The sequence below is a fragment of the Pararhizobium antarcticum genome (genome assembly GCF_001885585.1).
Classification (GTDB): Bacteria; Pseudomonadota; Alphaproteobacteria; order Rhizobiales; family Rhizobiaceae; genus Pararhizobium; species Pararhizobium antarcticum.
In genome coordinates, this window is sequence record NZ_LSRP01000082.1 from 1 (window position 1) to 51,896 (window position 51,896).

Sequence of the window (51,896 nt, forward strand, 5' to 3'; positions counted from 1 at the left end):
GATCACGTCGGCGGGGCGCTTTTGCCCCTTTGGTCCTTTAGGCATGTGGTATCCTGCTATTGCTTTGCGCTAAGCATAACATGGGAACCGGGTCGTGTGATGTCAATTTTCAGACTGATGCACTACCAAACGCCGGTCGGCCGGATCCGCTTCGAATCTCATGGCCCGAAGAAGAACACGTGGATGTGGTCAGGTCATGGGGGAAAGGTCCGCGAACGGCCCCCCCCTCCCGCAAGGTGGGCGATGGCAACGTTGCCGATTGTAGCGTGACGCGGCTTTCCGGATTTTTGACACACATTTCCGGATTTTTTGTTTTTCCAGTCGCCTGTCAGAAGTCGCACGCTTTTAAGTGGATGTTGGTGCCTCACCGAGGCCGGATGATAACTTCCTTCACTTTCTTAGACTGACCACGGCCAGCCACCGAATAAGTGCAATCGACCTCTTCAATCTGGAAATTTGAGAATGTCTCGAAGACTCCTCGAACGGAGTTCAAAGACAGAATGTAGGAGCCTTTTAGCGTCCATGTTTTGTTAATCCGAATCAGTCACACCTTTGATTGCCCGTTAGGGCTCGGGTGTGACGGTCATCTCTATTCGCTGTCGACGGGCACGTCCCCAAACTAAGCCCCGTCTCCGGAGCGGGCAACCGCTCCGGGCACCTGGTGTTGCCCCAAATCATGTCTACTGAATGTGGGCGCCTTGAGGGTTCACGGCCATATAACCGCCCCCACATGGTCAGGGCGATGGGCAAAAGAAAACCCGCCAGGGTGCGCATCGTTGAGAGGCGTGGCGGGTGTTGTTGAAACCTTTATATTCGGTACCGGTTTTGCCGTCATTGCTGTATCGGTTTCGGCGAACTTTAATTCATCTGCGGCAGATAAGGCGCAGTTTCGTTCGCAAGCGTTGCAGTCGCAAGAATGCGTGTTCTCAGCGTTGCATAATCCACGTCCTGCACATCAATTCCTTGCTCATCCGCAATCATCAATGCGCAAGCCAGGGACTGTGCCGCCTGCATAGCCGAGAATTCCATTCGAGTCGATCCGAACGCAACGTGATTTGCCGAGATTCCGAACGACACTACAACCCGTTTGCTTTGCGTGCGCATCGGAATGCAAGCCTCATATGGGATTGGGGTTGTCTTATCAACGCCGCCAGCAGAGACAACGAAGTTGCCTTCGCCACGGACTTCCCAGGTGCCTGCATTGTCAAAGGCGTAGCGATAGAGCCAGTGACTATCGAGCGAGTAGACCGCGACACCGATAATATTTGTCGAGCGTGGTGTTGTCCCATCGCCTGAATTCATATCTGAGCCGACCATTTGGTAATCGGTGACTAGACGTGCAGGCTCGCGGACGTAGGTCCGATGCATCCAGTTTGGTTTCTGGCCGGAAGCCCAATCCGGGTCGCAATAGTGATTTGCCACCAGACCAAACGTCAGGGCCAGTGTGCGAACCGTCGCCGGGATGCGCGCGTCCGGCTCGTATTGCAGCCAATAGAACAGGCCGAGGATATAGTTCTTGATCTGATTGCGGATCGCCAGTTTGGCCGCACGCGACCCGACGACATAGTTTTTCGAGGCGTCACCGAGGAAGTCTGTCGATTGCCCGGCGATTTCATTGTTGTTGCAGTCGAAGATGAAGCCGTGGGTCGTGCTCATGATGGCATCATATTTCAACAGCTTGGCGAGCGTGATTGTCGGGTCAATCGCAAACTGCCGCCCGATCATCTCGTAATTCAGCGCGCTATAGCCAGCCGGCGGTGTCGCCGGGAATGGCACCCTGATTGACGGATCGTTGGTGAGGGTCACGCGCTCGTTGAATGCCTGCACCCCATCATCTGCGCCGCCTTCAGGCGTTGTGATGGCCGATGCCAAGCCGTGAACACCGGGCAGCAGGCCAGAAGCTGGTGTGCCGGGCGTGATGAACGGATCCACCTGGATGGTGGTCCCGGCGTTGTTCTTGAAGTTATTCACCAGCAAGCGGCGGCCGTTGTAGCTGTCATTGCCACTGCCTGCGGCTTCTCGACCAGCAAAGGTGGAAATGCCGAGTGCCCGGATCAGCGTGTTTTCGTCCGTGCATTCCATGGCGTATTTGCAGCGGAAGGAACGGCCATCCTCTGTATTGATCGTGATGCCGGTCGCATCTTCGCTGGCCGTCTTGACGCCGTCAGACCAGAACACAGGGATATTTCGACCATTGGTCCGTGCGGGATCGCACATTGTCCGCATTACGCGCTCAAAGGTCTGTGGCTGAAAGGTGGTAACCGATGTGCCTTTGCCTTCAATGACCTGGCACTGGCGAAGCACCCAACGGGACAGACCTTGGATAGACGTAATCGCATCGATGTCCGCGAAGCCAAGACCGCCCGACGACATGCCGCCAAGGCGACGGTCGAAAGCATCACCGACGATCGCAACGGACTTGCCTTGCCGCGACAACTCATAAGCCGCGACGAAACCGAATGCCGACGCGCCCCAAATGACATAGTTATAGGCCGATACCGACGCAGGCTGGACTCCCGGAAGGTAGTCGTCAAGATCGCCATAGGCCATCTTTTGATGCAGCCGCTCGATTGCCGCGTCCAACACGACGCGCTGGGCATCAGTCAAGGCGCGGGAGATGAACCATGCACTATGCACGTTGGTGGATGCGACAAAGTTGCCGTTCTGGTTTTGGCCGAATGCAACAATTAACTGACGTTCGAGGGTCGCCGCCGCGTTGGTGATCGTGGCCTTTTTCACAGACCCTTTGTAAGCCTCGAACTCTGTCGCGTTCTTGCGGCAGACCGAATGCAGGCCGATGCCATTCCAGTCTGTCGTCGCCCCGATCGTCGTTGCAATCGCGCCGCCGCATCGCGCTGCCATGGTGTTGGCGGTGCTGTTGCGGCCTGAGATCGTAATCCCGTTTGTGGACCCGCGTGCGCCAAAATCGACAGATGCGTTTGCTGTGCCAGGGCCAGTCATATAGACGCCAGCCTCGTAATCATTGACAGGCAAGTCATCAAGATAATACGCAGTGCGAACTGTGCCGGATGCTGCCGCCTGGATGTCTGTTGATGACAGCCCACCGACCAACGCGCAGGGCTTTGAAACGTCTTTCCAGTTCGCCAGCCGCCCGTTCGCATCAGCCATATATTTCCCGAAACCGATGATGCGCGGCCAGACCGGATCGCCATCGGGGAAGTTTTTGACTGTCCGGAAAAACTCGTCCATCGTCTTTTTACGGCGCGATGAAGGGACAGACGAAAATGTTGCCGCAACCGCGTCCGTCTCTGCCTGATAGGCGAAACTCGGCAGCACGGCCCCCCCACCAGCCTGGGAGGCGATGGCAACGTTGCCGATGGATAGACTCAGATCAATTCTCATATCAGTGCCCTTTCCGGATCATTTCTTTCTTGAGGTCATCGACCTCTTCGCACAGGCGATCGATCGATCTGCCGAGCGACTCCGTCCCGCGTTCAAAGGACTTGCGCCCATTGATAGATTCCATGGTTTGGGCCTCGATCGCTGCCGTTGCTCTATTGAGCGCAGACGGATCAACGATCACCGCGGCGACTTGGGCAGTCGATGCGGCAGAGACGGGGAGTGATTTCTGCCCGCTGGAAAAGCCGCCCCTTGTCACGAAGTAGAGAATTCCAATGCTTATGCCGAAAGCGATGATGGCGAGTGGTGGCAGATCACTGATTTCCTGAAACTGCATAATTCTCTCCGGCGTCATGCGCTGCACGGTAGGCATTGAGAAGCTCGACGAGCGCAAGCATCGGATAAATCGCTATCCATGTGCTGATGACACCGGATGACGCAAAACAGTAGTTGATGCCGCCGAAGACGAGGAAGCCGACGCCGGCAGAGAAGACACGAATCCATGGCGTGACGTTCTTCTTTGCGCCATTGATGACGAGCCCGATAATTCGCAGAAGCCCGACACAGACCATCAGCCAGCCAAGGGTGTCTTCGCTGAAATAAGACCGGAAGAATGCAAAGGACGGTTGATCGAACACCGGTTCAGGGAGAAGAAGCGACGCACCCCATCCCGTCATAATTGTTGCCCATATCCATTCAGTCATTCGCGGCCCGAACCGATGCTGAATGCGGATCCACATTCCCGGGCCGGTGTAGCTGGCCGATTCCATCACGAATTTTTCGCTGAAACGACGATGTTCGGGCTATCACCAGGGGTAACGATCACGACATCCGCCTTTGCCGGGAGCTGCTTGTCGATCGCCTTGGCGGCATCGAGCGCCTTTTCGGATGGCCGCTTGACCAGGGCATAGGCGACAGTTCCCAGCGAAACGAGGGCACCGACGATGACGTCGAGATTTTGCGTCAGGACAGCGGTCTGATCGCTTGACGTCCAGCCACGTGTTGCAAGAGCAGCGGCCATCCACACAAGCGCATAGCGCAGGATGAGGGGCAGATAGTTGGTGATTTTCATGGTAGTATCCTTTCAGGTTATGGGATAAATTTTCAAAGTCGAGCAGCCTGGACGTGCATCCAGTCGAAGTCACGGGCCTTGCCCAACGAAAGCCAGCCCTCGCCTTCCCAGACCACCCAGAAATGCACCGCATCAGGATGGGAGAGACGAGCCTGCGGCTTGTGCACATGCAGTCCGTTGCGGAGGGGATCGAAGTCGATGGCGATGCCCCAGCTATGCATGGAATAGCTGTTGCCGCCGCGCATCTTGCGCACGTTCAGAGATCCTCCGAACTGGTCTATGCCGAGGCTAGCCCGTTCCTTTGCATTGTAGATCTGTGCCACCCGCTGCAGAACGCGCTCGGCTGATGCCGCCACCTTGCGATGCAACGTCATCTTGCGCAGCCGGGTCGAAGGCGACCAGGCAAGGAACATGTCGAAGGGAACCTCAATCTGCACCTGGTTCTGACCAACTGGCCCATAGACAGCGAGACATTCAGACTGGCGCGGCCAGATCGTTTTCGATGCCTGGAATGCTTCCTTGACGGGCACGATGTCCCGGTTAGGGATCTCGGTCATGATTTTCGGCGAAACCGCGCTGGCTGATGCCCGCAGCGCCGCCACCACCTTCGGGTCGGCAATCCCGTCGATCGTCAACCCATGCGCTTTCTCGAACGCCTTGAGCGCCGCGATCGTCACAGGACCGACATCGCCGTCGATCATGCCAACTGCATAGCCGTGCGCCGTCAGTCGGCTTTGTAGCCACTGTTCAAAATTCATGGTGAATGTTCCTGTTTAAGGGACGCTTAAGGCCAGACGAGTTCCGGCAGTTCGCCGATCAGCTCGTCGATACCAGGCTGGATGCGCGCGCCGCTCTGCACATTTTCAAGCTCGGCATTCGCATAGGTCCAGACCGCCGATCGCCAGACGAACAGCGCTTCCGCCTCGGCCGCAAATTGCGGGTTCGGGTCATCGCGATAGCTGACAGCCGTCTGGATACCGTCATACTGACGCTGTTGCGCCGTCGCATCGAGATGCATCTGGATTGCTGCAGTATGCGTTGCAATGAGACTGGCATATGCCGCTGCCTGCTTTCCCTCGGCTGTCACCAGCCGCGTAAGATCGATATTATTCATCGCCGTCATCCTCCTGCGATTGCTCTGATGTCGGCAGATCAAACGGGATTGCCAGCACACCATCCGGCGGCATCGAGAGATCTGCCGGGTTGGCGACATCTGCCGACGGGTCCGGGCCGTGCGGCAGGATCATCGTGAGATGCAGGATACCTTCGATCCGCTGGACATTGCCGGTGATAAATTCACAGTCTACGGCCGACGCCGGCAGCGTTGCACCTTCCGGAATGACCGAAAAGTCGAAAGCCGTGCCATTGATGGTGAGCACTTCACCCGCCTTTTCGATGATCAGGGCATCGTTGCGGCGCTGCGGTGAAAATGAGATATTCATCTTAGAACCACCTTCCGATGACAGTCCAGTTGCAGCCGGTTAAAGTTGTGCTTACCCGATAGGTAAACACGTCCATTCCGGTATTTGTCAGTGAACCAAAGGAAACACCAAGTACGGCAGTTCCGATAGCGCTCGTGTTCGCCGTCACCTGAGCGGACTTGATCGCGCTTGTAAAAGACGCAGGAAATGTGACCGATCCTGATGTTGGCGTATTGGCAACGGGCGTAATTGTGATGCTGCCCCAGCAAATTTGGGTGCCATCTGCAAACCGGACATACTCACCATTGGCATTGCTACCGCGTTCAACGATGGCACCCGTAGCAACGCCGGAACTCTGCGCGACCGTTCCAACCATTTGAGGATTGATCTTGAACCAGGCATTCGGCCAGGATGTGCCACCGCTTGCGCCGGTGAACCTCATCCAAACATCGCCATTGTTGCGGTAGTAGACTTGCACATAGTGGTTCGAAAAGCTGCGTGCGTAGACGACCAACATCCCGGTATAGGCCGAGCCACTTGCACCGGCGTAGCCGTTGGACCAGGTTCCCGTTATTGAGTAAACGCCACCGACATTGATGCCGTCGAAGTTGCCATCTGTCATTCCTACTTCGGCATTTACCGGTTGCGGCGCAGGTCCACCAAAGACAGGGCCAAGCTTCGCTAGCAAAGCCGCCATGTCAGCCGTGTTGACGATGTCGCGCCCCTTGAGCTTGAAATCCGCAAGTGCGGACGCGCCCGCTCCGGTGTAATAGGGCACCTTGTTGGCAGCGCTTGTCAGTGCTGCAATGGAGGCGACATTGCCGTTTCCAAGCATGTCGATCAGTTCACGGGCCGCAGCCAGGATGCGGGTCGCATCCGGGGTAAAGCGTACCTCGTATGTGTCTGTGGCCCTGGTGGTTCCCGGCCAGCCATACGCCAGCGTCAGTGACGTGTTGCTGTTCACACTGGCAATCCGCACGGCAAGACCGGCCGCCCAGAACAGGTCACCAGCCTGCAGACCCGAGGTTAGCCAACTGGTGCCCTGCCCTGTAACTGACGTACCGACATTTGCGATCGATGCCGTACCCGTATTGTATGTGGTTGCGATTGGCATCAGACATCACCCCCCTGCCATTCCACGCCATCTCCGCCAGCATCGGCTTCACAGATATTCGCGTGTTTCGAAATGCGCTCGACTTCTTCTGCCGGACGTTCGCGCTCAATTTCGGACTCGTAGAGAGCCTGCGCCAGGATCAGGTTCCTGTTGCGCAGGTAGGCGATCTCCTGCGAGAGTTCGCCTACGTGAACCGTGGCGTGAATGGATATCGTGGTGGACATGGGTTTTCCTTTTTACCGGCGCCAGTAGAGAAATTTCACATCGATATCGACCGAGACCGAGCCAAAGCCGGAACGCTCGATAACGAGTTTGTAGTTGTTGGTTCCTGCATTGGTGGCAGAATGGATGCGAAAGGCATCGAGCGTGCCGCTTGTGTTGCCGGAGCCGTAGCTCCTGAAAAACGAGTAGGCCGTTGAACCGGTCGTGGTGTTGACGACGCTGACCTCGAAAGTTCCGGAAAAGGAGGAACCTGCCGAAATGCTGTAGCTTCCTGTGATCGAGATCATGGCCGGACTGCCGCTCATCATTGAGGTCAGTGCGACAGTGTCTTCGGGATCACCGAGGCTGTTTCCAGACATCGAAGCTGTCGCAGTCACGGCGTTTGGTGTGATGTTGCTGGTCCCGACCCGCAGGTCGTCGATATAGACAATGCCAGACGCAATACGGAACGGCACCTTCAGCGACGATCCGTCCTTGAAGGCAAATTGATCCGCCTCGACGACAAACAGTGTAGGAACAGCAGTGCCCGACGGCACATCGACGTAAAATCCCGCCGCACGATAGCTTCCCGACGTGCCATAGCGGACGCGACCACCTATCCGGGCATAGCCTGATGGACCCGCCACCACTTCCATCTTGAAGCGCGCATCCGCAGAGTTTCCGTCAACAGTGGCTTGTATCTCCGTGATCGCGCTGGCAGATGCTGTAATGCGCGTGTCCGTCACATCCGACCAGGCAGACCCCGTCCACCGGAATGGTTTGTTGCCATCGTCGCTGTCATACCAAATGTCATTGGTACGCAGCGGAAAGGCTGTCGACCCTGTCGGTGCTGTCGTCTGCCGGAAGACCTTGTTTTTCGAGTCAGCGAGCACAATGACGCTGTCGACCCGTGTATCGAGGGCTGTAAAAGCCGTCGCCCGTCCGCCGCTAGGCGCATCTTCGTCCCAGTCTAGTTCCGCCTTGATTGATGTGATCGCGCTGGCATTTGAGGTAATGCGCGTGTCCGTCACATCCGACCAGGCAGACCCAGTCCAGCGATATGTCTTGTTGCCATCGTCGCTGTCGATCCAGAGATCATTGGTACGCAGCGGCACGGCTGTTGTGCCGGCAGGTGCACTTGTCTGGCGATAGACCTTGCTCTTGGCGTCAGCGAGATTATAGGACAGCGTCACGCTCGCCTGCAGGTCCGTGAGGGCCACGGCGCGAGCGCCCTGGGCATTGCCATCGACCCAGCCGAGATCCGCCTTGACCCGCGTGATCGCTTCGGCCTGCGCCGCCGTCAGGCCCTCATTGACGACAGCGCGACTTTCCAGAGATGAGAGAGCAGATGCCGTGGCAAGATTAGGAATGACAGCCTGCACCACGCTGACGGCCCGCGAAACAACATCGAGGCTGCGCTCTGTCAATTCGATGCGCGTCGTCAGGACCTGGGACGCATCAGCCGTGACCTTCAGCCCCTGCATCTTGCCGAGCAGATTGGCAAAGTCCTGATCGACGGCCTCAAGCGCGATCGGAAGCAGGGCGTTTCGCACCGCCGTTACGGATTGCCCTTGCGCAACGACACCGCCACCGCCGATCGCTGCAACCTCTGCCGACAGAACAGCGAGAGCCGTCGTGCTGGCCTTGCCGTCCAGCTCGGCATCCACCGAAGTGACAGCCGTCGAAAGCGCGGTGACCGTGCCTTCCAGCACAGTGACATCGGAGGCGAGCGCGCTGACACCGCCGGCAATCGCCGTCAGCCCCGTTTCCGGATCATTAATCGACGCTTCGATCGCCACGATATCCGCAACATTGGCACTGTCGGCCGTGATCCGCGCCGATTGCTCGGCGGCCAGTTCCGCGCGCGATGCACCCGGCGACGGGCTGCCAATGGCAATCCAGTCGATCGTGAAGTAGTCCGTGGCGGTCTGCGCTGCCGAAAGATCGATCCGGATGCGGTCGATCGTGCCCGTCCAGTCAACGTTGAAGGTCAGCAGCGCAATGCTGTTGGCATCATAACTCGGCTCGGCAATCGTTACCTGTCGCGAAACATCCCATGTCGGATCGGCAGCTAAATACCACCAGAGCTGACCATCCCATGTCGGGGACCCGTACTTCCGGATACGCGCACGCACCTGCCGGTAGGTGTTGGCAGCGATGGCAAGCGCCGGCGGCGAAATGACATAGGGGTCAATCGCCGCATTGGCCGGGCGCAAGAAACCGCCCGAAACCGTAGGTACTCCATTTCCGCTCCAGCTTTCGACAGAAGCATCAAAGTTCCACAGCTTGAACGGATCGAACTGATTGTCGGTTCCAACCGTAATCAGCGCAATCTGCTGTGCAAGAGCCTCATCGCCATCAACGCGCGCCGTGTCTACCAGTGTGATATCTGCGCGCACGCCGTCGACCTCAGCCGCAAACGTCGTCAGCCGCTCCGAAATCGCCGCCGTTTTGCTGACAGCAACCGTTATTCGCTCATCAAAAAGCGCGATTGATTCCTCAAGACGGACAGTAACGACGCGGCGCAACTCCTCACGGGCCGTATAGCCGGCATAGTCCGCATTCGCCACATAGTCCCTGATGGCATCGATTTCATTGAGCAGCGCCCGATAGCGCTGCGCCGTCTCGATTGCACCGTCTACACGCTCTGTCTGTTCCGCCTCAATGGCATCCGCATTGGCTTCGATGTCGAGAATTGCCTGCGTGAAATCCAAAAACAGATCGGCATCAATCCAGTCTTTCAAGACGTCAAGCCTGTCGATGATCTCCTGTTTCAGGTCATCGATCGCAATTCGCACATCCGGTGTCGTGACATCAAGCCACGCCGACCATTCTGTCTTGCGGTTGGAATAAGGCACTTCCTGACCGCGCGCCTGATAATTGGTCGCCGGTAGGAACGTGCCGTTCAAAATCCATTCGTATGGCGGCGCATAAGGGATCGACGTGCTGTCAAACACCAGGGCGCCACTCGAAACCAGGCGCACCTGCACCCAGACATTCTTGACATCATCAACCGCGTCGGCGGCAAGAACCTTGATGGAAGGCCGACGGTCGATGCCTGCCGCATCCTTCAACGTCGCAGGTTCGACCTGCCAGCCGTCGACGACGGTTGCATCAGGATAGACACGGTCCAGCGGCTGATAGACCGGCGGCTTGTAGTCAGTGAATTGATTCCATGCGTAGTCGGCTGGGTCGACCTCTGTAATGTCGAGCATGACATCGAGGTTGGACCTGTCCGCCACTCCGTCCACGCGGAAAAGCTTTGTCTCGAAACCGTTGCGGGTCGATGTCTCTTCGACGATGTCGCCGGGCTCCAGCACCTGGGCACTCGGACCGAGAACAATCGTCTGCCGCCGAGCGCGCCGGGCCTCCGCCAACGCTTCCTTCATGATCCGCTGGACTTGCGAAGACCGATAGACTGCATTCATCGGCACATCGCTCATCAGGCGCCGGCCACCATCCTGAACCTCGAAGTTGGCGTTGAAAAGCGGTGGCGCCGTCTTGGTATTCCAGCCCTCTTTCGGCTCCGGGTAACTGGCCGATATACCATTGACCGTTTCCGACAGGCCGAAGAACGGGACATAGGACTGATCTTCCGTCGACAGGACATCGCCATCGGAAAACGAAAAAACCGCCGCCTCCGGATCGCCGACGCGCAGTTTGTAGGTTCCCCCGGTTTCGGACAGCTTGCCATTACAGCCCGTAAGCAGGGTTTCGATGCTGGTCCCGAACTCGGTATCGACAGGGATCTCGACCCCGGTCAAATAGCGCGGCTCATCCCCGTCAGGCCCACCGATCGCCGCACGGCACTTGTTGATCTGGGCAATCCAGTGCGATGCCGGAAGCCGCCCGGCCGGAAGGTTCTGGAGACCGTAAAGCCAGGAGCCACTATACCGAATGCCGCGCAGGATGTTGTAGATCTGCACCGCCGGCAGGTGATCGCCGTCGCCGCCCCATGTCGAAGGTGTCGCCCAACGCTGCGAGCCCGAACCGCCAACCGATGTATCTTTCGATGGGTCGTAGAGCTTCGACCCGGTCACCTCGAAACGGAATGCTGGAAACCCTGAAAACAGCTCTGGATTCACCCGAGCCGTCATCACGACATACGGCAAGCCTTTACCGATGCGGGTGGCGCCGTAGGGCCGGATCGGATGACTGGAAAACTTATTGACCAGATAGGCGTCGGCGGCAGTCTGCGACCCGTCGTAGAATTTTACCCAAAGATAGTCTGTCCCGTTGATCGCATATTCGACGACCGGGAAGCCCACCCCGTTGGGATTCTCGTTTTCCCAGTCGATTTCGCACGGCTCACCATTCACAAGAATGCCGTCAAGCGAACGAATAGGTGCATCGGCCAGTTGAATGACCTGCACGAGATACGCATTCGGTGTCTTGCCGCCGTTGCCCCAGGTGTTGACATAGGCAAGCGACCCAGATGTCGCACGACGACCAAGGATGATCGATCGTGCTACATCTCCGCCCGCCTGAATCGTACCCCGTACGCCGCCGGCCTGAGACTGCGCATCCCCTCGCCCGGACAGCGCCTGCGCCGCCAGAGAAATACCGATGCCAACGGCTGCATTGAGCGCGATCGCACTGACTGTCGTGAAAAAGCTGGCAGACGCCAGGCCAAGGGCCGACGCCACACCAATAGATGTGAAAAGTGCCATTGATGTACCTTGATTGCAGCGCCGTGCGCTAAGCCGTCAGTGGCTTGATGAAATGCCGTTCGGCCGCCTGGTAGCCGTGCCGTTGATACAGCAGAGAGGTGGCAGGATCAGATCCGAGGCCCACCATGTGCGAAAACACGCAGGCGCGCCCACGCGCCCACTGCTCATAATGCCCCAGCATTGCCGCTGCACCGCCCCTGTGCATGGGATCCACCCACCACATCAGTTCTGTGGCGATCTTCACCGGTGCCAGCTGGTGCGGCGCGGCCACGGCAGCAAGCACACCCTCTGGCCGGCCATCGGGCGCATAGACCAGTGTCAGCCTGTCCGGATCGCTTATGCCTGCATCGAACAGCATCGAGACCATCGGCCCCGAAAAGGGAAAGGGCGATTGCGCCTCGGCATGAAACTCCTTTGCCATCGCGAGCACGCGCGCCTTGTCCGAGGCAATGGCCGGCCGGATCACGATGCTTTCTCCGATGCCTGCCCCCAGAAAGTCTCCCAATCGCCAACTACAGTCGCGTCGACAAGGAAATCATCGGTCGCAGACCGCAGGATCTGGCTGTCATGCGATCGGGTATCCGGATTGCTTCGCGTCAGTTCCTGCGTATGAGACACACACCGCAGCGTGATACCGCCCTCACCGCCTTCCGCCGGCGTCACGATCGGCGCGCCATCGATGAAACCGACGAACCGGGGCAGCTCCGGAGCCAACGGCAACCGCGTGTCCGGGTCGAACATCAGCCTATAGACTTCGACCACGGCCTGACGGAGGTCATAACCCCGGACAACGGACGCGACAGCCTCGTCGATCTGCGAAAGCCTGATATCTACGCTTTGGACGGAAAGGTTGGAAACAAGCGAGATATCGCCTATCTCCACCAGCGTGCCGGCGCCCTCGAAATCACGGCTATCGGGCAAACCCGTGTCCGGATCAACGATGGTGGCGGTGACGTCGCCCACATCCGACCAGAAACCATACTGGAACGGCAGGCCCGTATCGAACGTCCGCGCCTTGATCCAGAGAAAGTCGCGAGCGACCAGTGTGCGGGCGTTCAGCGCGTCGATCGTGTCGATTGAATAGGTCTTCATTCGCTATCCTGAACTACGCGGGAGGGCACTGGACGGCCTGGAAACTGATGACCGTTCGGCGCGTATCCACCTGCTGCTTTGATATCGTATCCGCCATGATCATCATTGAGGTTCTGGCGTGCTTCAGGCGGACCGCGAGCCCAGGTTCAGTGCCTGGGAATAAATGCGGCCGCACTTCGAATGAAGGCGAGATGCCGGCCCCGTCTGCGGTGACGGTTTCCATGGCTTGATGCAAAGATCTCCACCCTGGGACAGCAAACGAGAGATAGTCGCCACGCGAAATCTTGAACCCGGAATCAAGTCCGGACAAGGCAAGGGATTTGTTGTTGATGCCAATGCTTGAAATGACAGCGTCGTCCGTGAACGCCCCGTCCAGATGAGCGATTGGATAAGGCGCGCGCAAATCGGTCGCGTAGAACGCGTGGACGCCGCCGTCCAACGATTCCAGTACGGCCTCAAAACTGAGTGCCTCAGCAGGATAGAGCGGGCGTGTGGTGGCCGACATGCCGAACAGCGGCGTTCCAAGGTCCTTGACCAGCGTGACGCCCCGGGCCTGCCGGGACGTCTCCTGCCGATATGTTAGCTTGAACTGCCATCCATCTGGCGAGATGATGCCGCTCTGAAGCACGTCGCTTCTCGGGAAGGTGATTGCCATTTAAATCCCCTTCACGCGGCTATTCCGGGCATCGCGGACGGTGCTCACCACCTTCGCCTTGAAGTCAGCCTGGTCGCGCTGCATCTGCGCCTTCAGGCTTTCAATGTCCTTGCCGTAACCCTGCACGTTGTAGACAGGGGCATAGGAGACATTGACCGGCGCGGCATTCGAGTTAGCAGCGCCGCGGTTGCTGTTACTGGCCTTTAGCTTGTGACTCGGAATTACTTCCTCTCCACCCTTGAAGCGCACCAGTTCCGGTCCCTTTTCGCCAACCCAAGCCACGCCGGAGCGGGCCGCCGGGGTTCCGGACGCGTAGCCGCGCAAACCCGCCCATGGATCAGACGCCCCGCCGCCGCCGCCGAACAGGCCAAGAATTCCACTCAGGATGCCACCACCAGATCCGGCGCCAGCGCTGTTCACCTCAAAGAGCGCGTCAACGACGTCGTTCAGCAATTTGTCCGAAATCTTGTCGAGAACGCCAAGCGCTGCGTTGCCGAAGGATTCCCAAACACCTTCGCCATTCTTGAGGCCAGACTTGAAGTCGTCTAGGAACCCCCTGGTAGCATCCTTGGCGAATTCAAAGGCATCCCGTGCTTTCTTGGTCGCCGCCTCTACGGATGCCATGACTTGAGCGAGCCCCGAGAGATTGCCCTTCTGGCCTTCGGTCAGAACCAAGCCTCGCTGCTGCGCTTGGTTGAGCAGGTCTGTCTCGTATCGGAGTGCGGCTGAAGCTTCCTCCGAAAGGCCGATCGCGCTGCGCTCAGCATTCAGCGCAGCGATGCGGCGTTCCGCGCCATCAACTATGTCGCTGTATTTCTCTGTTTCTGACTTGCCGTCGGACTCGCCGCCGGATTTGCCCTTTTTGGTTTTGGCATCAACATCAGTGAGACCTTTAGCCAGGTCTTTCAGCTTTTCCGAAGCAGCGGACGCACCCTTGGCTATTACATCCATCACACCACCTACGTAGTCTGTACCTTGAGCCGCCTTCATGGCGGCTGCAGCTTTTTCTACCACTGCAGCGCCACTCCCCTTGTAGGGATTTGGTACGTCCCCGAAGTCGAACTCGCCGATCTTCGGGACGCTGATGCTATCCCCAAGACCAAAAGGCAGCTTCTTCATTGATGCATTGATCTTGGCAATCAGGGAGTCGATCTTGCTGACAACCTTATTGACCATCAATTCTGTGCCGTTGACGACGGCTGATGCGGTTGAATAGACGAAATCCCCGAGGGCAGCAGGCAGTGCCGACCACGTTGCCTTTATCGCGTTGAACGCCCCCACAAAGACGCCGATGATGAAATTCGCTGCGTCCTTGGCATCGGCCACGATGTCGCGGCCGAATATCTGCGCAAGCTCGTCGCGGAAGATGTTTGCGGCCGCTACGATTGCAACGATGCCTGCAATGATGGCCAGAACCGGAAAGGCAATCAGCATTGCAGCGCCTGCCGTGACTGCAGCGACCGCGAGGCGGCCCAGAAGAGCGATAACCGAGATGATCCCCCCGATGATGGCCGGAGCGTACAATAGCGCCAAGGCCACTGCCGCTCCGATGGCATATGGCGCGATCATTTCCAGACTATCTGCGAGCATTGACAAGACGGACGACGCAAGTTTTGCCCAACCCACCATTTGAAGGCCGGCAGCGACGATCGCGATTATAGCTATAACCGCGAGGCTTACTGGGGAGATCACCGACATGAATGATGTGCCGAGGCTTTTCAGGGCGCCTGCGGCACCCATTGGGCCAAGCACAGCGGAAATCTGTGTCCCTTGCTGAAGCGCAATCTGAAGCGGGCTCATGCCCATCGCCGCCGTCACGCCGATATCTTGAAACTGTGCAGCCAGATTCGCCGTGTTTGCCGCGGCGGCACCATTTGCTTTGCCAATGCCTACGGCGGTCTGAGCCAGTCGCTTGTTTGCCGCCGCTGCACGATCAGCAGCCGAAGCGGCGTTGTCATTCGCCGCAGCAGACTTCCCTGCAGCGGCGGCGGCTGCAGATGCAGCGGCGACCGTGTCGCGTTCTGCCCTAGCTAGTGAAAGAAGGGAGGATGTTCGCAACTTCTCAGCTTGAGCCGCAGCGATCACCTCCTTCGACGCTGTGCCGGATGCTCTTGCCGCCGCGAGAACTGCAGATGCACGGGAGTTTTCTGCACGGGCAGCGGCTACTGCTGCGCTTGCCGCCCCTTTTGCGGCGTTTGTTAAGCCGTTGCTTGCCGCTTCCGCGCGCGCGGCCGCACCGGAAAGCTTATCCAAACCATCGGTGCTTTCCTTCACCCCTTTGTTGGTGACCTGAATTCCGAGCTGGGCGACGTCTGACATGATCTTTACCTTTGCATATCGCGCGCTGTATGGTCCGATTTTTCAATCGGAGGATGATACATGCATTGGTTGGCGATTTTGGTATCACTGACTGCTGGCACTGCTGCAGCCAGCGACTGTGGCACTCAAAATGATAAGCTCATTACGGTGATGGACTGGTCTGCTAAAGAAGATGATTACAGCAGTGTGCAGGTTTCGATCGACTATCAAAACAATGGCGACAAGCTGATCCAGATGCTGAAGGCGACAGCTGTGTTCTCTGACCCATTCGGAGAAAACATCGCCAATCTCGCATTAGACCCTGATGTCGTTGTCCCGCCGAAGGCCATTCACAAGGAGCGAGGCAGTTGGAGTGCTGCACGGCTTCCAAAGGTCCGCAAGCAAGACGTAACGGCCATCATTTGTGTCTCGGCCGTTCTTTATGAAGACGGCTCCAAAGAGGAATTCAAATGAGGTACATCGCAGCGTTGACAGTCTATCTGGCGCTCGCGTTGCCAGCTCATACTCAACAAATCCAAGTTCCCCCTGATAAACAAGAGGCCTTGCAAAAGGTAGTCATGGGGTTGGCGTTGGCGGATGGCTGTAACAAAAGGCTCGACAGGCCTGAGATATTCAAAGATGCGACAGCTGTATTCCTGAAATTTGCACAGAGCATTGAATTGCCAGAGGCCGAAGAGCGGACTGTGACCATCGCCAAGACGTTGGCAGATCGCCCCCAGGAAAAGGAAACATCCAACTTTTCACTATTTAACGAAGAGCTCTGTGGTGATTTAGCCGCCGGGTTAAAATCAGAACTTTCCAAATAGCGCCCGCTCGCTAACTCAGCGAAAAGGCGGCTCGAAAGCCGCCTCTGATTGTTTGGAAGGTGTTCGTGTCATGCGAACACCTTTTGGTCGTTGCGGAGATCAAACCGTTCGCATCGCGGGTTTGATAAGCTGGGCGAGCTTTGTCAGCCCCCTTGCCGTCACCCTCACCTGTTCTGTGACCTTCTCGGAACCATCAGCGCGAAGAACCGTCGTCACCTTGTGTTCGAGCAGCCCTGCCGTCGTCTTGGATGAATAGCCGAGATCGTGCGCAGCGCCGACACGCTTGTAAATCCAGCCATTCTGCCGAAGCCAGCCGAACAGATCGGAGGGTCGCATTTGCAGCGCCTTGGCGGCATCGGTGATGCAGAAGCTTCCTTCTGCCTGCGACAGCCGGTGAAGCGCTTCCTGCGAAGGCAGAAGCTCCTTGACCTGGCGTTCCAAGTCCTGCGCCTTCTCGCTGTAGGTCAGGAGAAGGCCGCGAAGCGCACCAGGGTCGTTGAGGTCGATTGTCGGGCCGCTGTTGGCGATCCGGCGAAGCTCCGCTTCCATCGCGTTGAACGCTTCGATATAGCGCAGCTTCCATTTCAGGGCCTTGCCGCCGGTGAAGCCCATGGCGAGAATTGTAAAGCCGTCACGGTCCATGTCGTATGATTTGTATCTCTGGCCGTTCTGAGCATCAACATATGGGGTCTCTCCAAAATTGGAGACACCCATGCTTGGCTCGTTCTTGATTAGGTTTTCGATGTCGCGGGTTACGTGGGCGTGCTGCTTGCCAAAAAATGCCGCGATGTCGCGGCTATTCGCAAACGCTTCGCCGTCTTTTGCGGCTACGATCGGGTTGCGTTCGGCGTCGATTTGTACCATTCCGTTTTGTGTCATTGCCAATTTCCTTCATTGGTTGGCAGTGGAACTAGCCATCTTCAGACGATGGCCGGTGGTCGTGACAGCGGGGCCGCTTGCGAGGCTTCAACCCCGCCGTCACGGATCAAGCGACCGAAGCCGCCAGATTTCAGGAGTTCTGCTCGAAATAGGCGAGAGCAGCCGCAAACATCGCGCCGCCAAACCCGTCAATATACAGATGCTCGTCCCGCATCAGCCGAAGGGCCACTATCGCGCCCTCCTGCGTCATTGCCGGCTGATCCCAATTTTCGAGGATTTCCATCGGTGCGCCGTAGGTACGTGCGATGACGTTTTCTTCGTCTTGTTCCATCTCGTCTTCAGGAACGGCACAGAAGGCAACGCAGCCGTCCTTGTAAGCCTGAATGGCCGATATGATCGGGTCGTAAGCAGTTGCAGCGCCCATGACAGCAGGAGCGCCAACGGTGAAGGCGACAGCGCTGCGAAGAATGTCACGTCTTTGCATCACGCGGCCTCCCCGCCAACAAGCACCGGAGAGCGCGGAACCATCAGTTCCGGCGCAGAGCCATTGTCACGTTCGGCGCGGATGAAAGCGTCACGAACCACAGGGTTTCGAATGAGCGCAGAAAGGGGTATACGGCGGTCAGCCATGTCAATCTCCCAAAAGATTGGTTTCGGTTAGGGCCGGGTTTGAGGTTGCACCCTCTTGTCCGGCCCGAATATTTATGGCACCATAAAACCATGATGTCAATTGATGATACCAAAAAACCGAAAAAAGGGCGACCTTCAGTCGATACAGAGGCCGTAAATCTTCGCTTGTCTCGTGACACGCTAGATCAGATCGACTACTTCCGGCGGAGTGAGGATGACCTGCCTACCCGGCCGGAAGCCATCCGCCGGCTGCTCGCTCGCGCTTTGAACGATGCGATTTCCGTCCGCATCAAGTCTAAAGACTGACTCGACTCCCGGTTGTCGGCATGCTTTCCTCCCGCTGCCAAGCCAAGGAGGGGAAGATGGGGCAGCCAGTCCAAATCAAGTTCATCGACAATGACCATATTGAAACCGATGACTGGATAAACGGTCATCCTTGCATCAAGGTCGGCGTGTTCTATACGCCGAAGCCTGCACTTGGAATTGACTATTCTACGACGCCAGCGTGGGCCTTAATAGACACCGGGGCAGACCACGTTTACATCGAACAAGAATATTTGGACAATCATCAGGCCCCTATGGGGCGTCCAGTCCATACCAACAGAGAAATGGACGCATCACATATTCACCGCGCCTGCGTAATGGTGGACCAAACCGGAGAGGTATTCGATTTTCAGACTGTTATCGGCCGTCGACTAACTTCATCAGGACAACCATTCCGAGTTGTCTTAGGCCGATCATTTCTCTCTATTTTCCGCTTTGACTTTGATCCTCGCGAGAAAAGAGCTTTGCTTCACCGTTGATGTAAGTGGCCGTCACGGTAGGACATGAAGAATACGATCCCATCAGCCTGGCGTTGATCCGAGTTACGGCCGACGCTTTCTGTACGATGGTCGCGAAGGAAATCGCTTGCGGCGACATTTGGCTGACTGACGGTGCGCTCAGTCTAAACGTAGGCCCATCTGGACAAGTTTTGTTGTGCATTGACCACTCCATATGAAAAGGGTCTCCCGCAATGGGAGCCTCTGCTTGTCTAGTGCTCAGCCTCGCGCGCGGCGATCGCTTCACTTTCCTTATCGATCTCAGCACAGTAGCGCGAACTCATTGCCTTGAGGATGCGCACCTCTTCCCGCCGAACGACGTTGCCCGTGATCGCAACCCAAGCCGCGAGTTCGTGATTTGAGATCGGCGCCGGCCCTGAAAAGCCCGCCGCCGCCGTCTCGCGCAACTCCCAGAACCAATCCCAAAGGAAATGACCATTCTCCGGAACGTCGATATCCGGACTGTCGATATCGAAACTCTCGTTCCGTTCCCTCCGGGTCTCGCCATCCTTGTCTTTGACGCAGTCGTATCGAGCGGACAGCCCTAGGGCTTCGCAGAGCCCTTCCCCAAGCTCTTGGTAAAATTTGCGCGATCCTCCGAAGCGGCGGCTACCTGGTCGTAGATCCAGCCGGCTTCCTCTACGACCTCTCGCGCCATTTCAAAAGTCAGTTCCGGCTTGGCACCTTTCCAGTCGTGATCGCCCCAATCCCACGACGCGATCGATGCTGCCGCCTTGTCGAGATATTCGTCTTCGACCTTGGCCGTGGTCAGCTTCTTTTTCCGGCTGGCGAGGAACTTGTCGCTGTGTTGCCGGACGACCTTCTTGACCTCGTTGCTCTCATTCGAGCGGATCATAAAGGTGATGCCCACCAGTTCGTCGGTATCCGGGCCGGTGAGCTTGAGGGTAAAAAGGTCTTCGGAGTTGACGAGCTTCGAAATGTCCATTTGTTTCTCCTTACACCGCGACCGGGTTCACGCGGATCGGCAGTTGGTTGAAACCCACAGTGAAACGTTCGAGTTCGAAATCATCAGAGCCGCCGCCGGGATAGAGAGGGCCGGAGACAACGCCACGGCTATAGAAGATGGTGTTGGTGAAGCCGGAGCCGCCGTCATTGCGCTCGATCTTGATCGCCAAGTTGTCCTGGTTGAGCGGATCGCCGAAGGTGCGCAGGATGACCTGTCCCGCGTCGGTAGCGACGGAAGCCACTTCAATCTGCGGGTCACCGGCGTTGGCCGTGCCCTTCTGCTTCTGGGTCACAGCCTCGTCGAGTGTGTTATACGAATTCATGGTGCTGTCGGCACCAAAGTCGCCAACGTTCCCCACCTTGCCCACCTGAACCCAGGTCAATGCTGCATAGGTGCCGCTGATGAGATCACTGTTCTGAGCAGTGGCGCATACATACACCTTGGTGCCCTTCTTCGTTGCTTTGTTCGCCATGGATTAGGTCTCCTGTTCAAAGGCGTGATAGGGAATGCTTACCGGGATCATCATCCGGTCATCATCTTGGATAGGGCTCGATGCCCACGGCTCGCTGCTGATCGTGATCCTCACGCCGGAAGCGAATATCGTTTGGTTGTTGAAGCGATCTATAATCGCGCCGGCCACATCAAGCGCCGCCTCGATGCCGGAGCCTTTCGGCCACATCACCGCAACTTGCATCAGACCAATCTTCTGTTGAGGGTCGTCGCCCATCGTGACCTGCCTGGTTTTGTTCGGCAGAAAGTCGAGCTTCAGATACTTGGCAGGCTTTTGCGTGCCAGCGGCAGGGAATGTTATGTTCGGGCTGGCGATCGGCAGAACATCGCCCATCGTCCTGAGCCGCGCCGACAAGGCGGCAAAGATTATTGCGTCCGTGGTCGTCGCCATGTACCGATCACCTATGAGAGAAAAGCAGCCCCTATCGGACCGCGAAGTTCATGAGCGCCTACATGAGGCGTGGCTGATGCTGGCCAAGGAAGTGGGCGCCACAGAATTCGGCAACAACACGCTCAAGGCGGCTCGCCTGTCGCTCTTCACATTCCAGATGACGCTGATGATGAAGATGGAAGCGCCTACAGACCAAACGCCTTTTTAACCTTCTCCGCATTCCGACTGACGTGAACATCCCAATTCTGCACAGCGGAACGGACGAAGCCCGCCGGCGCCCGCCCATTGGCGCCATACTCCTGGTGGCCCGCATAAGCAGCGGTGTAACCGAAGAATAGATCGTCTTCCAAAGACGCCCCTAGAATGACCGCTTCGACTGGCCCAAAATCGAAACTGTAAACCTGCCCATCGACTGGCCTCGCATTTGGGTTGATGCTCGGCATCGCGGTGGTGGATGCCATCAGCGATCCCCACAGAAAACCAGTGTCGTACGGAAGGAGTCCACCATCTCTCTTAATCGTCTGCATTTCCCTGACGACGTCTTGAGCACTCAAGTTGCGAACGGCCTCGATCGCCTCTGGCACCTTTTCCGCAAACCCAGACACAGATGCTGCAAAAGAGAGCTTTGCCATCAGGCTGCGCGGGCTCGATAGCGGCGAAGGCCAGCGGCAAGGTAGTCAATTTCGTATCTCATGCGGCACCTGCAGCCGATTTTATGTCGGGCTGGAACGCCAGGGGCATGTGGGTACATCAGAAGTGTTCCATCATTTGCAATGAATGGCTGATCAAGACCAACACCCTCTGCCCTGTACCGCGCCGCCATTTCTATGTGCTGCATCCGTGGATGCTCGGACCCGGAATGGTCCCAGTGCTTCGTCACCTCCTGGGCCGTGATCTTGCCCGCCACGATCTGTTGTCGGATGGCATTGTCGCGCACCGAAAACAGAGCCGTGCGGGTTTCCTCAAGGCCTATCGTCTCGGCACGGAGCAACAAATTCTTGTCCGAGAGGCGCATGACGATCTTTCGAACCATGTCCGTATCTACCGGCTTGCCCTCGCGGATGGCCTTCGCCACGGTTCGATCGAACCGTTTGTCTCGGGTCTTGAGCTCCAGATACTTGCGCATGGCTTCAGGATCGCCGGAGAGAAGGCTTTCCTTCGCCCGGGCTATGAATTCCACCTGCCGGCTTGTCAGGCCGATGTAGCCGCCTTCCCGCTTGCCTGTGATGCGGTTGATCCTGCCGACGACATCAAGCGCGGTCTTTGTTGGATTCTGCCCCTTGGACAACCCGTCCTCAAAACTGAACCTCAACGATTGGCGCTGATCCTCAGTGATGTTCGTCACCAGCGTGGCCGACTGCTCGCGGATCAGGCGCTCAGCCTCAAGATTGCGGACGCCAAACTGAAACAGCACACGAGTCCCGTCCGGCGCGATCAGAGACGGAAGGCTATTAACCATATTGATTCCGCCAGCGTTGAAGGCTTCCCTAAGTGAAAGCTCCAGTGCGGCAAATGCCTCCGGCTCGATTTGAACGGCTGCAACGGCGCCAGCAATATCGCCGCGCTCCAGCCGCTCCACGATTGTTTTGACAACGATCGAAGACTTGATCGCCTCGATTGCTTCTCGAAAAGCCGCAGCCACCTTGGGCCCATACTGATCAAGAAGTTCATCAAGGGTCATGCAATCCGTCCCTGTATGATGAAAACCACATTGGTTGCGCCGTCAAAATTGTTCGGGTCCGCGGCAACGATGTGATACTGCACGCCTCCGGCCGAAACCAGGTCACCGGCTTCAGGCTCGATGCCCAGGCCGACCGACGAAATGTAAATCTCACGGTCTGCCGTGGTGATCGTCGTCCCATTGATGTAGCGGGCATCATACGTCAACGGCACCAGCGTGGCCGGGTAAGCGGTTTCCACCGGATCGCCGCCCAGCACCGGATCGGGAGGGGCCAGCCGGGTCACGGTGCCAACTTGGCCGAACTTGGCGATAAGCCGCTGTGCAGTGGCCTGCATGCGGGCATAGATCGGGTTTGCCATCAGATACACAGGATCGCGGGGATCACCGGGATAAGGAACAGCCAGAGCAGCCCCTCGATCGTGGTGACGACTGGTGTTGCCATCGCGACCATATCGGCAATCGAAGTGGACGAGCTCGAACTGTATTCCACCTCGATTTGCCCGATCTTCTCGCGCTTGACTGTCGAGGATCCGGTGACGACCGGCGACAGGCTGTAAGGGTTGGTCAATTCGAGAAAGGCGGCTTCATACGAGGCATTGATGATCGCCACGGGGATTTCGCCAGATGGTATCGCCTCGCCATAATAGGTGGATGCCCCTGTCCTGCCCCATGCGCGTTCCTGCTGATACCCGCCGGTGCGATTGCCTGAGAAGAACCGTTCGTATCGATCAACGAACATCGATCCGCGCTGGCGAGCGGCCGTGACCTGAGGCTGCGTATAGCCGTCTGGCAATGTGTAGCCGGCGGCAGCCGCATAGGCTTCAAAGGCCGCGTTGTCGCCATAGCCAGCCATCAGATGTAGACCTCGAGCAGTGTTGCAGTCGTGCCTGTGGCGTGAATTCGCAACGCAGGCGTCAAAATCGTTTCACCGGCCGCGATATAGCTGTTGCGCAAGACGCCACTGTTGGCGACGAAGCGGATTGTGCCGCCGGCGCCATCACCACGGCAACGGATAGCGCGGCCGGCCACGGGAAGATCGACGCTATCGCTCGGTGTTACTGGCACAAGGTCGCTGCCGACGTTCGTGCCGCGGTTCAATGGATTATCGGGCATCGCTCACCTCAATCGTGGGGGACGAGCCCGGCAGCTTCCCGCCGGGCTTTATCGATCACGCCAGCTTGGCGTCGATCAGTTCCTTGAGCTTCAGGTTCGGAATATTTCCGGCGTGATCGATGCCGAGTTCCTTCGCCTGCTTCTTGAGGTCGTCACGGTCGAGGCCATCGCCCTTCAGCTTTGCCAGTTCTGCATCGCGTTCGGCGATCTGCTTCTTGAGGTCTTCGATCTCAGCGGTTGCATCAGTTGCCGCGTTCTGCAGCGTCGGCGCAGCAGAAGCTGCGTCGGTCACATAGTCGCCTCCGATGGAAAACCATCCGGTCGCCTCAATATGCGGTTTTTCGCGCAACAGCACATCGACCTCTACTGTCTGACCAGGCTCGATCAGCACCGGACCGGAAACGGTATTCACGCCGCGCGGTCCTTTCTGGGTGTTGGTAATCTTCATGGTTTAAATCCCATCCAAGTAGCGAACGGCCTTCGGACGGCGGATATCGACGCCGCCGATACGGAAGATGCCGGGGACATCGAAGCGCATCGGGCCGGTCTGCCAAGCAGGCATGAACCGGAAGGGCATTGGGATGTGCATCTTCAGCACTTCCGGCGAACGGCGATAGGCAACCATGCGCTTGCTGCTGGACGCGCCCGCCGTGTCGAGATAGCCGAATATGCCTCGGATCGTCAGTGCGCCGCCGGTCGTGCGGGTGTAGATGTTGTTCCGTTCGATCCATTCGAGAATGGTTGTCTGATTGACAGCATCGATCCGGCGCGTGGAGAGATCCAGCAGTACCGAATATGGAAGCAGCAGCGTATCCGCGATTTCAGCGCCGAACGTTCCGGTGAAGATTCCGGTCAGCTGGCCGTTGATATCGCGAAGCACCTGATCGGGTGTCTTGCTGGCAAAGGTCGTTGCCGAGCCCGTGCCGTCTGCCGGAGCGGTGGTTGCAGTCGGGGTGGACGAGTTGACCAGTCCGGTGAAGCCCTTGGCGGTATCGCCGGCGAAGGCAACAGCGTCGATCTTCTCTTCCGCAACACGACGGGCCATGGATGCCTTGTCGGCAGTCAGGTTCATGCCGAGCAGCTGGGCAGTGCCCAATTCCTCAAGATTATACCCGTAGCCGATCGCAGCCATGCTGACGCCGGTTTCGAACTTCTCGCGGGTCAGTTCGACCTTCGGCACATCCTGCGCGTTGCCGTTGAACCACTGCGCCTGGCCGACGCCGTCCATGGAGAAGTAGGTGACGGACTGAATCCACTCCGGCGCCGAAGTATCGACAGGGATCAGGGACTGATACTGAATATCCTGATACCGGATCGCATAGACCGTGGGCTCGATGAGCGAGGCCTGACGGATAAGGAAACTCATCGCGACCTGCTGAGCGTCCTGCATGTTGATTGCGTTCATGATGATCGCTCCTGTTAGCCGAGGCGCAGCGCAGCGAGACCGGCAGCAGATGTGCTGGTATCCCACTGAGCGCCTGCGATGAGGGTGTTGCTGGTCGAGACGTTCGTGAGAACGCCGGTGGCCGGCACGTAGTAGACGAGGTCACCAACGGCGACCGCGACCGATGCAGTGACAACGATGACGCCCTTCTTCATCAGGGCGACGTTCGAATACTGCTCGTACTTGCCGGTCGGCTGCGTCGTGTCGAGCACGGCGATGCCGGTGAATTTGACCGTGGCTTCAGAATCCACGACCTGGTTGTCAGCGGTGCCCTGCACGCCGACCTTGCCGAAGCCGATGCCCTCTACGTCTTCCGCAACGCGGGTGACGATGACATTCGGCTCCATGTTGAGAACCATGCCCTCAACCCAGCGGGCGTGAGTGGCAGCGTAAGTGCTCTGGATCGTCGGCATTATGCGGCTCCTTTCGTCTGCCAGGCCGACGTCATATGGTCGGTCATGGCCTTGTGTGCGGCGTCGGATGTGCTTGCATCATTGGTCGGCTTGATGCCGTCCTTGACGAGAGCGGCGAACGGATCGGGTGCGCCCTTGGCAGCGTCATCGACCAACAGGTCAAAGCGGACATCGATATAGGCGTCTGCCTTGCCAGCGACGGCCGCGTCACCGATCTTGGCGATGACCACAGCTTTGCGAATGCCGGCATCCGTCAGACCCTCGGTCTTCACGTCTTTGGCGATGGTCTTGGCGACCGCGATCAGGTCGGCGCGAGCCTGCACCTTCTTGTCGAGATCGGCATCGGACAGAACCTTGGACTTGGTGGCGTCCAGTTCGGCGTCCTTCTTGGCTAGTTCGGCGTCCTTGGCGGCAATAGCCGTCTGGTGAGCCGTCTCGGTGGCGGTGAGCTTTGCGACTGCATCGGCGAGCCGGGTCTGCAGCGTGGTGATGACGATGGCACCCTGATCGGTTACTTCAACCGGGATTCCATCGACAGTTACCGTCTTCAGGGTCATGATCTTTTCCTTTTCGGGCTTGTGATCATTGGTGACGGGGGAAACCCCCCAACTTCCCGCACCGTCACCGATGCGAGCTTGTGAACCAGCCCGTGCTCGATCGACGAGCGCCAGGTGGTTGATCTTGATGTTCTTCTGCTGGGCATCGAAGGCCTGCCCATCGGCTGTCACGCCGGCAGTCCAGTCCAGTTCGCAGACATAGCCGGCCGACAGTTCGCGCTTGCCGCTCTCGACGCTCTGGATGGCCTTGGCATCCTTCAGGATCAGCGGGAGCATGACCCAATCGCCATCGCGCTTGGCAGCCGTGCTGACCTCGCCAACAGCAAGGGCTTTCCAGTTTTCGGCAGTGACGGATTCAGCCGGGTGATCGTTCGTCACCGGCGCATGCGTGAAGCTCTGCAGGCTGTCCTGTGCGAAGACCTGATCGGCGCCGCGGTAGACGCGGACAACGGACAAATCCTCGCGTCCGACTTCCTTGCCGGAATAAAGCTGGACGCCTGTGCGGACGGCCTTGGCTTCGGCAACGAGGTAGCCATCGGCGGTCCGGCGAGTGCCAGACACCGTTACAGCGTCAGTGAAGTTCATGATCATTCCTCGCTGATACCAGCTCGCCAGTCGGCGTCGATCTCTTCGAAACGTTCTGGACCCAACACGATCTCACCTTGATATGGCGATACGCCATCAAGGTCAGGGGCATCCGGGTCATATGAAATCGTGATGTGAGGGGTATATTCCTCATGGTCCCAGGTCGCGCCCTTGTCGACCATCTCATCATGACGCCAGCGCAGCATGTTCGAATTGAACAGCAGCACGCGGGCCTCGCCGAACTTCTCCATCAGCCGGGCGCCACCGCGTGGAACCTTGACCTCGTCATCCCAGGTCGAACCCATCTCCATCCAATCCACCGGCGCGCGGGAGAAGGTGATGGTGACGTGCATGTCGTCAGCCGGAAGCGTGGTGGCGAACCCCTGCCCCTTTGCCCATGCGATGATATCTGCAGCGTTCAGCACATCCCGGCGCACATAGAGCGTGCGGGGCGCGGCGTCGTTCGCAGCCTGCTTCAATGGTGGCACAACAGGCTGTTTCGCAATCTGTGTCGCCGCTGCGGCTGCCATCTCTGCCTCTGATGGCTCTTGCTCGCCGATCTCGCCGAACTCATCAACCGCGTCCTCAAGGCCCGGCAGAACACCATCCTCAACGAGGCGATTGACCAGCGCGCGAGATACGGCATCGCGAGCAATGATCTCCTGCCCGGTTCCCGACCCGACCAGTTGGCGCGCTGCATCGGCCGTGAGCTTGAAGATGTCGGCCCGTTCCTTCTCGCTCATCTGTTTCAGAGGGGCCCAAGTGAAATGCACCTCCGCCGGGCGCGTGCCGAGGGCTGACCTCAGCAAGCACTCATCCATCTTGTGCATCGCAGGCGTCATTTCGAGCTGCTGGATGGACTGGATGCGGTCGTGATAATTTGCGAGGTCTGACTCTCCTGTCGAATTCATACCGGCCGGCGACTGGCCCAGAAGGCGCGTGACCGGGATATCGGCCGCACCCGACACGATCTGCATGAAAGCCATGAGGATGTCCGTCAGGCCAGCGAGCGATGCACTCTTGGTCTCGTATTCCTCTTCCTTGTCGAGAAGCAGAGTGCCGTTGATGCCCTTCGACATATTGGCGAGAGTGTAGCGTTCGATGATATCCGCACGATATGTGGGGCTGCTAATCTGCTTCATAAAATCAGGGATGCGAATGATATCGATCTTCGCTTCGAACACGAGCGACGCGATGTTGCCAGCTGTGCTGTCGGCATTCTTGATGGCGTCGAGCGTGGCGGTCAGAACGCTATCGCCCCAGCCTTCCAGTGCTCCCATCATCATCAAGCTATCGGGCTGGCGAGCGCCGACGAAGACCACCAGCCGAGACGGATGGATTCGCACCATCTGCATGCTGCTGGAGCCAGTCACCTCGTAGTACGATGGCTTGCCGTGGTACTCGTTGGTTACGTCCTGTTCGATCGGGCCGGCGGTCATATCGCGGCGGGAAAGGACAGTCAGATACTTGAGCCCCGTCTTGCCCACACGATCCGGATTAAGCGGCAGTTCCGGGTTTGCATCGCCTGTGCCGATGAAAATGGCTGCTCCACCGAACAACCGAGCCTTGGTCAGAGCTTCCAGTATCTTGCCCTTGACGTTCAGCCGGTTCTCTTCCGCCTCGATCAGCTCGATCTCTGCGTTCTTCGCCTGCCAGTCGCGCCACTTGCGGCAACTGTCCAGCGCCGGGATGTCAACGATCTTGCGCGGCAGCCATGATCCACGATAGGCCGCGAGAGCCTGTTCGTCTGTCATAACCGGGTTGCTGTAGAAGACCGTCGATGCTTTATCCCTGCCTGTCCCTAGGCGGGAAACGAGACTCACAAGGCTGTCATTGATCATCGCGGTCATCTCAGGTTTTCCAGCGTGAATGTCGAGCCGGTGATATGCACATTATCCGCCGCGATCACCGCGTCAGCCAGGTTATGAGACTTGACGCCCAAGTCCTTTTTGAGCTTCACTTTCGGCACGACCCGCTTCTTGCCTTCAGTCTCGACCCACCACGGGACACAAAGCTCTGTGAAGAGCGCGTCGAGCTTCTCCTTGCCGATCGCCGACGAGAACGACAAAACGTCCTCCGGCCTGATCGGCTGCCCGCGCGTAACAGCACTGAATGTGAGCATCGCCCGGCGCGCAGTGTTGGCCCAGGACTGCGCCTTGAGGTTCAAATACTCGTCTTTGTTCAGTGGGCTGTTCTTGTTGAACGGGTCGCTCGGCTTGTCAGCGTCCATCACCGCGCCGCCCGCATGGAAAGCGTAGTGCTTGACCTTTGAGGTATTCACATCGTTCTGCTCATCAATGTAGCCACCGACGAACGCCCCAACACCGATCGTGTCATAGGATACCAGGGCGCCGATGTTCTTTGCCTTCGCCCAAACCCGCTTGGCGTTCTGGACAAGCTCATCCTTGCCGGACGCCCAGTCTTCGGCGTCAGTGAAGACGCCTTCGATCTTCTCGGCCGTGGCGCATTTGTCTTCGCCGTCGTCTGCCGGGTCGAACCCGATGACGTTGCGGCCCGTCAGTGCGATCTTGAGCGTCTTGTGGGCGTCAACGCAGGCGTCAAGCCAGCGGCGCTTGAAGATGGAAAGCTCGCTGTCTCCGAGAGGCACGCCGCCGTAGATGTGTTCAAACATCTCCGGATCGCGTTCCATCATCTGAGCGATGTCACGCAACGCCTTCTGCGATAGGAACGGGTTTTCCGTATAGTTGATGCGCCTGACGACGCAGTGTGATGGCACGTTGACGACGAAGTTGCGCCAAACATAGTCGGTGACGAGTTTCGGGTTGAACAGCAGGATAGCCAGGCTATCCTCTTTGCGGATCGTCGGTGCTATAACCAGCCATTGCTCTTCGGTGAGCTTTTCCGCCTCTTCCACCCAGAGGATGTCGATATCGGAAGTGCCCTTGATGTCTTCAAGGTTCCGCTCGATGCCATAGAATATGAACTCCGACCCGGTCGCCCGGTGGATGATCATGGTCTTCTGGACGTCGTAGGCGCCGGCCAGGCCGAGATGGTTGATGGCCCATTTCAGTTCGGTGTAGACCGATTCCTGAATGCGGTTCTGAAAGCGGCGGATGCACAATACCCGCATCTTGACGCCGGCATGATCGACAAGGCGGACCAACTGGCAAGCGGTGTCTCGTGTCTTCGAGCTAGACCGGCCACCATGCAGGACGGCGATGTCGAACTCGCCTAGAAATGCTTGTTCCCAAAACTCGAATAGTGCCGGGTTGGTGAGCGAGACGCCGGTTCTCAGTCCTTGGTCTCTTGCCGCAGCACCTCTCGCCATGTCCTCGTCTCTGTCTGGATCGGTGCGCCGCCTGGCCCGCTGTGTTCGTGCCGCTCGACGAACATGCCCAGGTGCTTGCCGATGTCGACCAGCGCGCCCTTCTTGTCATGAAGCTTGATCTTGATGCCACCGGTTGCGTTCTGGCTGATCTCGGCTATGGCGCCGGCCGTGTCGTCGTCGATCTCGTCGGAGGAAATCAGCGTGACGTTGTTGGTGACAACGTTCTTGATGACCAGAGTGTCGCCACCGTCGGGGTTGTCTTCCTCAGTCACCAACGTGCCCTGCCACTTGATAGCCTTGCGGATGTCGGCGAACCCGATCTTGGCAAGTTCTGCCAGGACGCGCTCTTTCGTGATGGCGAGCTTATCGATGGCCTTTTCGGTGGCTTTGCGCTCTAACGTTAGCTCCCATTCCAAAAGATGCGATACGCGATCTTGAATGTTTTGTTTCCGCTTTAAAGTGGTAGCGTTTCCCCTGTTTGCTTTAAATCCTGCCTGCGCATAAGCATCATCGGCGGTTTTGCCTTGTGCGAGCAACTGTGCAAACTTCTCGTGCCGGGCGTTTCTCAGGACTGGCATTTAGCTTTCCGCTGGCAATCGATCTCGACAAGCACGTTGTGCGGGGCAACGATCTCTGCCATGCGGAAGCAGGCGAACATCAAAGCCATCCGGAGTTTATAGCCACGCGGCACCCTGACCTTGATGGCAAGCGTAACTCTCGGAATTTCCATGGTCATTTCGGCCATTTTTCAATCTCCGATTGGTAAAAAGCCCGAATATCGGCCACTTAATCCTATTTAGCTGATCGGATTTCAACCTGTGGGATGCCTCAATCTCTACCCTCGTTTAGAGAATACAGAATGAGGCATGGGAGGATGGTCTGGTTGCGGAGGGTGGATTCGAACCACCGGCCTCATGGTTATGAGCCATGCGAGCTACCGGGCTGCTCCACCACGACAAACTGAAATTTTGGGTGCATTTTCCCATTGGGCGCGGGATGCTGCTGTCCCGCAGTGTGGCACCGGGACGTATCCCCGCCGCGCCAAATCAATGTCGCGAATTTAGCTGAACATACCAGAAACAGCAAGTGGATTACGCGGCGATTGTCGCGATATCCAGTGGAACTGAAATAGTGCCCGCGATGTCGAACTTTTTGATGAGCATCTGAAGGCGGGGATCGGTCTTCGCTGACTTTCGCAGCACCTGACGAGCAAGCCGCGACCGACGGTCAAATTCGACGTCGGCGTCGGCCTCGGCAGAGCGAACCTTCATGACGTCGAGGATGTCGATTGCCATTGGCCGACCATGCTGATCCTTGACGATGCCGGCAACGCCATTGGTGGCCTTGAGCAAGTCCCAATTGTGCGGGTCGCGGACAAAGACATATCCGACCATCAGCGCGAACCGGCGAACCTTCCACAGGTCAGTATGCTTGCGGTCGCGGATCAGACGCTTCTCTGCGGGCATGTAGCAATAGAAGCCGTTATCGGTCAGCGCTTTTTCGATCGCCGAGACGTTATGGTTGAGGTTTGGGACGATGCGATAGCCCTTTCCGCGTGATGGGCGTTCATCTGTGCCCGTGCGCTCAACGCGATATTCCCGGCGAGGTTTTTGAGCGCCTGGCACGGTCTGGACCGCATACCAGGCCATCTGCTTCCATTCTTCATGTGTTGATGCTGCCATGTTCCTGTCCTCGCTTGTTGATGAGCTGCCGCCGCGCTCAGTTTGCCGTTTTGGTCACTTGATCGACTATCTGGGCCTGATCCCTTTTGGCGAAACCGGCGTGTCGATTGCCGCGCGTTCAGCATCCGTCATCGCGTCGATCTTGCGATAGGAATGGAAAGCCGTCGTATGGTCCCTGCCGCCGAAAAGCCGACCGATCGAAGGAAACGACATTCCGAACATGCGCTTCAGTTCCCATACCAAAAGATGACGGCGGATGACTATTTCCACCATCCTCGTCTCACCAACCATCATCGAATACGGGATTCCGAAGCCATCACTGCGGCGCTTGATATGCCCAGATGGGGACTCAAACATCGCCCGGTCATATTTCCACGTCACACAATGTGCGTCGAAGCGAATGTCTTTTTGCTTCCACGCTGGAACCTGTGGAAGCATGTGACGGACATCGACCTTCCGATCCTCGGCTATCGGCTTTCGGACCGCAGGGGGCTTATTGAAGCGGGCCTGTCTGGCTATGTGCGCCTGGTGCTGGCGGATGAGTTCGGGATTGTGAGCGTTCATGGCTATCGACCTTTCGCGATGCGTGACTTTGCGATTTTCGAGACGAATGGCTCGGGAGACTTCCGCAGCGCGTCGAGCTGTGCCTGTGTGTCGGAAGCGATTCCAAGATGGCGATTGTCGTGGGGTTCAAGCTGCATGCTCTTGATCCGCCGTTTCGAATCCCTCGTTTGGAATTTCCGGCTCTTGCAGCGCGGGTCTGGATGGCGGCGCCCATATTTCACCGATCGCCCAAAGGAAAACCGAACCGGTCGGCAGACCCTTTTTCGCACGGTTGACCCAGCTTTCCTGAGACGGGCATTTTTCGACGAAATACCAGCCGACGCGCGATAGCTCGTCTGCCCTGATCGTTGCGCTGGTCACGATATCTTTCAGCGGAGCGTGCCTCCCTGCCATGGTCTTCATCTGGGCATTTTCGCGAACCATCCTTGCCCGCTCGGAGATGCGCCCCCGGTCTTCACGAAGGGATTGCGCCTCGGAATTAGCAATTGCCGCCATCTCCGAGGGGTTCGGCAAGAACGCCAGGTGCTTCGAATAGCCTCCGCGCTTCATCTTGAAGAACATCTTCCGAAGACCTTCGATTGGGGTTTCGGACAGGGCTTCCCGGTACAGGTCAATAGCGTCCGTTTCGCTCACGGCTATCGGGATCATCAGACCGGCATCGAGCAGACCGTTGATGCACTTCGCCACGTCGTCAGCGCCCGACGGTGACAGCTGTTCAGTGAGGGCGGTAATCTCGCTCTGGAAGGTCGATGATCGGTCCGGAAGTGTCTGCATTTTCATCACCGTAGATTTCGCTTTTGATTTTTTGGCGGATACGCTCGTGGCGCTGCATCGCCTCGCTTTTCGGCTTCTGGCCTGGACCCGGCGGCGGCTGCGCGCGGTGTTCCCAAGTGCCGGCGGCCTTGCGCTTGTCCATCGCGTCCTGAATGGCCGGGACGAAGTATTCCCAGGATCTGGCCGGGCGATTGAGCCGGGCCGCGACGGCGCGAATGGTCGGGAGGACGTCTAGGTCGATATCGGCTCCGATCCGGATGAGTTCCATCACCGGGCCGACGACGAAACCGCCATGCGGCTGCATCTTGTCGCCAGCCGCATCCCTCAGCTTGCTTTCGATGGCAGCCGGGTCGAGATCATGGCCCGCGCAGGATGCTGCTGCTTCGTCAGAAGCAGTAGCTATGTTGTCGGTTGAAGGTGGCACGCCCGTATCACTGCTTTTGCTATGCACATGCAGTGCATTTGCATCATGCTTGCTTTTGCCCTTCGAATACCTGCTTTCCGCAGCAGAGCGACGTTTCTCAATTATGTCGTCGGCCTTCGAAAGCTCGGCATCAATCCTCTTGTGCGTCCAGCCCGGGCCAAACAGCATGGCGATCACGTCGCGGCTTTCCTCCCACTGGTCGGCCGTCATGCGGGCCACGCGGGCGATCAACTTCTCATTCGCCGGGAGGTGCCCGTTCTGCCAATAGTGCATGATCAGCAGCATGTAGGCGCCGTGCTCGGTGGCCGTCAGGTGTCCGGTATCAGCGAGGTAGTCTGCGATGTGGAGTGGCATCCACGCACGGTTACTCATCGGATCACCTCGATATCAATGTGATACAGACCCTTGACCATCTTCACGGCTCTGCGAAATTCCCTCGTCTCAACGCCCTTGACGTCGATCACGCGGAATCGGTCTTCGGCTACATCCCAGTAAGCAAAATCCGCGGTATAATATCCGACAAACTCTGTGCCGGAGATCAGCGGGAACTTAGGCTGGCGAGCCAGGGCATAGATTTCGCCGCGCTTCATGCGAGCCTTGAGAAAAGCAAAGTGCCTGCCTTCGGCTTTGCTGTCCAAGCGCTCACCGTCAACTATCGTTGGCTTGGCGTTGAACTTATTCTTTCTGGCCTTTGGATCAGATGCGGCACGGTATTGCTCGGCTGACATGCGATCGGTCATCACGCGCCCATCCTGCATGCTTCCCTGATAACGCGGAGCCGGTCGCGGCTGACCCGGTTGTAGTTCTTCCGGTACTCGATATCCCGTTGACGCTTATCTTCAGTCTCTGCCGGGCGCTGATAATCGCACTCCCTGCTGTTCGTCATGGCGGCAATGAGATTGTAGGCCGTGCTTTCGGGTACTCCCATTGCCTCGGATATGGCGAGAGAGTTGCGACCGTGGATGGTTAATGCTTCTTCGAAGGTCATGCTGCCACCTCTTGCCCGTCGCGTTCGCGTGCCCGCCGCGCTGAACGGCTGACACGGGCAACTCGCGGTCCAGAGAGGCTCATCATCGGGCCAGTCAGCAAGTCGAGCTGCAACGGACCAGAGACCGCCACCTGCGAAGAAATGGCATTGCGTGTAGCCGATAAGGTCATCCGGGTTCACTTCCTTGATTGATCGTTCATCGACATCGCCAGGCGCGATCACGCCAGCGTCGATCATTGCCCGGAGGATGTGGGCTGCGGCCGGATCGATTTCGTTGTAATATGCCGCCATGCTCATTCGCCTCTTGCTGAAAAGAAATTCCAGACCATTCGCGGTCTGTAGTTGGCCCGGCGGGAGGATTGCCGGGCTAGTTCGGCGCCAGGAGGGGAGCGCCGAAGGACATCATTCACGTTTCGCTTTCCTCGCCAGCCACAATATTAGCCAGCCGCAGGATCGTCGGATTAACCGCCAGAGACTTCTCATGCGCGTATGCCTTCTCCACCCGTTCAGTTGCCTTGATGTACCCGGTGGCAATCGCCATGAAATTGGAAAGCAGCATGTCGTTTACGACGCGATTGCGCATGCGCAGCAGCACGGAAGCAGGTGTCCCATACTTGTTTTGAGCACGGGATGCGGCGGCCTCAATCGTGTCTCCGGGGCCGCGAAATTCCAGCCTGAGCATAAACTCAGCCATTCCTTTTGCCTCTCTGACGTACGCAACAGACATTTTGATTTCCCTGACAGAACTTTTGTCACCCATGACATCTCCTTTGGCTCAAATTGCTCTTGTTGAAGGAGCAGACGCATGACCAAAGGCATTCAAGAGGTGGACGACGTGACGGGCTTTCGAGAGCTTTTCCCGTCGTCCACGAGGCTCGCCGCTGCGGAACCCGTAAGCATTGGTGATCTTGCCGCCGTGATAGTTTCAGACGCCACCGTTAAGCGGACAGACGCGATGCCTGTTCAATGGGAAGCGGGGCGAATTCCTCGTCCAATTCCATTTGCATGGCGTCGTAATCGATGACCGGCTCTCTCTGCTTGTGCAGGGAGTAGCTCCGGACGAAGCCATGGACGGCCAATCCGATGAGCGCCGCGCAAGGAATGGCAGCCATGAGCCAGAAAAAATTAGACATTGGAGCCTCCCGGCTTCGAGAAGATGTGAGCGAGATCATGGGAGGCCGCTATCCTCGTGGCGCTGTCCCATTCGCTTGCAGGTCGATCGAGGGTGGGGCGCTGAACCGCCGCACGCTGATGCGTTCCGCCCTCGACGGCCATCTGTGCAACGGCGTCCATGACGCTTGCAGCGCGGCGCTCGTATCCCCGTTCGTCGATCATGCGGCCTTCCTCGCCTTGAATGGTTCCTTGCCTTCCGATGCCCTGATTTCATCAACCAGCGCGACGACCTTGGCCCAATTCATGACCTTGCCACGACCCTTCGCGCCAACGCGCTTGACGATGGTCATGTTGCGGACGATCGAAAGGGCATAGCCGTGGTCCAGCAGATATCCCTTGATGTGATCGTAGTGAGCGGTGACGCCCGGCTCGAACCGGCGCACAGATCCGCCCTTTGCTTCGAAAGCCTTGACCATTTCCGTCGTGTCGACCTTGACGACGGGACGGCGATCAGACGGAGTGAATTGGAACGATGAAATCATCAGGCGTCTTCCTTTTCGCGTTCAGCCGGTGCGCTTGCGCAATCGCGGCAATGTTGACGGCCCGCGCCGCCGCACGTCTCTTGACCAGGCCGCTTGCAATTCGGGCGAAGAACCAGGGCGTTCGTGATTCGCATTTCGTCGGGGGATGGCTTGGGAATGGGTGCCGGGCTTTCACCGGCTTCAGCATGGGTCAGGGGAGCGCCTTCCGATCTAGCCGGGATTGCCTCGCGCACCTTTTCCGCTTCCCCACTTCTCGCTGCAAAAGAGCTTTTCGTGGAGCGGTCCATTTCGGCACTCTCGCCGCCCGTCACGTCCTTTACGTGGACGTTGTCGCCGGTTTCCTCCGCATTGGTCGGCGCTGCAGCAACAGGAAAGCCGCCCACCGTCTCGTCTGCCGTTTCCGGCTGATTGTCGGGGAGACTGGACGCATAACCTTCAGCCTCCCCGGTTGCTGCGTCGTGGGAGGAGGAGACGACTGCAGCAGTCACCGACGCGGGAGGAGTTGCGTCGGATGGGGTATCGAGTGGGCCATTGCCGAACTTGCGGGCAACGGCGTCGGCCATCGCCACAGTCGAAGCGTGACCTTCTTCGGAGATCAGGCCAAGAGCCAGAGCTTCGGCAGACAGCGCCTTTGTATCGTCCATGGCTTCGGACGAGCGGGCACGGCGGCGGGCGTCTCGGTCAACAAACTCACCCGTGATTGGGTCAAATTCTTCAATGATTTCTCGTGCGGGTGCATGCACGAGATTTGTGCCGTGGATTGCATCCCAATACGTATCGAATACGATGTCCTGCTCTTCGCGCTCGGCATCGTCCAGCTTGCGCTTCTGCACGACTTTCTTGATCGCCTTCACGTCGAAGCCGTTGGCGCGCGCTTCTTTGTAGATTTCGGACTTGTCGGCGTTCAGGTCAGCAATTTCGGCTTCGAGCCGTTCCACTCTCTGAACAATCGCCTTGAGCTGGTCGCGGGCAACGGGTAAGGCTTCGGTCATGCGGATGCCCTCTCTGCCGGAGCAGAGCCAAAGAAGTCTGGCCGAAGATCATGGCGGGAAACCTTCCCGCCAGTTGCCCTTTCAAAATCAACCGCCTTTTCGACGCTGATCTGCTTCGCATCGGAAAGAAGCCACGAGATGTACTGCTGCGAGCAGCCGACCGCCTGCGCCAACTTTACCTGCGATCCGTGGACCTCAATGGCCCGTTCAATATGGAAGCGAAACTGTGTCATACAAGCAAACTAGTAAAACCACAGCAGCCTGTCAACTAGTTTCCTTGTGTGCATCGAAACTAGCTTACTGGTAAAATTCAACTCATGTCGTCAATCGCTGAAAACCTCAAAAGACTCAGGAAGCTACGCGGGTTCTCTCAGGCCACGCTTGCGGAGAAGTCTGGCGTGAGCCAACAGCTCATCTCCCAACTCGAAAACGGCAAGAACCAGAAGACGACCGAATTGCCGGCGCTTGCATCTGCCCTAGGCGCAAGCGCCCATGAGATCGACGAGGATTTCACCCCGGACCTGGAAGGTGTGCCGACGGCTGTTGTGCCGGTACTGTCTTGGATCAGCGCCGGGGCGATGCTACGCGATGATTTGAGCGACGAGGCGAAAGGGGCAATTCGTGTCGCCTCTTTGCCGCCAACCGGGGACTGGATAGCGCTCCAGGTCGTCGGGGACTCCATGGACAGAATATCTCCGCCTGAATCCACGATCATAGTTGATCGTCGGGACAAGCGCCTGGTGACAAACGCCTGCTACGTCATCGCGGATGACGACGGGAACGCGACCTATAAGCGATATCGCGCCGGGCCGGTTCGTTTCGAGCCGGTATCGACAAACCCTGCGCACGAACCGCTTTTCCCGGACAATGACCCGATCATCATCGGCCGCGTTCGTCGATCAATCCTTGAGATGTGAGGCTTGCGTGGCCGTTCGAAGGCCGTCCGATGTGGGAAAGCCTCTTGCCGGAGGTGGACGCAGTGCTTGAGCCGCTGTCGGCGGAGGAATGGAACCGAGTGAAAATGGAGGGACTGCAACATTGACCGGATAGTTTGCCTAATTTCTAGGCGTGAAGCTGGTGCCAAGCTGGACATGGCTCAATTATTAACTAAAGTTCACAATTTTTGTATTGAAAGCATTCGAACTCGCGCTAACATAAAACTCATGGAAAAGAAACTGGTGAAAGATATGAACATGTCACTAAGCAAGTCCTTTAGAAAGGGCTTCTTGGGCGGTATCCTGTCGCCCGGGAATCTCTTCTTAAGCCCCAAGATCCAGCGCCCTGCTCAGTACGATGGCAGTGTTGCGAGAGCCTGGCGGCAGGTTGGTGTTGCGTTGTCGGATGCTACCCGAAAAGAAGGGGAAAGCATTGGCAAAACATCCCGAAACAAAAAGCGGCGTTCAAATATCGCCGCCTAAGCCTAAATCAGCGCCTCTGAAAAAAGACGCTGATATTGCCGACGAGATTGAACGGCAAATCGGCCCCCTTGTATCTCAGCAGCAGCGCGAGCAGATTGTCAGCCGCATAGTCGGGGTTATGCAAAGCGAGCAGTTCTCGGGGCCGATCGCTCATCCTAAGCATTTACGGGCATACGAAGAAATTCTGCCCGGAGCCGCCGAACGCATAATGACGATGGCCGAAAATCAGCAAAATCATAATACCGACATGGAAAAGAAGATAGTTGCGGCTCAGATTTCAGACCAGAAGCGAGGGATGAGATATGGTCTGGTCGCGTTGACCTTAGTCATCTGCCTTGCCGCATATGCTGGCATGAATGGGAACAACACGCTTGCGGGTATGTTGGTCGGCGCTGGAGTTGCAGGCGTGGTCGGCGCCTTTGTAAAAGGTCGATACGATACTTCGGCCTAAAGCTTTCCCAATCTCGGGCCATTGCAGTCAATTGCAAACCCCGCCCTCACCCGGCGAGGTTTCTCATGGTATAGTGTTGGCGCTGACAGCTGTTTGCGGTTTCTGGATGATCCGCAATGCCGCTATCCGGTCCGCTGGCGATACGGCAACGGCGTGGATTGAGGAAAAGGGTCGATCTCTTTTTGCGGAGGCAATTTCTGTCAAACAGGGCACAAATCAGCCTCGGTTTGGCGTTTCTGACGTGGAAGAAAACAAGGCGATAGATGAAGCCAAAGAAATCGGAGGCATGTAAACATGGACATGAGAGAGAAGCTTCAGATAGTTGGCCTCTATATGTCTATGCACGAGACCCCACCGATCAACGTCGTTGGGCTAGCTAACCGGCTTGGAATCAAGGTTTATGAGGCGGACTGGCCTTCAACTATCTCCGGGAAAATCCAGAAAGACCGTGAAAAGGGCGGCCATAGCGGCTTTGCGATCTTCGTGAATAAGTCGCATTCCAGGAATCGAAGAAGGTTCACGATTGCGCACGAGGTAGCACATTTCGTTCTACACGAAGACCTGATTGGTGATGGGGTGTTTGACGATGCTCTGTACCGTAGCGGTTTGCCCAATAAAATTGAACAGCAGGCAAACGGTTTGGCTGCTGACATTTTGATGCCATACCAAATAGTGCAGGCCAATCTGGACATGTCCATTGATGCTCTGGCCGATATGTTTGATGTATCGACTGCCGCTATTACTGCCCGGTTGAGTACCGTGTCTAGCGCTGGCAGCTTCGTATCGTGAATCCGATCCCTATTTAGGAATATCGAAAAAAACCCATATCCAGCCCCGCCCTCACCCGGCGAGGTTTCTCATGCCGCGAAACAGCGCAACCCAACAAAATCAAACTCCCGGCATGCCCGCGAACGCGCCGCCCGCGCCCTATGCCGTTTCAACAATGTGCCGGAAGACACGAAGTTCGAAGGATGTCTGATGTGGGAAAGCTACCTGCCAGAGGTGGATGCAGCAACTAACATTGCAGGCGCTGGAAAAAGGACTCCAGAGCTTGCCGGATATAATTCCGTGGCTTCTAAAATCATCTTCCCTTTCATGATGGCGACGTATTCGAACTTGGCATAGCCAGCAGTTCCCAGGCCGTTCGAAAACTTCACGACTATCGGCGCTTTATCCCCTAGCACGCTGCCATGCAGGATTCGACCGATGTCGATCGACAGACGCCAAAGCACCTTGCCACCATCCAGTTCAGCCCACATCTCGTCGTAGATGATGTTTTCACCGATATCCGGTTCGACTATATGACCGCCGCCTGTGTAGCGCTGGGCATCGTCAACGCCGTCTGACGCCCACGCATTGAAGCCGTCTTTGCTTCCATATCCGGTCATTCAAATCACCATCTTTCTATGCCTGAAAGCCCCGCCGTCACCCGGCGGGGCTTTTCGTTTGTAGCATGGCGATTCGAACCGATCAAAATAAATACTAGTTTCCTTGTTGACAGCCTTACTAGTTTCCTTGTAGTCTCTTCTCAACAAACCGCTTCACGGAGTTGAGAACATGGAAAGCAAGGAAATCAGCAAGGGACTTTCGGAACTGGTCACGGCGATGCTCGGGAAGGGCCTCGCTCGTCCCGACGCAAGCATTGTATGGCCGGCAAATTCCGACCTGACCATCCTGCTGTCGCAGGCAAGACCCGGCAACAACTATGCCGAAGACACATTTCACTACGCCAAGGGCAAGACCATCGCTGTGGCTTTCGAGAGCGCAAGGGATTGCGTCGATAATCTCCCCTCTCCGGAGAAAGCCCGCATGCAGCGGTTCATGAAGTCCCTTGCCGGGACAATCGAAACCGGACGCGAGTGTGGCATCGAAGTCGAGTTCCTGACCCCGCTTCAAGAAACGATGAAGACGCTTTCCAACAACATTCTGACCGATCAGCGCGCCGCTTAAATCGCCGCGATCTTCACGGAGTTGAGACAGATGACCTCCCTCGAAATCGAACTTCCCTTTGACGAACTCATGACTCCGAGCTTCGGCGTCGGCATGCTGCTCTATGGCACAGCCTATCTCCAGGATGCTGGCGACGGCGATTTCTTCGTCCAGTCCGTCAAGCTCGACGGCGGCCCATGGATCAGGCCTGTCCGTGAAGGCGGCACTCTCGAAGCCAAGCTGTACCAGGAAATTGCGGCAGTCCTTTATGACAAAAGCACCCATGAAGGCCGCAAGGCTGCGGAAGAATGGGCTATGGCGCTTGCTGATAGCCGGTTGCCCGATCCTGACCGCGCTTACGACGAGCGTCGGGACGCATGCATTCACGCCCACTTCGCAGCATCAGAATAATCAACCAATCCAACGAGGGACAAGACCATGGTCAAGAAGCCAAAGCAGAAAGATGCAGTGAAGGAAGCGGATCAGGTTGTTGTAGCGATCAAAGGCTTCGACAAAGGCCTGTCGTGCCGTGGATTTCAGTTTGAGGTCGGCAAGACCTTCAAGCATGAAGGCAAGGTAGAGGTATGCAATTCTGGCTTTCACGCAATCGAAGGCCATCCGCTCGAAGTTTTGAATTATTACGCCCCCGGTCTTTCGGTCTTTCACGAGGTGGAGTTGTCCGGCCCACTGTCCCGCTCTTCGGAAGACAGCAAGATTGCATCTGCTGAAATTACCATCAAGGCCGAACTGAAAATTCCAGAACTCGTTTCCCGCGCTGTCAAATGGGTCATGGATCGTGCCACCTGTGATCAGGGCGCTGCATCTGCCACCGGCAACCGGGGGGCCGCATCTGCCCCCGGCTATCAGGGCGCTGCATCTGCCACCGGCTATCAGGGCGCTGCATCTGCCCCCGGCAATCAGGGCGCTGCATCTGCCACCGGCAACCGGGGGGCCGCATCTGCCACCGGTTATCGGGGCGTTGCGTCTGCCACCGGCACTCAGGGCGCAGCATCTGCCACCGGCTTTCGGGGCGCTGCATCTGCCACCGGCAACCGGGGGGCCGCATCTGCCACCGGTAATCAGGGGGCCGCATCTGCCACCGGCGATCAGGGCGCTGCATCTGCCACCGGTAATCATGGGGCCGCATCTGCCACCGGCGATCGGGGCGTTGCATCTGCCACCGGCGATCGTGGCGTTGCGTCTGCCACCGGTGATCAGGGCGCCGCATCTGCCACCGGCTATCAGGGCGTTGCATCTGCCACCGGTGATCAGGGGGCCGCATCTGCCACCGGCAGTCGGGGCGTTGCAACTGCCACCGGTGATCAGGGGGCCGCATCTGCCGCCGGCACTCAGGGCGCTGCATTTGCCGCCGGCAACCGGGGGGCCGCATCTGCCACCGGTTATCGGGGGGCAGCAACTGCCACCGGCAATCAGGGGGCCGCATCTGCCACCGGCGATTGGGGCGCTGCATCTGCCACTGGCGAGCGGGGCGTTGCATCTGCCGTTGGCTATCGGGGCGCAGCGATGGCTTCTGGTCGCGCCGGTCGAGCTTCCGGCGCGGATGGCAACGCTATCTTCCTCGCAGAGCGCAATGATGATTACGAGATCATTGCCGTATGGGCAGGGATTGTGGGCAAGGACGGTATCGAGCCTGACGTGTTTTACACACTGAAGGGCGGGAAGCCGGTTCTCGCATGACCCGCCCCGACCCCGCGATCCGCACGATCATCCAAATTTTCCCGCCGTCGGAAGTCTCTCCGGCCCCCAACCAGTGGCTGCGTATCGCTGCCACGATCTTCTTTGCGATCGCCGTCGGCATCGCAGTTCAGCTTTGAGGACATCATGAGCACCGAAGTATCAACAGACCTGATCATCAAGCTGCCGGCCACTATGACTGCCGCGACCTTCACCCCGCATGCCGCCGAACTGAGCGGCTTCCGTAAACCCAGAAAGGAAAAACAATGACCATCATCAGAACGCCCACAAAGGCGCACGGCGGCATAACTGCTGAAGAAAAAGCCCGAATGGAAGAACACGCAAAGCTGTGGATCGGACGCGCGATGCGAACCGACCCGATCGAGCCGGAAAAGATCATCCCGGCAATGGAGGGACTCTATGCCGTGGCGGGCTTGAAGAAACCGCGGGTAATTATTGTCCCATCGCCACTTGTCATGGCTTTCGCCTACGGCGCCTCCGCCGCTATCTGGCACGGACGTAAGACCAGCGCGGCGACCTACGCGGCGACCCGCGGCGCCACGCGGCGACCTACGCGGCGACCAGCGCGGCGACCTACGCGGCGACCAACGCGGCGACCTACGCGGCGACCAACGCGGCGACCGACGCGGCGACCTACGCGGCGACCAGCGCGGCGACCTACGCGGCGACCGACGCGGCGACCGACGCGGCGACCAACGCGGCGACCTACGCGGCGACCTACGCGGCGACCGACGCGGCGACCTACGCGGCGACCGACGCGGCGACCTACGCGGCGACCAGCGACCGTGAGCGTATCGAAGCGGATGCCTGCCGTGAACTTGGTGGTGCACTTGGTATCGAATGCGCAAAACGCTGGTACAGCAGCTACCAAGGCGGCAACATGTGGGCCGGCTACGACTGCTATCTGACAGCCTGCCGTGACATCCTCGGCCTGGAGCTCGTCAGCCACGCCGGATACGCGCATTGGGAGCAGGCCGCGATCCACGGCGGCTTCCGCGTCATGCACGAAGAATTTTTCCTCGTCTCCGATTTCCCTGAGACTCTGAAAGTTGACGATCAGAATCGCCCACACTGCGAGACTGGGCCATCGCATCGGTGGCGGGATGGCTGGAGCCTGTACCACTGGCACGGCGTGCAAATCCCTTCGGAGTGGGTTGAAGACAAGTCTTCACTTTCCGCAAGAACCGCACTGACCTGGGAAAACATCGAGCAACGCCGATGCGCCCTCGAAATCGTCGGCTGGCACAATGTCTTGCGCGAGTTGAATGCAAAGGTCGTTGACGAGCACCCCGATCCGCTGTGCGGCGCCCTTGTGGAAGTTCAACTTCCGGATTTGGACCGCAAAAGCAGGTTCATCCACGCGCAGTGCGGCACGAAAAGAGAATTTGCAATCGGCGTACCGCCGGATGTGAAGACGGTCGTTGAGGCCCAAGCATGGCTCACCGGCCTTCCCGTAGAAAACTTCCAATTTCCCACCGTCAGAACCTGAAAGGATGACGATTATGCGCATTATTGAAACTCTTGGAGCTCAGGGCGAAATCCGCATGTTCCGCGTTGATGAGATCCCCGGAAACGCCGTTCCCATGAAGAAGGAAAACGGCCATTTCATCATCGGCCATTCCGAAACGGGACATCACCACGTTCTCGAAGCGGAGCGAGTGCAGGTTTTCCAGCAGCCGGACGCTCCGCAGGGCATGACGATTCTCTTCGGCATTCTCGAAAGCCCTGGTTCGCTCACACATCTGCGCGGCCACGACACTCATGCTCCGCATGCCTTCGAACCCGGCGACAAGATCATGTTCCGCACCGACCGCGAATACGACCCCTATGCCGAGCTGGCCCGGCGCGTGGCCGACTAATCCGATCCCTTTCGGCGTCCGCCTTCGGGCGGATTTCAAAATGGATATCTGAAGGAAGAACGAAGATGGCAGAATTCACCGACGCACACCGCTGTGCCGGCATCGCTGATGAGCAGGCCATGCTGATCGTCATCGCTTTGGTCAAAGGCACCATCCCCAACGTCACCCTGAAATATTGAGGAGCAGGACATGAACGAGAACGCACTTGCACGACACGAAGACGCTCAGATCATCCACGTCTTCCCGCCGGCGGAAGTCTCCCCTTCTCCCAACCAGTGGCTGCAAATCGCTGTCGTGATCGTGTTTGCGATCTTCGTCGGCATCGCAGTTCAGATTTGAGGATCGATATGAGCGTTGAGACATACCGACGTCACGCCGTTTGGTGCCGTTCCATGGCTGATGAATATCGCCGGGATGCGCCTTTGATGAATGAGCCGACACGAAGCGGATGGCTGACGCGTGCGGATGATCTCGATGAGAAAGCCGACTGGTACGAGAAGCAGGCGGATAGCCTGGAACGTTGCCTGCACCCCAATATCAAAAACAAGGAAGCCGCGTGATGAATGCCTTTGAACGCTTTAACATCAAAAGCCTTTCCCCCACGATGATCGCTCAATGGGATGCCGCGCCGGCAACCCTCATTCTGCGCCGTCTGTACGGTGTGAAGGGTAAGGCTAACGCCAAAATGTGGCGCGGCGATGCGGTCGAAGCCGGTTTGAATTTTTGGCTGCACAACCGCCATCGTGAAGACGCCATGGCAAACGCCAAGACATTGGCCGTCGAAACATTCTGGCAGCGCGCAGCAGGTGAAACGTCGGAAGAAATCGACGATGTTCTCAAGGGCGTTCCCGGCATGGTGGAGCAAGCCGTGATTGCTATCAGCACCATGCCATCCAACGTCATGGGCACACAGTTCGGCGTCGAGGCCTTTCTTGATGACGTTGACGTGCCGCTTTTCGGTAAGGTTGATTTCCTTTTCGAAGATAAGTCGATCGTGGAATTGAAGACCACAACACGATGCCCATCGAAGATCGAAAGTGTATCAATCTCGCATCGCTGGCAGGCGGCATTTTACGCCAGAGCGCGCGGCGTTCCCGTGAAACTGACCTACGTCACGGACAAGAAGAACATCGCCTTTGAAATCCAGCCCGACGACGTTTCGCTTGTCACGATGCGCCGCGCTGCTCTCAGCCTGCAGAAGGCCCTTTCCGGAACGGATGACGGCGAATCCCTTTTGCGTTCGCTCTCTCTGAATGTCGAGAGCTTCTATTGGGACGAGGAGGTCATGCAAGCCTACGAGGATGCGATCGAAGGCAGGCTTAAACTGCTCGTCGGTCCTGGCACGGAAAACCTCGCTGCTCAAGGATATGTGACCTTTGGCAAGCACTCCGGCAAGCACATCTCCGAGCTTCCAGACGGATACCTCACCTGGCTCCTGAACCCCAAGCTTTCTGACGGAACCGTGTTTGACGTTCCGAAGGAACTTCAGATCGCGATTGCCGACATGAAGGAGGCCGCGTGATGCCAACTACCGAGGATATCAAGCTACTGTTTGCAGAGTTCCGGCGCGATGCCATCAACTGGCGTGCACAGTCTCTGACAAGAGAGGGCGATAAGGCGCTTGCTCTCGCCTACATCGATGCCCGCGATGTTATGGACCGGCTTGACGAGGTTTGCGGAGCTGAGAATTGGCAGGACCGCTACGAGTTCCACGGCGCCCGAACGATTTGCTACCTGTCCATTCGTGTTGATGGCGAATGGGTCACGAAGGCCGATGGTGCCGGCGACAGCGATGTCGAGGCCGAAAAGGGCGCGATCTCCGACGCCTTGAAGCGCGCCGCCGTGAAGTGGGGCATTGGCCGCTACCTCTATGCTATCCCTGCCCCATGGGTTCCGTGCCAGTCCATCGACTACAAGGGCAAGAAGCAATGGAAAAAGTGGAACGACGACCCGTGGAAACACGTTCGGGGCGCTCATCCTCAAAAGGCAGCAGACAAAACTACGACCCCAGCGAAACAGACCGCCGCTGATCAAAAGTCCCTGTCCGATCTGATTTCGTCGATGCGCGAAAACAAGACCACCGCCGAACTTAAGTCGTGGTGGATCGATGCCGATTGCAAGGCGGCGCGGGCGAAGCTTTCTGACGGTCAATACAAAACGCTGAAAGCAGATTTCGGTGTTTACGGCGCTTCCCTGGCTGAAAACCGTTTCCCCGGGGACATTCCAATGACGGATGCCGAAGCATCTCGTCACCCGCTGAATTCGTGAGGCGACAATGGCGCAGGAAAAGAAAACCTTTGTTTTGATCAACGAACACGTCCGCGGCAACGCGATGGCAGCGCTCATGAAGGCGCTGCCTGACTTTACGGTCACCATCGCGCCAAAGCAGCGGTCAAACGATCAGAGCGCCAAGCTCCATGCCATCCTTGGCGACTTGGCCCGGTCTCCCCTGACATGGGCAGGGAAGCGCCGGACGCTTGAAGAATGGAAGATGATCGTCATCAGCGGCCACGCGGTCGCTACCGGCCACAGCGGCGAGGTGATCCCCGGCTTGGAGGGAGAGTTTGTCGCCATCCGCGAAAGCAGCGCCAGCATGTCGGTCTCAAGGGCGTCCAGCCTGATCGAATACCTTCTGGCGTTCTGCGGAATGAACAACGTCGAGCTTACGGAAACGTGCCGTCGCGGCTTCATGGACGAGCGTTTCGGTTCCGACCGCCATACAGAGCGGAGGGCGTCATGAACCGCCTCATGCTGATTGCAATCCAGTCTTGGAAGGCTTGGAGGGCGACACGCCGCCTCGCCCGCGCCCTACCGGCCGTCGCCGAGCGCAAGCAGAAGATCGCCACGCTCCGCTCCCGTCATCGCTCAACGAAAACAGTCATTGCCGAGCAGCGCGAGGATATCCACGCCGCACTTGGTTTGCAGAGGACGCGCCATGATTGATTGGCAGAAAACCGCATCATCAGTCATCGACGAGAACGACATGTACCACATGTGGGTTCTGTCCAGCCGCCTGCCGTTCACTTTGGCATACCGGAGGGCTGCCTGATGGCCCGGCGCGAATTCACTAAAACCGTCTACGCTCAGATCGTGAAGCGCGCTCTGCATCCTAAAGACGGGATATGCTGCGAAGGATGCGGCCTGGTGCTCGGCGCCAAGCCCTATCACATCGATCACACCATCCCGGATGCGCTCCAGATCGACAAGAGCAGGAAGCTGACTGCCGATGACGGGAAACTGCTCGGGGTCGAGTGCTGCCACAAGCCAAAAACCGCCGATGACGTTGCGGTGATTGCGGAGGCCAAGCGCCGTGAGGAAAGGCATCTCGGCATGAAGCGCAAGACGCAACCGATCAAGTCCGCCCCATTCGCCCGATCCGAAAAACCCCAGCGCCAGGCCAAAGCAGAATTGCCAAGACGCTCGCTCTATAGGGAGACGCAGCCATGACAGAACGCGACACCCCGTCGCCCGACCAGCTTGCCGCCGCGCCGTTCTGCCACTTCGAACGCCGCATCCTGTCGTGCCTCGCAGCCCCGGCTACGGAGGGCGAGTAGATGCTCAAGTTATCGCTGGAAAACAAGCTTATCGACCTGCCAGACCTAAACCGATTCCAGATTGGTGACGAAGTTGTAGTTGACGCCAGTGCGGATAACGACCGGTTCGAGGGCGTCATCATCGGGATCGAGATGAACCGACGATTTTCTATCGGACCGCTGGAGCCGAGCATCACACTCCTGCATGACGGCTATATCACGGACGGCTTCAAGCCGATCGACTGCCGCAAGGTAAACCCATCGCCCACCCCGAGGGAGAGGGGTAGCGAATGACCGCAGCATCGGAAAAGCTACCCTACTGGCCGGCTGCAATGGACCTCAAATCAGCCGCAGCATATTGCGGCGTATGTGTCGAGACCTTCCAGAAGGTTTGCCCGGTCAAACCACTACAATTCACACAATCCACAAGGGGCGCGCGCTATCTGCGTCAGCGCCTTGACGAATGGCTAGTTTCTATCGACCCGAACAAGCAGACTGCGCCGCCCAAGAGAAGCCTGGTGGAGCAGCTGTATGGTGGTGCTGGTGAAGTACGAAGGGCTTAACGTCATCAAGGCGCGTGGGCGCTGGTATGTCTACGTGCGCGAGACAAAAGAGAAGCTCTTGGGCGGCTTCGAGGGCTCGCGTGACGATCTAATGAAGCGCCTTGCGATGCCCGACTTCATGGCGAAATACAATTCGAGGCGACTGCTTCAATCCAGCCTGACCTATGAGCCCGGCACCCTAGGCGATCTGGTGCGATGGTTTGAAACCGAATGCCCGAAATACCAGACCTTGGCCGATGCCACGAAGAACGACTATTCGGTGGCTTTCAAACACTTGCGCCCGATATTTCATACCGAGGTTTCGCAGATCACCCAATCTGACCTTTACGATATCCGGGACAAGTGCGCGATCGAGAAATGGCCCCGCTTTGCCGACAAAATGATTGCCGCGCTGTCGACGATGTTCAGCCAGGGAGTGAAGCGTAAAAAGATCCCGAGCAATCCAGCCCGAGGCATGGACAAGGCCCACAAAGCCAATCCGAACACCAATCGCGAATGGATGGCCGATGAGGTGTCCGCAGCGATCGAGGCCGCGCCTCCGCACATCAAGACGATTCTCTTCCTTGCTCGGTATGCTGGCTTTCGCGGGCAGACGATCGCTGTCCTGAAATGGCGCGAATATCAGGACGATCCTTCATACGGCAAATGCTTTCGAGTCGTGACGCGTAAGAACAATGAGGTGCTTTGGGTGCCTGCCGCAGTCGAGCTGCAGGAGCATTTGGCCGGTGTCGACAAGACATCCACGTTGATCGCCACGCGGCAGAACGGCGCAACGTGGGACAACGAGGTGCAGATGCAGACCGACGTGAGCCACTTCCTGCGGGCACTGGAGAAGGATGGGAAGGTTGGTGCCGGGACTACGCTCCACGGCCTACGGGTCACCTATGCGGCCGATCTGAGACGATCGGGGGCGGATGCTGGCGACATTGCGGCCGCGCTCGGAGATAAGTCCGAACGCATGGGCACGCACTACACTCGGCACGTCGAAAGCGAGGCCAAGGTGATTAGAGCTTTCAAGGGAAAGCAGTTCAATCCGTAGGGCTGAGTTCCCCGGCGAGAAGCTTGCGGGAGACCGCCTTGAAGTGGTCGAGGCCCCACTCGTTGATTGCTATGTTAACGCTAGTAAGTACAATCCGAACGTTGCTCGCAACATACCCTTCACGCCTGTCGATGCGGTCAGGGCTCGGGGCAAAAGGATTTTTGTGCCAATCGTCTTTTCGAACTCTGGGGCGGTAGTCGAATGGCATTCCGGTCAACTGGCATCGATCGTTCTGCCGAAGAAGCTCTGAGTACATCCAATCAGCCGAGAGATCGAAACCAATCTGGCGTTCGGCAGCCCGTTTCTTGCATGAGATGATGACGCGCTTGGCGACAGCTAGACGGAACGGGTCGACATGCGTTGCTTCCCCTTTGCGGTTGCCACACCCGCTTTTGACGATCCAATTCGCTATATCGGGGCTTTGTAGATGCTCATTCAGCTCATCTCGTGTTCCCGAGAAACCACGTACGAAGGTTATGGATGGCTTGCCCCTTGTCATGACGTACCACTTGCCACGCGCTAGGACTATGTTTAAACCACCGAACGGAACAGAAGGAGAAGGCATTATGCAAAACACCAAGGGTTGTTTTGCAGGATCATACCTTCAGAACTGATCTAAGTATATGATTTAATTACATGCGGACGTGGCGAAACTGGTAGACGCAAGAGACTTAAAATCTCTCGGAGAGATCCGTACGGGTTCGACCCCCGTCGTCCGCACCATTCTTTTCGTTGCGCGATACCACACGCCAATCCATTGCCCTGGTTCGACTTCGCTCCGCTCAGTTGCACCACGCGTCCCGTTTCCCGGATCAGTCGTTCCGCAGGCTCGCTGAAGACACGCTGAGCAAGGCGAGCCCGATGAAGATCAGCACGAAGGCGCATTCCATTACATAACCGGTATTCAACGACGCCGGCTGGTACTCAGGATAAAACCCGGTGCGGAACCACATGATCACATGGGCGACCGGATTGTAGAGCAGGATGCCGCCATAGGACTGCGGCATCGAATCGGGCAGGAAGAAGACGCCGGAGAGCAGCATCATTGGCCTGTTGATGATGCTGAAAATCTTCTCGTACAAGGGCGCGCGCACAAAGAGCGTGACGTTGATAAGGCCGATACCGGCGCCGAGCAAGGTGGCGGCAAAGCCTGCCTCGATGACCGCAGCCCAGTCGATCGATGCGGAAAACTGCGGCGTTTCCAGAATGATGAAGCCAAGGATGCAGACGGCGACGAGCGACGTCGTCATGAACTGGAGAATGTAGCGGGCAACAACCGTATCGATCGGGGCGACCAGCGGATAGTTCAGCAGCGATTTGTTGGCTTTAACCGCGGAGGCAAGATAGGACGACATCGCCTGGTAGAACTGGAAGGCGAGATAACCGGTGGCGAAGAACAACGGAAAACTCGATCCAAGCGCCGGCGACCGGGCAATTGCGGCGAAGAGCACCGTCATCAGCAGCACATGCGAAACGGGATCAAGCATCGCCCAGACATAACCGCCGGGTTTGTCGCCGAAGCGGGCCGACATTTCCCGCACCACAAGGGCTGCCGTTACGCGGAAATGCGATTGCAGAATGCTGATCATGCGTGCGTTCCATCCTGCCCCGTCGGCAGCGGCTGCATCATTCCTCCAATCCGGTCCGAATTATGGCATGCCGCGTGTTTCAAACCTGCCACCGACTGGTCCATAGGCCGGGTGGTGGTGCAATCCGTCTCCACAGAGCGACGACATCGACCTTCGACAAACGCCATCGCTATGCGCCCAGCCGTGGAGCGCGCCGGCGACGCTCTTGCAAAGCGGCGGGCATTGCCGGTAAAGCATGGGTTTACGCGCGGCAGAAGGCCTGCCGTCGCCGTTTCACCCTCCGATCTGCGATGATCAAGCTGGAGCCTCGCGCATGTCCCTTCCCGAAAAAGCCTTTCCCGTTTCCTGGGACCAGTTTCACCGCGACGCGCGCGCCTTGGCCTGGCGGCTCGCCGGCGAAGGACGCGAATGGAAAGCCATGGTCTGCATCACCCGCGGCGGTCTCGTGCCTGCTGCCATCATCTGCCGCGAACTCGGCATCCGCCTGATCGAAACCGTCTGCGTCGCGTCCTATCACGACTATGTCGAACAGGGTCAGATGGTGGTCATCAAGGGGATTTCCGAGGAACTGAAGGCCGATGGTGGTCGCGACATTCTGATCGTCGATGACCTCACCGATACCGGAAAGACCGCGGCCATCGTCCGGGAAATGCTGCCGAACGCCCATTTCGCGGCCGTATACGCCAAGCCGAAGGGCCGTCCGATGGTTGATACCTTCGTCACGGAAGTC

76 protein-coding genes and 2 tRNA genes (1 of these 78 running past the window's edge) are annotated in these 51,896 nt (G+C 57.7%); 28 read left to right on the plus strand and 50 right to left on the minus strand.

Translation table 11 applies throughout. The features are described 5' to 3' along the window. Positions 1-858: 858 nt before the first annotated feature. Genes AX760_RS11010 through AX760_RS26725 form a run of 14 tightly spaced genes read right to left on the minus strand, consistent with a single transcriptional unit; the run spans position 859 to position 15,904 of the window. The gene (locus tag AX760_RS11010; RefSeq protein ID WP_071832932.1) at positions 859-3,363 is read right to left on the minus strand and encodes an FAD-dependent oxidoreductase; all 2,505 of its coding nucleotides are present in this window, start codon (positions 3,361-3,363) and stop codon (positions 859-861) included. A 1-nt stretch (position 3,364) separates the two neighbouring features. Next, a complete protein-coding gene (locus AX760_RS11015; RefSeq protein WP_071832933.1) occupies positions 3,365-3,697 on the minus strand; it encodes a hypothetical protein in 333 nt (110 codons plus the stop codon). Further along, positions 3,675-4,130, minus strand: coding sequence for a hypothetical protein (locus AX760_RS11020; protein WP_071832934.1), 456 nt, complete (start codon positions 4,128-4,130; stop codon positions 3,675-3,677). The genes AX760_RS11015 and AX760_RS11020 overlap by 23 nt, the downstream gene beginning before the upstream one ends. Continuing rightward, positions 4,130-4,432, minus strand: a complete 303-nt coding sequence (locus tag AX760_RS11025; RefSeq protein ID WP_071832935.1) for a Pam3-gp28 family putative phage holin — start codon at positions 4,430-4,432, stop codon at positions 4,130-4,132. The genes AX760_RS11020 and AX760_RS11025 overlap by 1 nt, the downstream gene beginning before the upstream one ends. A gap of 32 nt (positions 4,433-4,464) precedes the next feature. Then, positions 4,465-5,190 carry a M15 family metallopeptidase gene (locus AX760_RS11030; RefSeq protein ID WP_071832936.1) on the minus strand — a complete coding sequence of 242 codons (726 nt, stop codon included), beginning with the start codon at positions 5,188-5,190 and terminating at the stop codon, positions 4,465-4,467. A 26-nt stretch (positions 5,191-5,216) separates the two neighbouring features. Continuing rightward, positions 5,217-5,546, minus strand: coding sequence for a hypothetical protein (locus tag AX760_RS11035; RefSeq protein ID WP_071832937.1), 330 nt, complete (start codon positions 5,544-5,546; stop codon positions 5,217-5,219). After that, positions 5,539-5,874, minus strand: a complete 336-nt coding sequence (locus tag AX760_RS11040; protein ID WP_071832938.1) for a hypothetical protein — start codon at positions 5,872-5,874, stop codon at positions 5,539-5,541. Before AX760_RS11040 ends, AX760_RS11035 begins: the two co-directional genes overlap by 8 nt. 1 nt (position 5,875) lies before the next feature. After that, on the minus strand, positions 5,876-6,967 hold the full coding sequence (locus tag AX760_RS11045) for a gp53-like domain-containing protein (RefSeq protein WP_071832939.1): 1,092 nt from the start codon (positions 6,965-6,967) through the stop codon (positions 5,876-5,878). Further along, positions 6,967-7,191, minus strand: coding sequence for a hypothetical protein (locus tag AX760_RS11050; RefSeq protein WP_071832940.1), 225 nt, complete (start codon positions 7,189-7,191; stop codon positions 6,967-6,969). Before AX760_RS11050 ends, AX760_RS11045 begins: the two co-directional genes overlap by 1 nt. Positions 7,192-7,203: 12 nt before the next feature. Then, the gene (locus tag AX760_RS11055; RefSeq protein WP_071832941.1) at positions 7,204-11,838 is read right to left on the minus strand and encodes a phage tail protein; all 4,635 of its coding nucleotides are present in this window, start codon (positions 11,836-11,838) and stop codon (positions 7,204-7,206) included. A 28-nt stretch (positions 11,839-11,866) separates the two neighbouring features. Beyond that, the gene (locus AX760_RS11060; RefSeq protein WP_083531154.1) at positions 11,867-12,304 is read right to left on the minus strand and encodes a GNAT family N-acetyltransferase; all 438 of its coding nucleotides are present in this window, start codon (positions 12,302-12,304) and stop codon (positions 11,867-11,869) included. Next, positions 12,301-12,930: a hypothetical protein gene (locus tag AX760_RS11065; RefSeq protein WP_071832942.1), complete on the minus strand. Its 630-nt coding sequence runs from the start codon at positions 12,928-12,930 to the stop codon at positions 12,301-12,303. The genes AX760_RS11060 and AX760_RS11065 overlap by 4 nt, the downstream gene beginning before the upstream one ends. A 13-nt stretch (positions 12,931-12,943) precedes the next feature. Continuing rightward, positions 12,944-13,585 carry a hypothetical protein gene (locus AX760_RS11070; RefSeq protein WP_071832943.1) on the minus strand — a complete coding sequence of 214 codons (642 nt, stop codon included), beginning with the start codon at positions 13,583-13,585 and terminating at the stop codon, positions 12,944-12,946. Further along, complete coding sequence (locus tag AX760_RS26725; protein WP_071832944.1) at positions 13,586-15,904, minus strand: phage tail length tape measure family protein; 2,319 nt, start codon at positions 15,902-15,904, stop codon at positions 13,586-13,588. 60 nt (positions 15,905-15,964) lie between these two features. Between AX760_RS26725 and AX760_RS11080 the strand changes: the two genes are divergently transcribed. Continuing rightward, complete coding sequence (locus AX760_RS11080) at positions 15,965-16,357, plus strand: hypothetical protein (RefSeq protein ID WP_071832945.1); 393 nt, start codon at positions 15,965-15,967, stop codon at positions 16,355-16,357. Further along, on the plus strand, positions 16,354-16,710 hold the full coding sequence (locus AX760_RS11085) for a hypothetical protein (RefSeq protein ID WP_071832946.1): 357 nt from the start codon (positions 16,354-16,356) through the stop codon (positions 16,708-16,710). The genes AX760_RS11080 and AX760_RS11085 overlap by 4 nt, the downstream gene beginning before the upstream one ends. Positions 16,711-16,809: 99 nt before the next feature. Here the strand turns inward: AX760_RS11085 and AX760_RS11090 are convergent, their stop codons facing one another. From AX760_RS11090 to AX760_RS27175, 3 genes are all read right to left on the minus strand, one after another. Continuing rightward, the gene (locus tag AX760_RS11090; RefSeq protein ID WP_071832947.1) at positions 16,810-17,589 is read right to left on the minus strand and encodes a phage regulatory protein/antirepressor Ant; all 780 of its coding nucleotides are present in this window, start codon (positions 17,587-17,589) and stop codon (positions 16,810-16,812) included. A gap of 130 nt (positions 17,590-17,719) precedes the next feature. Then, positions 17,720-18,073 (minus strand): hypothetical protein, encoded by a 354-nt coding sequence (locus tag AX760_RS11095; protein WP_071832948.1) that lies wholly within the window; start codon positions 18,071-18,073, stop codon positions 17,720-17,722. Next, complete coding sequence (locus tag AX760_RS27175) at positions 18,073-18,219, minus strand: hypothetical protein (protein ID WP_175552047.1); 147 nt, start codon at positions 18,217-18,219, stop codon at positions 18,073-18,075. The genes AX760_RS11095 and AX760_RS27175 overlap by 1 nt, the downstream gene beginning before the upstream one ends. A gap of 362 nt (positions 18,220-18,581) precedes the next feature. Between AX760_RS27175 and AX760_RS11100 the strand changes: the two genes are divergently transcribed. Beyond that, entirely contained in the window at positions 18,582-19,022 is a 441-nt protein-coding gene (locus AX760_RS11100) for a hypothetical protein (protein ID WP_071832949.1), read from the plus strand. Positions 19,023-19,252: 230 nt separating this feature from the next. Here the strand turns inward: AX760_RS11100 and AX760_RS11105 are convergent, their stop codons facing one another. The 4 genes from AX760_RS11105 to AX760_RS11120 all read right to left on the minus strand — a co-directional run bounded on the left by AX760_RS11105 (position 19,253) and on the right by AX760_RS11120 (position 20,908). Next, positions 19,253-19,447 carry a hypothetical protein gene (locus tag AX760_RS11105; RefSeq protein ID WP_245294990.1) on the minus strand — a complete coding sequence of 65 codons (195 nt, stop codon included), beginning with the start codon at positions 19,445-19,447 and terminating at the stop codon, positions 19,253-19,255. A 137-nt stretch (positions 19,448-19,584) separates the two neighbouring features. After that, positions 19,585-19,986 carry a hypothetical protein gene (locus tag AX760_RS11110; RefSeq protein ID WP_071832951.1) on the minus strand — a complete coding sequence of 134 codons (402 nt, stop codon included), beginning with the start codon at positions 19,984-19,986 and terminating at the stop codon, positions 19,585-19,587. A 10-nt stretch (positions 19,987-19,996) separates the two neighbouring features. Further along, the gene (locus AX760_RS11115; RefSeq protein ID WP_071832952.1) at positions 19,997-20,479 is read right to left on the minus strand and encodes a hypothetical protein; all 483 of its coding nucleotides are present in this window, start codon (positions 20,477-20,479) and stop codon (positions 19,997-19,999) included. Between the two features lie 3 nt (positions 20,480-20,482). Continuing rightward, entirely contained in the window at positions 20,483-20,908 is a 426-nt protein-coding gene (locus AX760_RS11120; RefSeq protein WP_071832953.1) for a phage tail terminator-like protein, read from the minus strand. A 76-nt stretch (positions 20,909-20,984) separates the two neighbouring features. Here AX760_RS11120 and AX760_RS27970 point away from each other — a divergent pair, with 76 nt between their 5' ends. Next, positions 20,985-21,116: a hypothetical protein gene (locus AX760_RS27970; protein ID WP_280950770.1), complete on the plus strand. Its 132-nt coding sequence runs from the start codon at positions 20,985-20,987 to the stop codon at positions 21,114-21,116. On the opposite strand, the gene AX760_RS11125 is transcribed toward AX760_RS27970, so the two are convergent. The 26 genes from AX760_RS11125 to AX760_RS11250 all read right to left on the minus strand — a co-directional run bounded on the left by AX760_RS11125 (position 21,094) and on the right by AX760_RS11250 (position 37,302). Then, a complete protein-coding gene (locus AX760_RS11125; RefSeq protein WP_071832954.1) occupies positions 21,094-21,540 on the minus strand; it encodes a hypothetical protein in 447 nt (148 codons plus the stop codon). The genes AX760_RS27970 and AX760_RS11125 overlap by 23 nt on opposite strands. Beyond that, positions 21,540-22,589: a head morphogenesis protein gene (locus tag AX760_RS11130; RefSeq protein ID WP_071832955.1), complete on the minus strand. Its 1,050-nt coding sequence runs from the start codon at positions 22,587-22,589 to the stop codon at positions 21,540-21,542. The genes AX760_RS11125 and AX760_RS11130 overlap by 1 nt, the downstream gene beginning before the upstream one ends. Beyond that, a complete protein-coding gene (locus tag AX760_RS11135) occupies positions 22,586-22,948 on the minus strand; it encodes a hypothetical protein (RefSeq protein ID WP_071832956.1) in 363 nt (120 codons plus the stop codon). Before AX760_RS11135 ends, AX760_RS11130 begins: the two co-directional genes overlap by 4 nt. Then, on the minus strand, positions 22,948-23,442 hold the full coding sequence (locus tag AX760_RS11140; RefSeq protein WP_071832957.1) for a DnaT-like ssDNA-binding protein: 495 nt from the start codon (positions 23,440-23,442) through the stop codon (positions 22,948-22,950). The genes AX760_RS11135 and AX760_RS11140 overlap by 1 nt, the downstream gene beginning before the upstream one ends. After that, positions 23,442-23,702 (minus strand): spike base protein, RCAP_Rcc01079 family, encoded by a 261-nt coding sequence (locus AX760_RS11145; protein ID WP_071832958.1) that lies wholly within the window; start codon positions 23,700-23,702, stop codon positions 23,442-23,444. The genes AX760_RS11140 and AX760_RS11145 overlap by 1 nt, the downstream gene beginning before the upstream one ends. A gap of 55 nt (positions 23,703-23,757) precedes the next feature. Further along, complete coding sequence (locus AX760_RS11150; RefSeq protein WP_071832959.1) at positions 23,758-24,150, minus strand: DUF1090 domain-containing protein; 393 nt, start codon at positions 24,148-24,150, stop codon at positions 23,758-23,760. 3 nt (positions 24,151-24,153) lie between these two features. Further along, positions 24,154-25,107: a DUF2184 domain-containing protein gene (locus AX760_RS11155; RefSeq protein ID WP_071832960.1), complete on the minus strand. Its 954-nt coding sequence runs from the start codon at positions 25,105-25,107 to the stop codon at positions 24,154-24,156. A 14-nt stretch (positions 25,108-25,121) separates the two neighbouring features. Further along, positions 25,122-25,559, minus strand: coding sequence for a structural cement protein Gp24 (locus AX760_RS11160; protein ID WP_071832961.1), 438 nt, complete (start codon positions 25,557-25,559; stop codon positions 25,122-25,124). Then, on the minus strand, positions 25,559-26,701 hold the full coding sequence (locus AX760_RS11165; protein WP_071832962.1) for a DUF2213 domain-containing protein: 1,143 nt from the start codon (positions 26,699-26,701) through the stop codon (positions 25,559-25,561). The genes AX760_RS11160 and AX760_RS11165 overlap by 1 nt, the downstream gene beginning before the upstream one ends. A 2-nt stretch (positions 26,702-26,703) precedes the next feature. Continuing rightward, positions 26,704-28,551, minus strand: coding sequence for an anti-CBASS protein Acb1 family protein (locus tag AX760_RS11170; RefSeq protein ID WP_071832963.1), 1,848 nt, complete (start codon positions 28,549-28,551; stop codon positions 26,704-26,706). Further along, entirely contained in the window at positions 28,548-29,990 is a 1,443-nt protein-coding gene (locus tag AX760_RS11175; RefSeq protein WP_083531155.1) for a PBSX family phage terminase large subunit, read from the minus strand. The genes AX760_RS11170 and AX760_RS11175 overlap by 4 nt, the downstream gene beginning before the upstream one ends. Then, a complete protein-coding gene (locus tag AX760_RS11180) occupies positions 29,954-30,568 on the minus strand; it encodes a terminase small subunit (protein ID WP_071832964.1) in 615 nt (204 codons plus the stop codon). Before AX760_RS11180 ends, AX760_RS11175 begins: the two co-directional genes overlap by 37 nt. Further along, positions 30,556-30,735: a hypothetical protein gene (locus tag AX760_RS11185; RefSeq protein WP_071832965.1), complete on the minus strand. Its 180-nt coding sequence runs from the start codon at positions 30,733-30,735 to the stop codon at positions 30,556-30,558. Before AX760_RS11185 ends, AX760_RS11180 begins: the two co-directional genes overlap by 13 nt. Before the next feature lie 135 nt (positions 30,736-30,870). Then, positions 30,871-30,948, minus strand: a tRNA-Met gene (locus tag AX760_RS11190). Positions 30,949-31,081: 133 nt separating this feature from the next. After that, positions 31,082-31,672, minus strand: coding sequence for a transcription termination/antitermination protein NusG (gene nusG, locus AX760_RS11195; RefSeq protein ID WP_071832966.1), 591 nt, complete (start codon positions 31,670-31,672; stop codon positions 31,082-31,084). 66 nt (positions 31,673-31,738) lie between these two features. After that, complete coding sequence (locus AX760_RS11200) at positions 31,739-32,236, minus strand: helix-turn-helix domain-containing protein (protein ID WP_071832967.1); 498 nt, start codon at positions 32,234-32,236, stop codon at positions 31,739-31,741. A gap of 126 nt (positions 32,237-32,362) precedes the next feature. Next, a complete protein-coding gene (locus tag AX760_RS11205) occupies positions 32,363-33,019 on the minus strand; it encodes a hypothetical protein (RefSeq protein ID WP_139276482.1) in 657 nt (218 codons plus the stop codon). Beyond that, entirely contained in the window at positions 32,952-33,806 is an 855-nt protein-coding gene (locus tag AX760_RS27675; RefSeq protein WP_245294991.1) for a YdaU family protein, read from the minus strand. Before AX760_RS27675 ends, AX760_RS11205 begins: the two co-directional genes overlap by 68 nt. After that, positions 33,803-34,174 carry a DUF1064 domain-containing protein gene (locus AX760_RS11215; protein WP_071833000.1) on the minus strand — a complete coding sequence of 124 codons (372 nt, stop codon included), beginning with the start codon at positions 34,172-34,174 and terminating at the stop codon, positions 33,803-33,805. The genes AX760_RS27675 and AX760_RS11215 overlap by 4 nt, the downstream gene beginning before the upstream one ends. After that, positions 34,174-34,713: a DNA cytosine methyltransferase gene (locus AX760_RS27445; protein ID WP_210187376.1), complete on the minus strand. Its 540-nt coding sequence runs from the start codon at positions 34,711-34,713 to the stop codon at positions 34,174-34,176. Before AX760_RS27445 ends, AX760_RS11215 begins: the two co-directional genes overlap by 1 nt. Positions 34,714-34,828: 115 nt before the next feature. Then, positions 34,829-35,182 carry a hypothetical protein gene (locus AX760_RS11225; RefSeq protein ID WP_071832969.1) on the minus strand — a complete coding sequence of 118 codons (354 nt, stop codon included), beginning with the start codon at positions 35,180-35,182 and terminating at the stop codon, positions 34,829-34,831. A 178-nt stretch (positions 35,183-35,360) separates the two neighbouring features. Next, on the minus strand, positions 35,361-35,555 hold the full coding sequence (locus AX760_RS11230; RefSeq protein WP_071832970.1) for a hypothetical protein: 195 nt from the start codon (positions 35,553-35,555) through the stop codon (positions 35,361-35,363). After that, on the minus strand, positions 35,548-35,757 hold the full coding sequence (locus tag AX760_RS11235; RefSeq protein ID WP_071832971.1) for a hypothetical protein: 210 nt from the start codon (positions 35,755-35,757) through the stop codon (positions 35,548-35,550). The genes AX760_RS11230 and AX760_RS11235 overlap by 8 nt, the downstream gene beginning before the upstream one ends. Next, positions 35,754-36,077, minus strand: a complete 324-nt coding sequence (locus AX760_RS11240; protein WP_071832972.1) for a hypothetical protein — start codon at positions 36,075-36,077, stop codon at positions 35,754-35,756. Before AX760_RS11240 ends, AX760_RS11235 begins: the two co-directional genes overlap by 4 nt. Further along, positions 36,077-37,069 (minus strand): DUF2312 domain-containing protein, encoded by a 993-nt coding sequence (locus tag AX760_RS11245; RefSeq protein ID WP_071832973.1) that lies wholly within the window; start codon positions 37,067-37,069, stop codon positions 36,077-36,079. The genes AX760_RS11240 and AX760_RS11245 overlap by 1 nt, the downstream gene beginning before the upstream one ends. Beyond that, a complete protein-coding gene (locus AX760_RS11250; RefSeq protein ID WP_071832974.1) occupies positions 37,066-37,302 on the minus strand; it encodes a transcriptional regulator in 237 nt (78 codons plus the stop codon). Before AX760_RS11250 ends, AX760_RS11245 begins: the two co-directional genes overlap by 4 nt. A gap of 84 nt (positions 37,303-37,386) precedes the next feature. Between AX760_RS11250 and AX760_RS11255 the strand changes: the two genes are divergently transcribed. The 5 genes from AX760_RS11255 (at position 37,387) to AX760_RS11275 (ending at position 39,727) form a co-directional block, all read left to right on the plus strand. Continuing rightward, positions 37,387-37,986: an XRE family transcriptional regulator gene (locus AX760_RS11255; protein WP_071832975.1), complete on the plus strand. Its 600-nt coding sequence runs from the start codon at positions 37,387-37,389 to the stop codon at positions 37,984-37,986. A gap of 246 nt (positions 37,987-38,232) precedes the next feature. Then, positions 38,233-38,487: a hypothetical protein gene (locus AX760_RS27180; RefSeq protein ID WP_071832976.1), complete on the plus strand. Its 255-nt coding sequence runs from the start codon at positions 38,233-38,235 to the stop codon at positions 38,485-38,487. Further along, entirely contained in the window at positions 38,438-38,938 is a 501-nt protein-coding gene (locus tag AX760_RS26275; protein WP_175552048.1) for a DUF2335 domain-containing protein, read from the plus strand. Before AX760_RS27180 ends, AX760_RS26275 begins: the two co-directional genes overlap by 50 nt. 76 nt (positions 38,939-39,014) lie before the next feature. Next, positions 39,015-39,230 (plus strand): hypothetical protein, encoded by a 216-nt coding sequence (locus AX760_RS11270; RefSeq protein WP_139276484.1) that lies wholly within the window; start codon positions 39,015-39,017, stop codon positions 39,228-39,230. 2 nt (positions 39,231-39,232) lie between these two features. Next, positions 39,233-39,727 (plus strand): ImmA/IrrE family metallo-endopeptidase, encoded by a 495-nt coding sequence (locus tag AX760_RS11275; RefSeq protein ID WP_071832979.1) that lies wholly within the window; start codon positions 39,233-39,235, stop codon positions 39,725-39,727. Between the two features lie 200 nt (positions 39,728-39,927). On the opposite strand, the gene AX760_RS11280 is transcribed toward AX760_RS11275, so the two are convergent. After that, the gene (locus AX760_RS11280) at positions 39,928-40,326 is read right to left on the minus strand and encodes a hypothetical protein (RefSeq protein WP_071832980.1); all 399 of its coding nucleotides are present in this window, start codon (positions 40,324-40,326) and stop codon (positions 39,928-39,930) included. Between the two features lie 169 nt (positions 40,327-40,495). Between AX760_RS11280 and AX760_RS11285 the strand changes: the two genes are divergently transcribed. The 17 genes from AX760_RS11285 (at position 40,496) to AX760_RS11345 (ending at position 49,577) form a co-directional block, all read left to right on the plus strand. Next, entirely contained in the window at positions 40,496-40,888 is a 393-nt protein-coding gene (locus AX760_RS11285; protein ID WP_071832981.1) for a hypothetical protein, read from the plus strand. 30 nt (positions 40,889-40,918) lie between these two features. Then, positions 40,919-41,278 carry a hypothetical protein gene (locus tag AX760_RS11290; protein ID WP_071832982.1) on the plus strand — a complete coding sequence of 120 codons (360 nt, stop codon included), beginning with the start codon at positions 40,919-40,921 and terminating at the stop codon, positions 41,276-41,278. Positions 41,279-41,305: 27 nt separating this feature from the next. Continuing rightward, positions 41,306-42,565 carry a DUF7666 domain-containing protein gene (locus tag AX760_RS11295; RefSeq protein WP_210187377.1) on the plus strand — a complete coding sequence of 420 codons (1,260 nt, stop codon included), beginning with the start codon at positions 41,306-41,308 and terminating at the stop codon, positions 42,563-42,565. After that, a complete protein-coding gene (locus AX760_RS27185) occupies positions 42,562-42,702 on the plus strand; it encodes a hypothetical protein (RefSeq protein WP_175552049.1) in 141 nt (46 codons plus the stop codon). The genes AX760_RS11295 and AX760_RS27185 overlap by 4 nt, the downstream gene beginning before the upstream one ends. A gap of 7 nt (positions 42,703-42,709) precedes the next feature. Next, positions 42,710-42,832 carry a hypothetical protein gene (locus AX760_RS27975; protein ID WP_280950771.1) on the plus strand — a complete coding sequence of 41 codons (123 nt, stop codon included), beginning with the start codon at positions 42,710-42,712 and terminating at the stop codon, positions 42,830-42,832. 631 nt (positions 42,833-43,463) lie between these two features. After that, positions 43,464-44,072, plus strand: coding sequence for a DUF6745 domain-containing protein (locus AX760_RS11300; protein ID WP_071832983.1), 609 nt, complete (start codon positions 43,464-43,466; stop codon positions 44,070-44,072). Positions 44,073-44,085: 13 nt separating this feature from the next. Further along, positions 44,086-44,442 (plus strand): hypothetical protein, encoded by a 357-nt coding sequence (locus AX760_RS11305; RefSeq protein ID WP_139276486.1) that lies wholly within the window; start codon positions 44,086-44,088, stop codon positions 44,440-44,442. A 189-nt stretch (positions 44,443-44,631) separates the two neighbouring features. Continuing rightward, entirely contained in the window at positions 44,632-44,781 is a 150-nt protein-coding gene (locus AX760_RS27190; RefSeq protein ID WP_175552050.1) for a hypothetical protein, read from the plus strand. 53 nt (positions 44,782-44,834) lie between these two features. After that, positions 44,835-45,002 carry a hypothetical protein gene (locus tag AX760_RS27195; protein WP_175552051.1) on the plus strand — a complete coding sequence of 56 codons (168 nt, stop codon included), beginning with the start codon at positions 44,835-44,837 and terminating at the stop codon, positions 45,000-45,002. Then, entirely contained in the window at positions 45,002-45,964 is a 963-nt protein-coding gene (locus AX760_RS11310; protein ID WP_071832985.1) for a PD-(D/E)XK nuclease family protein, read from the plus strand. Before AX760_RS27195 ends, AX760_RS11310 begins: the two co-directional genes overlap by 1 nt. After that, positions 45,964-46,710: a Rad52/Rad22 family DNA repair protein gene (locus AX760_RS11315; RefSeq protein WP_071832986.1), complete on the plus strand. Its 747-nt coding sequence runs from the start codon at positions 45,964-45,966 to the stop codon at positions 46,708-46,710. The genes AX760_RS11310 and AX760_RS11315 overlap by 1 nt, the downstream gene beginning before the upstream one ends. Before the next feature lie 7 nt (positions 46,711-46,717). Then, positions 46,718-47,182, plus strand: coding sequence for a recombination protein NinB (locus tag AX760_RS11320; RefSeq protein ID WP_071832987.1), 465 nt, complete (start codon positions 46,718-46,720; stop codon positions 47,180-47,182). Then, positions 47,179-47,385: a hypothetical protein gene (locus tag AX760_RS11325; RefSeq protein ID WP_071832988.1), complete on the plus strand. Its 207-nt coding sequence runs from the start codon at positions 47,179-47,181 to the stop codon at positions 47,383-47,385. Before AX760_RS11320 ends, AX760_RS11325 begins: the two co-directional genes overlap by 4 nt. 105 nt (positions 47,386-47,490) lie before the next feature. Further along, the gene (locus AX760_RS11330; RefSeq protein ID WP_071832989.1) at positions 47,491-47,889 is read left to right on the plus strand and encodes a hypothetical protein; all 399 of its coding nucleotides are present in this window, start codon (positions 47,491-47,493) and stop codon (positions 47,887-47,889) included. 107 nt (positions 47,890-47,996) lie between these two features. Next, positions 47,997-48,269: a hypothetical protein gene (locus tag AX760_RS11335; RefSeq protein WP_071832990.1), complete on the plus strand. Its 273-nt coding sequence runs from the start codon at positions 47,997-47,999 to the stop codon at positions 48,267-48,269. Continuing rightward, entirely contained in the window at positions 48,266-48,538 is a 273-nt protein-coding gene (locus AX760_RS11340) for a hypothetical protein (RefSeq protein WP_071833002.1), read from the plus strand. The genes AX760_RS11335 and AX760_RS11340 overlap by 4 nt, the downstream gene beginning before the upstream one ends. Then, positions 48,507-49,577 carry a tyrosine-type recombinase/integrase gene (locus AX760_RS11345; protein WP_071832991.1) on the plus strand — a complete coding sequence of 357 codons (1,071 nt, stop codon included), beginning with the start codon at positions 48,507-48,509 and terminating at the stop codon, positions 49,575-49,577. The genes AX760_RS11340 and AX760_RS11345 overlap by 32 nt, the downstream gene beginning before the upstream one ends. Here the strand turns inward: AX760_RS11345 and AX760_RS11350 are convergent. Next, positions 49,567-50,076, minus strand: a complete 510-nt coding sequence (locus AX760_RS11350; RefSeq protein ID WP_071832992.1) for a hypothetical protein — start codon at positions 50,074-50,076, stop codon at positions 49,567-49,569. The genes AX760_RS11345 and AX760_RS11350 overlap by 11 nt on opposite strands. Before the next feature lie 139 nt (positions 50,077-50,215). Between AX760_RS11350 and AX760_RS11355 the strand changes: the two genes are divergently transcribed. Next, a tRNA-Leu gene (locus tag AX760_RS11355) sits at positions 50,216-50,300 on the plus strand. An 89-nt stretch (positions 50,301-50,389) separates the two neighbouring features. On the opposite strand, the gene AX760_RS11360 is transcribed toward AX760_RS11355, so the two are convergent. Next, positions 50,390-51,163, minus strand: coding sequence for an ABC transporter permease (locus tag AX760_RS11360; protein WP_087149225.1), 774 nt, complete (start codon positions 51,161-51,163; stop codon positions 50,390-50,392). A 316-nt stretch (positions 51,164-51,479) separates the two neighbouring features. Between AX760_RS11360 and gpt the strand changes: the two genes are divergently transcribed. Continuing rightward, positions 51,480-51,896, plus strand: partial view of a xanthine phosphoribosyltransferase gene (gene gpt / locus AX760_RS11365; RefSeq protein ID WP_071832994.1) — the 5' portion only. 81 nt of this gene lie beyond the right edge of the window; the window shows 417 of its 498 coding nt (coding positions 1-417); its start codon is at positions 51,480-51,482; the stop codon falls past the right edge of the window.

Bases quoted from the DNA above. Each gene is read 5' to 3' on its own strand.
- AX760_RS11010 (WP_071832932.1), bottom strand. From the start codon at position 3,363: ATGAGAATTGATCTGAGTCTATCCATCGGCAACGTTGCCATCGCCTCC.
- AX760_RS11015 (WP_071832933.1), bottom strand. From the start codon at position 3,697: ATGCAGTTTCAGGAAATCAGTGATCTGCCACCACTCGCCATCATCGCT.
- AX760_RS11020 (WP_071832934.1), bottom strand. From the start codon at position 4,130: ATGGAATCGGCCAGCTACACCGGCCCGGGAATGTGGATCCGCATTCAG.
- AX760_RS11025 (WP_071832935.1), bottom strand. From the start codon at position 4,432: ATGAAAATCACCAACTATCTGCCCCTCATCCTGCGCTATGCGCTTGTG.
- AX760_RS11030 (WP_071832936.1), bottom strand. From the start codon at position 5,190: ATGAATTTTGAACAGTGGCTACAAAGCCGACTGACGGCGCACGGCTAT.
- AX760_RS11035 (WP_071832937.1), bottom strand. From the start codon at position 5,546: ATGAATAATATCGATCTTACGCGGCTGGTGACAGCCGAGGGAAAGCAG.
- AX760_RS11040 (WP_071832938.1), bottom strand. From the start codon at position 5,874: ATGAATATCTCATTTTCACCGCAGCGCCGCAACGATGCCCTGATCATC.
- AX760_RS11045 (WP_071832939.1), bottom strand. From the start codon at position 6,967: ATGCCAATCGCAACCACATACAATACGGGTACGGCATCGATCGCAAAT.
- AX760_RS11050 (WP_071832940.1), bottom strand. From the start codon at position 7,191: ATGTCCACCACGATATCCATTCACGCCACGGTTCACGTAGGCGAACTC.
- AX760_RS11055 (WP_071832941.1), bottom strand. From the start codon at position 11,838: ATGGCACTTTTCACATCTATTGGTGTGGCGTCGGCCCTTGGCCTGGCG.
- AX760_RS11065 (WP_071832942.1), bottom strand. From the start codon at position 12,930: ATGAAGACCTATTCAATCGACACGATCGACGCGCTGAACGCCCGCACA.
- AX760_RS11070 (WP_071832943.1), bottom strand. From the start codon at position 13,585: ATGGCAATCACCTTCCCGAGAAGCGACGTGCTTCAGAGCGGCATCATC.
- AX760_RS26725 (WP_071832944.1), bottom strand. From the start codon at position 15,904: ATGTCAGACGTCGCCCAGCTCGGAATTCAGGTCACCAACAAAGGGGTG.
- AX760_RS11080 (WP_071832945.1), top strand. From the start codon at position 15,965: ATGCATTGGTTGGCGATTTTGGTATCACTGACTGCTGGCACTGCTGCA.
- AX760_RS11085 (WP_071832946.1), top strand. From the start codon at position 16,354: ATGAGGTACATCGCAGCGTTGACAGTCTATCTGGCGCTCGCGTTGCCA.
- AX760_RS11090 (WP_071832947.1), bottom strand. From the start codon at position 17,589: ATGACACAAAACGGAATGGTACAAATCGACGCCGAACGCAACCCGATC.
- AX760_RS11095 (WP_071832948.1), bottom strand. From the start codon at position 18,073: ATGCAAAGACGTGACATTCTTCGCAGCGCTGTCGCCTTCACCGTTGGC.
- AX760_RS27175 (WP_175552047.1), bottom strand. From the start codon at position 18,219: ATGGCTGACCGCCGTATACCCCTTTCTGCGCTCATTCGAAACCCTGTG.
- AX760_RS11100 (WP_071832949.1), top strand. From the start codon at position 18,582: ATGGGGCAGCCAGTCCAAATCAAGTTCATCGACAATGACCATATTGAA.
- AX760_RS11110 (WP_071832951.1), bottom strand. From the start codon at position 19,986: ATGGACATTTCGAAGCTCGTCAACTCCGAAGACCTTTTTACCCTCAAG.
- AX760_RS11115 (WP_071832952.1), bottom strand. From the start codon at position 20,479: ATGGCGAACAAAGCAACGAAGAAGGGCACCAAGGTGTATGTATGCGCC.
- AX760_RS11120 (WP_071832953.1), bottom strand. From the start codon at position 20,908: ATGGCGACGACCACGGACGCAATAATCTTTGCCGCCTTGTCGGCGCGG.
- AX760_RS27970 (WP_280950770.1), top strand. From the start codon at position 20,985: ATGCTGGCCAAGGAAGTGGGCGCCACAGAATTCGGCAACAACACGCTC.
- AX760_RS11125 (WP_071832954.1), bottom strand. From the start codon at position 21,540: ATGGCAAAGCTCTCTTTTGCAGCATCTGTGTCTGGGTTTGCGGAAAAG.
- AX760_RS11130 (WP_071832955.1), bottom strand. From the start codon at position 22,589: ATGACCCTTGATGAACTTCTTGATCAGTATGGGCCCAAGGTGGCTGCG.
- AX760_RS11135 (WP_071832956.1), bottom strand. From the start codon at position 22,948: ATGGCAAACCCGATCTATGCCCGCATGCAGGCCACTGCACAGCGGCTT.
- AX760_RS11140 (WP_071832957.1), bottom strand. From the start codon at position 23,442: ATGGCTGGCTATGGCGACAACGCGGCCTTTGAAGCCTATGCGGCTGCC.
- AX760_RS11145 (WP_071832958.1), bottom strand. From the start codon at position 23,702: ATGCCCGATAATCCATTGAACCGCGGCACGAACGTCGGCAGCGACCTT.
- AX760_RS11150 (WP_071832959.1), bottom strand. From the start codon at position 24,150: ATGAAGATTACCAACACCCAGAAAGGACCGCGCGGCGTGAATACCGTT.
- AX760_RS11155 (WP_071832960.1), bottom strand. From the start codon at position 25,107: ATGAACGCAATCAACATGCAGGACGCTCAGCAGGTCGCGATGAGTTTC.
- AX760_RS11160 (WP_071832961.1), bottom strand. From the start codon at position 25,559: ATGCCGACGATCCAGAGCACTTACGCTGCCACTCACGCCCGCTGGGTT.
- AX760_RS11165 (WP_071832962.1), bottom strand. From the start codon at position 26,701: ATGAACTTCACTGACGCTGTAACGGTGTCTGGCACTCGCCGGACCGCC.
- AX760_RS11170 (WP_071832963.1), bottom strand. From the start codon at position 28,551: ATGACCGCGATGATCAATGACAGCCTTGTGAGTCTCGTTTCCCGCCTA.
- AX760_RS11175 (WP_083531155.1), bottom strand. From the start codon at position 29,990: ATGGCGAGAGGTGCTGCGGCAAGAGACCAAGGACTGAGAACCGGCGTC.
- AX760_RS11180 (WP_071832964.1), bottom strand. From the start codon at position 30,568: ATGCCAGTCCTGAGAAACGCCCGGCACGAGAAGTTTGCACAGTTGCTC.
- AX760_RS11185 (WP_071832965.1), bottom strand. From the start codon at position 30,735: ATGGCCGAAATGACCATGGAAATTCCGAGAGTTACGCTTGCCATCAAG.
- nusG (WP_071832966.1), bottom strand. From the start codon at position 31,672: ATGGCAGCATCAACACATGAAGAATGGAAGCAGATGGCCTGGTATGCG.
- AX760_RS11200 (WP_071832967.1), bottom strand. From the start codon at position 32,236: ATGAACGCTCACAATCCCGAACTCATCCGCCAGCACCAGGCGCACATA.
- AX760_RS27675 (WP_245294991.1), bottom strand. From the start codon at position 33,806: ATGAGTAACCGTGCGTGGATGCCACTCCACATCGCAGACTACCTCGCT.
- AX760_RS11215 (WP_071833000.1), bottom strand. From the start codon at position 34,174: ATGACCGATCGCATGTCAGCCGAGCAATACCGTGCCGCATCTGATCCA.
- AX760_RS27445 (WP_210187376.1), bottom strand. From the start codon at position 34,713: ATGGCGGCATATTACAACGAAATCGATCCGGCCGCAGCCCACATCCTC.
- AX760_RS11225 (WP_071832969.1), bottom strand. From the start codon at position 35,182: ATGGGTGACAAAAGTTCTGTCAGGGAAATCAAAATGTCTGTTGCGTAC.
- AX760_RS11230 (WP_071832970.1), bottom strand. From the start codon at position 35,555: ATGTCTAATTTTTTCTGGCTCATGGCTGCCATTCCTTGCGCGGCGCTC.
- AX760_RS11235 (WP_071832971.1), bottom strand. From the start codon at position 35,757: ATGATCGACGAACGGGGATACGAGCGCCGCGCTGCAAGCGTCATGGAC.
- AX760_RS11240 (WP_071832972.1), bottom strand. From the start codon at position 36,077: ATGATTTCATCGTTCCAATTCACTCCGTCTGATCGCCGTCCCGTCGTC.
- AX760_RS11245 (WP_071832973.1), bottom strand. From the start codon at position 37,069: ATGACCGAAGCCTTACCCGTTGCCCGCGACCAGCTCAAGGCGATTGTT.
- AX760_RS11250 (WP_071832974.1), bottom strand. From the start codon at position 37,302: ATGACACAGTTTCGCTTCCATATTGAACGGGCCATTGAGGTCCACGGA.
- AX760_RS11255 (WP_071832975.1), top strand. From the start codon at position 37,387: ATGTCGTCAATCGCTGAAAACCTCAAAAGACTCAGGAAGCTACGCGGG.
- AX760_RS27180 (WP_071832976.1), top strand. From the start codon at position 38,233: ATGGAAAAGAAACTGGTGAAAGATATGAACATGTCACTAAGCAAGTCC.
- AX760_RS11275 (WP_071832979.1), top strand. From the start codon at position 39,233: ATGGACATGAGAGAGAAGCTTCAGATAGTTGGCCTCTATATGTCTATG.
- AX760_RS11280 (WP_071832980.1), bottom strand. From the start codon at position 40,326: ATGACCGGATATGGAAGCAAAGACGGCTTCAATGCGTGGGCGTCAGAC.
- AX760_RS11285 (WP_071832981.1), top strand. From the start codon at position 40,496: ATGGAAAGCAAGGAAATCAGCAAGGGACTTTCGGAACTGGTCACGGCG.
- AX760_RS11290 (WP_071832982.1), top strand. From the start codon at position 40,919: ATGACCTCCCTCGAAATCGAACTTCCCTTTGACGAACTCATGACTCCG.
- AX760_RS11295 (WP_210187377.1), top strand. From the start codon at position 41,306: ATGGTCAAGAAGCCAAAGCAGAAAGATGCAGTGAAGGAAGCGGATCAG.
- AX760_RS27185 (WP_175552049.1), top strand. From the start codon at position 42,562: ATGACCCGCCCCGACCCCGCGATCCGCACGATCATCCAAATTTTCCCG.
- AX760_RS27975 (WP_280950771.1), top strand. From the start codon at position 42,710: ATGAGCACCGAAGTATCAACAGACCTGATCATCAAGCTGCCGGCCACT.
- AX760_RS11300 (WP_071832983.1), top strand. From the start codon at position 43,464: ATGTGGGCCGGCTACGACTGCTATCTGACAGCCTGCCGTGACATCCTC.
- AX760_RS11305 (WP_139276486.1), top strand. From the start codon at position 44,086: ATGCGCATTATTGAAACTCTTGGAGCTCAGGGCGAAATCCGCATGTTC.
- AX760_RS27190 (WP_175552050.1), top strand. From the start codon at position 44,632: ATGAACGAGAACGCACTTGCACGACACGAAGACGCTCAGATCATCCAC.
- AX760_RS27195 (WP_175552051.1), top strand. From the start codon at position 44,835: ATGGCTGATGAATATCGCCGGGATGCGCCTTTGATGAATGAGCCGACA.
- AX760_RS11310 (WP_071832985.1), top strand. From the start codon at position 45,002: ATGAATGCCTTTGAACGCTTTAACATCAAAAGCCTTTCCCCCACGATG.
- AX760_RS11315 (WP_071832986.1), top strand. From the start codon at position 45,964: ATGCCAACTACCGAGGATATCAAGCTACTGTTTGCAGAGTTCCGGCGC.
- AX760_RS11320 (WP_071832987.1), top strand. From the start codon at position 46,718: ATGGCGCAGGAAAAGAAAACCTTTGTTTTGATCAACGAACACGTCCGC.
- AX760_RS11325 (WP_071832988.1), top strand. From the start codon at position 47,179: ATGAACCGCCTCATGCTGATTGCAATCCAGTCTTGGAAGGCTTGGAGG.
- AX760_RS11330 (WP_071832989.1), top strand. From the start codon at position 47,491: ATGGCCCGGCGCGAATTCACTAAAACCGTCTACGCTCAGATCGTGAAG.
- AX760_RS11335 (WP_071832990.1), top strand. From the start codon at position 47,997: ATGCTCAAGTTATCGCTGGAAAACAAGCTTATCGACCTGCCAGACCTA.
- AX760_RS11340 (WP_071833002.1), top strand. From the start codon at position 48,266: ATGACCGCAGCATCGGAAAAGCTACCCTACTGGCCGGCTGCAATGGAC.
- AX760_RS11345 (WP_071832991.1), top strand. From the start codon at position 48,507: ATGGTGGTGCTGGTGAAGTACGAAGGGCTTAACGTCATCAAGGCGCGT.
- AX760_RS11350 (WP_071832992.1), bottom strand. From the start codon at position 50,076: ATGACAAGGGGCAAGCCATCCATAACCTTCGTACGTGGTTTCTCGGGA.